We start from the raw sequence: 56982 nt of genomic DNA, 5'->3' as shown, positions 1-56982 counted from the left end.
GGCCCATGGTGGCGCTGGCGGAGAGGGTGGGATTCGAACCCACGGTACGCTTGCACGCACAACGGTTTTCGAGACCGTCCCGATCGACCACTCCGGCACCTCTCCACACGCAGGGCGCGGGGGTCATCCGCGCCGTGAAGCGAAGGCTCCATAGCCGACGCCCGCTTCCCGCACAAGTCCCTGCGCTGCACTTGCCTGCCTTCGCGCCGATTTGCCGGCCAGCCCCCCTGTCTGGCGGGGGGGCGCGTTCCGGTATTTTGGTAGCTCTCAAGGGGCGGGTCGGTCAAACCGTCGCCGGTCGAGATCGGGCAGCCCGGCGCGGAGCGGGCGCCGCTCTATGAAGGGCCGATCGACGCCATCGAGCGCGACGTGCTGGCGTTTGTCTCCGGGCTGGCCGCGCGGGCTGTCGTTCCCGCCGACGCGCCCGCCACATGGCGCGGCCGGAGCACCGCCGTGTGGCGCGCAACTTCGCCCGCGCTGCATGAGGGCGTCCGCCCCTGCGCGCCCTCTGGGGGCGCCCAGTCGGGGTTCAATTGCCGCTTCTTCCCAACGGCACGCTCTTCGTCACCACATAGCTGAAATAGCGCGCGATCCCGATCGGCTGTTCGAGCAAGCGGTCGATGAGGCGCTGGTAGCTGTCGATGTCAGGCACCGTCACCCGCAGCATGTAGTCGATGCCGCCGCCGGTGGCGTCGCAGGCGACGATGGCGGGCTCGCGCGCGATCGCCTCCTCGAAGCGGCGGAAATCGGCCTGCTGGTGGCTCGAAAGGCTGATCTCGACAATCACCGTGGTGCGCGGTTCCCCGGCGCCGAGGTCGATGATGGCGGTATAGCCCTTGATGACGCCGCCAACCTCCAGCCGGCGCAGCCGCTCCCAGCAGGCCGCCGGGGAGAGATGCACCTCCTCGGCCAGCCTGAGCTTGGTGATGCGCCCGTCGCGGCGCAGTGCCGCGAGGATCCGGTGATCGGTGGCATCGAGCTTCATCTTTCGCGACCGGGCGTGCATAATGTCATGAATAACCTCCCTTAAGAACGAGACAATTCGATGCTTCGTCAAGTCCACCCCGAGGCCGCCCCTCCTGCCGCTACGGGGATGGGCAAGAGCGTGGAGTGGCAGCCCCGCCTCGCCAAGGTCAAGGGCCAGACCAAGCACGCGGCGCTGACGGAGCGCATCATCGCCGATATCGATTCCGGCGTGCTGAAGCCGATGGACCGGATGCCGACGCATCGCGACCTTGCCCGCGACCTCGGCCTGTCGGTGCAGACGGTGAGCCTGAGTTACCGCGAGGCCGAGCGGCTTGGCTATCTCTCCGGCGAGATCGGCCGCGGCACCTTCGTCAAGGCCCGCGTCACCGAGCGCGCCGGCCGCCTGATGCTGGACCGGAACCCCGACGAGGCGGTGGACCTGTCCATCGTCCGCGGCGTCTATACGCTGGCGCATGAGGAGGCGTCGCGCACCGTTCTCGCGGCGCTGGCGAGTGCGGACAACAGCGCCTTCATGAGCGCCTGCCGGCCGATCGCCGGCCTCGATCCGCACCGCGAGGCGGCGCGGGCCTGGCTGAAGCCGCTCGGCGTCGACGCCGGCACGGAACGCATCCTCATCACCAATGGCGCCGCGCACGGCCTGTTCCTGGCGCTGAGCTGCATCGTGCGCGCGGGCGATGTGGTGCTGACCGAAAATCTCACCGACCATGGCGTGATCGGCCTCGCCAATGTGCTGGGCTTCAGCCTGAAGGGGCTGCCGACCGACGCCGAGGGCGTGCTCCCTGAAGCGTTCGAGGCCGCGTGCCAGGCCGGCAGCCCGCGCGCTCTGGTGCTGATCCCGACGCTGAACAACCCGACCAGCCATGTCGCCGGCCCCGGGCGGCGCGAGGCCATCGCCGCCATCGCCCAGCGCCACGGCGTGTTCGTGATCGAGGACGAGGTCTACAAGCCGCTGATCGACACGCCGCTGCCCGCGATCAGCCAGATGGTGCCGGATCTCGGCTTTTTCGTCACCAGCTTCACCAAGACCGTGCTCACGGGGCTGCGGGTCGGCTATCTCGTGGTGCCGCCGCAATATTCGATCCGCGCCGCCTCCATCCTGCGCGTCACCAGCTGGAGCGGGGCTTATCTTCTGGCCGAGATCGCCACGCGCTGGATCGCGGACGGCACCGCGCAGCGCCTGCTGGCGGTGCAGCGCGAGGAGGCGCAGGCGCGGCAGGCGCTCGTGGCGGCGGTGCTCGGCGCCCATGTCGCCTCGACGCATCCGCTCTCGCTCTGCGCCTGGCTCAAGGTGCCGCCGCACTGGACGGAGGACGGGCTGGTGCGCTCGCTGGCGGAGCGGCGGGTGGCGGTGACGCCGTCCGATCCGTTCATCGCCGGCAGCAATCATGGCGGCGGCATCCGCATCTGCCTCGGCGGGCATTTCTCTCCCGCCGCGCTGACACAGGCGCTGACCACGGTGCGGCAGACCTTCGAGCAGCTTCCCCCGGTCTTCGATATCGGCGCCATCGGCTGAGGGCGCGCTGCCGCGCCATCATTGGATCATTACAATATAATAATTGACATGATTTTTGATGCCTCTCACCATTACAAGTGAGAGGGAACATCAGCTCATGCCGCATCGCGCCGCCGCCGCTTCCATCCGCCCCGCCCCGGACGGCCTTCCGGTCGCGTTCGCGCGCGTCGAGGCGGCGGCGCGGCGCATCGACGGCCGGGTGACGCGCACGCCGCTGGTCGCCTCGCCGACGCTGACGGAACATTGCGGCCACCCTGTTCATCTGAAGCTGGAAACCCGCCAGCCGGTCGGCGCCTTCAAGCTGCGCGGAGCGATGAACGCGGTGCTGGCGCTGGACGAGGCGGCACGCCGGCGCGGGCTCGTCACCGCCTCCACCGGCAATCATGGCCGCGCCGTCGCCTATGCCGCCCGCGAGGCCGGGGTGCCGGCCATCGTGTGCATGTCGGCGCTGGTGCCGGTCAACAAGGTCGAGGCGGTCCGCGCGCTCGGCGCCGAGGTGCGGATCGTCGGCCGCTCGCAGGACGATGCGCAGGCCGAGGTGCGGCGGCTGGTGGCCGAGCGCGGCCTCACCGACATCCCGCCCTTCGACCACGCGGAGGTGATCGCCGGCCAGGGCACGCTCGGCCTTGAGCTGATCGAGGACCTGCCGGACCTCGCGCTTGTGCTCGTGCCGCTGTCGGGCGGCGGGCTCGCCGCCGGCATCGCGCTGGCGGTGAAGGCCCTGCGCCCGCAGGCCCGCCTCATCGGCGTGTCGATGGAACGCGGCGCGGCCATGGCCGCCTCGCTCAACGCCGGCAGGCCGGTCGATGTGACGGAGGAGGCGACGCTGGCGGATTCGCTCGGCGGCGGCATCGGGCTTGCCAACCGCTACACCTTCCCGCTCTGCCGGGCTTTGCTGGACGAGGTCGTCCTCGTTACAGAGGAGGACATCGCCGCCGGCATCCGCCATGCCGCAACGGCCGAGGGCGAGACGGTGGAGGGCGCCGGCGCGGTCGGCATCGCCGCCCTGCTCGCCGGCAAGGTCCGCCCGCACGGGCCGACCGGGCTCATCCTGTCGGGGGGCAACATCGACCCGGCCGCGCATCGCCGCATCCTCAACGGAGAGCCCGCATGAGCCAGATGCTCGTCCTCACCGAGGCAGACCTTCGCCCGCTTCTCCGGCTCGACGCCCACGCCGTCGACTGCGTCGAGGCGGCCTTCGCCGCGCTGGCGACCAAGCCCGTTGCCATGCCGCCGATCCTGCGGCTCGACATTCCCGAGCATCGCGGCGAGGTGGATGTGAAGACCGCCTATGTCCCCGGCCTCGACGGTTTCGCCATCAAGGTCAGCCCGGGCTTTTTCGACAATCCCCTGCTCGGCCTGCCGAGCCTGAACGGGCTGATGATCCTGTTCAGCACGCGGACCGGGCTGGTCGAGGCGCTGCTGCTCGACAATGGCTATCTCACCGATGTGCGCACCGCCGCCGCTGGCGCCGTCGCCGCCCGGCATCTCTCCCGCCCGGAATCCGGGGTGGTGGCGATCCTCGGCGCCGGCATGCAGGCAAGGCTGCAGCTGGAAGCGCTCACGCTCGTTCGCCCCATTCGCGAAGCCCGGATCTGGGCCCGTGATGCGGCCAAGGCGGACGCCACCGCCCGCGATCTCACCGCAAGCCTCGGCTTTCCCGTCATCGCCAGCGCCGATCCGCGCGCGACCGTGGGCGGCGCCGACATCGTCGTCACCACCACCCCGGCTGAGCGGCCGATCCTGAGCGCGGACTGGCTGGAGCCGGGCCAGCACGTCACCGCCATGGGCGCGGACAGCGAGCACAAGAACGAGATCGACCCCGCTGCCTTCGCCCGCGTCACCTACATCGCCGACCGGCTGAGCCAGACACGGCGGCTGGGCGAACTGCATCACGCCATTTCAGCCGGGCTCATCGCCGCCGCCGCGCCTTTCGCCGAGCTTGGCGAGGTGATCGCCGGCACCGCGCCGGGCCGCACCCGTCCGGACGAGATCACGCTGGCCGACCTCACCGGCACCGGCGTGCAGGACACCGCCATCGCCAATCTCGCTCTTGCCCGTGCGCGCGACGCCGGCGCGGGACGCCCCATCGACACCAAGGCCGCAGCCGGAGACATCGCGTGACCGTCACCCTCAACTTCTCCCGCGAGGAATATGCCGAGCGCCTCGCCAAGACCCGCGCGGCGATGGACAAGGCCGGCATCGACCTGCTGGTCGTCACCGACCCCTCCAACATGCACTGGCTCACCGGCTATGATGGCTGGTCGTTCTATGTCCACCAATGCGTGCTGGTGGCCCCGAGCGGCGAACCGGTGTGGTACGGCCGCAAGCAGGACGCCAACGGCGCGAAGCGTACCGCCTATCTCGGCCACGACAACATCATCGGCTACCCCGACCACTACGTGCAGTCGACCGAGCGTCACCCGATGGACCTGCTGGCGCAGATCATCGCGGATCGCGGCTGGGACAAGGGCTCCATCGCGGTGGAGATGGACAATTATTACTTCACCGCCGCCGCCTTCGCCTCGCTGCAGAAGCATCTGCCAAACGCGCGCTTCACCGATTCCGGCGGGCTGGTGAACTGGCAGCGCGCGGTCAAGAGCCCGACCGAGCTGGACTATATGCGCAAGGCCGGCCGCATCGTCGAATTGATGCACAAGCGCATCGTCGAGGTGGTCGAGCCCGGCATGCGCAAATGCGATCTCGTCGCCGAGATCTACGATGCCGGCATTCGCGGCACCGCCGAGTTCGGCGGCGACTACCCCGCCATCGTGCCGCTGCTGCCGTCGGGAGCGGACGCCTCCGCCCCGCACCTCACCTGGGACGACAAGCCGATGCGTGCGGGGGAGGGCACCTTCTTCGAGATCGCCGGCGCCTATAAGCGCTATCACTGCCCGCTCTCGCGCACCGTCTTCCTCGGCACGCCGACCCAGGCCTTTCTCGACGCCGAGAAGGCGACGCTGGAAGGCATGGAGGCGGGCCTTGCCGCCGCCAAGCCCGGCAACACGTGCGAGGACATCGCCAACGCCTTCTTCGCGGTGCTGAAGAAGTACGGGATCATCAAGGACAACCGCACCGGCTACCCGATCGGGCTGAGCTACCCGCCGGACTGGGGCGAGCGCACCATGAGCCTGCGCCCCGGCGACCGCACCGAGCTGAAGCCCGGCATGACCTTCCACTTCATGACCGGCCTGTGGCTGGAGGATATGGGGCTGGAAATCACCGAGAGCATCGCCATCACGCAGACCGGCCATGAATGCCTGTCCAACGTACCGCGCCAGCTCTTTGTGAAGGGGTGAGGCGATGCTGACCGCTTCCCCGCGCCCCTCGCCGATCATACCGACGGTCGATTTCGCCGCAAAAGGCGTGCAGCACGGCCATCTGCGCCTGCCCTATAGCCGCGACGACAGCGCCTGGGGCTCGGTGATGATCCCGATCTGCGTCATCGCCCATGGCGAGGGGCCGACCGCCCTGCTCACCGGCGCCAATCACGGCGACGAATATGAGGGCCCGGCCGCTCTGTTCGAGCTGGCGCGGACCTTGAGGCCGGAAGAGGTGCAGGGCCGTGTCATCCTCGTGCCGGCGCTGAACTACCCCGCCTTCTGCGCCGGCACCCGCACCTCGCCGATTGATCGCGGCAATCTCAACCGCAGTTTTCCCGGCCGCCCGGACGGCACGGTGACGGAGAAGATCGCCGATTTCGTCACCCGGCACCTCGTGCCGCTGGCCGATGTGGTGCTCGACTTCCACTCCGGCGGGCGGACGCTCGATTTCCTGCCCTATGCCGCCGCGCATGAGCTGCCTGATAAGGCGCAGGAGGCGCGCTGCTTTGCGGCGGTGGCCGCCTTCGCCGCTCCCTATTCGATGCGGATGCTGGAGATCGACGCCGTCGGCATGCTCGACACCACCGTCGAGGAGATGGGCAAGGTGTTCGTCACCACCGAGCTTGGCGGCGCCGGCACGGCGAGCGCGACCAGCATCAATATCGCCCGGCGCGGCACGCTGAACCTTTTGCGCCATGCCGGCATCCTCGCCGGTGAACCGGAGGCCGCGCCAACCCGTTGGCTCGATATGCCCTCCGCCGACTGCTTCGCCTTCGCCGGGGATGACGGGCTGGTCGCCTTCGCCATCGATCTCGGCGCTCCGGTGCGCAAGGGCGATCTCATCGCCCGCGTCTACCCCATCGGCCGCACCGGGCAGGCGCCGGCCGAATACCGCGCGGCGATGGATGGCGTGCTCGCCGCCCGCCACGTGCCGGGCCTGATCAAGGCCGGCGACTGCCTTTCCGTCCTCGCCGTGGTGACGGAGGCCTGATCGATCCGGCCCTAAGTGGCCCAACAGGACGCCGGAACACGGCGCCGCCCCGAGAATTCGGACCCATACCGACCAGAGGAGAAAAACATGTCGTTCATCAAGCTTGCCGGGCTTTCCGCCCTTGCCCTCGCCGGCGGTCTGTCGGTCGCGGGCGCCACCACCCTGAAGGATGTGAAGGACCAGGGCTATATCCGCGCCGCCACCGCCAATGAGGTGCCCTATTCCTACATGAAGGATGACGGCACCTCGGCCGGCATCGGCCCGGATGTCGCCAACGCCGTGCTCAAGAAGATGGGCATCACCGATGTCACCTGGTCGGTGACGCCGTTCGGCACGCTCATCCCCGGCCTGAAGGCCAAGCGCTACGATTTCGTCGCCGCCGAGCAGAACATCTCGCCGGAGCGCTGCAAGCAGGTCGCCTTCACCGAGCCGAACTCCTCCTATGGCGAGGGGCTGCTGGTGAAGGCGGGCAACCCGAAGAAGCTCACCACCTATGCCGACATCGCCAAGGACCCGTCTCTGACGGTCGCGGTGGTCTCCGGCGCCAATAATATCGACTTCCTGCGCGCCGTCGGGGTGAAGGACGAGCAGGTGATCTTCATCACCGCCAATGCCGACGCGCTCGCCACCGTGCGCAACCGCGCCGACGCCTATGCCGCGACCGAACTCACCGTGGCCGCGCTGGCCAAGGGGCAGGAGGGTGTCGAGCAGGTGGCGCCCTTCACCGATCCTGTCGTCGACGGCAAGCCGGTGCGCAACTTTGGCGGCTTCGCCTTCCGCCCCGAGGACAAGGAGCTCTATGGCGCGTTCAACGCCGCCCTCGTCGAGTTCCGCACCACCGACGAGTACAAGAAGATCCTCGCCAATTACGGCCTCTCCGACGCGAGCATCAAGGCGGCGGCGGACCGCAAGGTGGCCGATCTCTGCGCCGGCAAATAAAGTCGCGCGTTAGCTGGGGTGCACCCCTCCGCCGGCGGCAGTGTCCCCGGCGGAGGGCGCGCTCTTTTATCGGCGCTCACACCGGGAGCTGACCATGCCGTGGGTTTCCTATCTGCCGGCGCTGGCGCAGGGCGCGCTCGTCACCGCGTGGATCACGCTGGCGGCGATCGCGATCGGCGCGGTACTCGCTTTTGTCGCCGGCATCGCCCGGGTCGAGGGCGGGCGCGCCGTCTCCACGCTGGCGTTGTGCTATACTGAGCTGTTTCGCGGCACCTCGCTGCTGGTGCAGCTGTTCTGGTTCTATTACGCGCTGCCGCTGGTCGGCATCAGCTTCGAGCCGGTGGCAACCGGCATCCTCGTGCTCGCCTTGCATGTCGGCGCCTATGGTTCGGAGATCGTGCGCGGGGCGCTGACCTCGGTTTCGGTTCAGCAGCTTGAGGCGGCGCGGGCGCTGAATTTCGGCCGGATGCACACGCTGATCCACGTCACCCTGCCGCAGGCGATCATCGAGATGCTGCCGGCCTTCGGCAATCTCGCCATCGAGACGCTGAAACTGTCCTCGCTGGTGTCGCTGATCTCGATCGCCGACCTCACCTTCCGCGCCCAGTCGATCCGCAACCTCACCCTCGACAGCGCCGGCGTCTACAGCCTGACGTTAGTCGGCTATTTCGCCATGTCGCTGGTGCTGATGCTGGTGATGCGGCTGATCGAGCGCTGGGCCCGGCGCGGCGCGGCCTTCCCGCGCGCGGCGCATTCGTGAGGGCCCCTTCATGATGTACGGCTTCACCTGGGACACAGCGACCCCGCTCACCTATGCGTGGTCGATCCTGCCGATCATCCTCATCGGCCTCACGGTCACGCTAAAGGCCGCAGCGGCCGGCTTCGCCATCGCCCTGGTGCTGGGGCTGGTCTTCGCCATGCTGCGCCGTAGCCGCTGGCGCAGCGTGTCGTGGACCACGGCCTGCGTGGTCGAGTTTCTGCGCGACACGCCTTTGCTGGTGCAGCTGTTCTTCCTCTACTACGTGCTGCCGGAATACGGCCTCACCTTGCCGGCCTTCCTCACCGGGGCGCTGGCGCTCGGCCTGCAATATTCCGCCTACACCTCCGAGGTGTATCGCGGCGGCATCGAGGCGGTGCCGCGCGGGCAGTGGGAGGCGGCGACCGCGCTCAACATGACCCGGATGCAGACCTATCGCGACATCGTCGTGCCGCAGATCGTCCCGCGCATCCTGCCCGCCATGGGCAATTACATGGTCGCCATGATCAAGGAGACGCCGGTGCTCTCCGTCATCACCGTGCTCGACATGATGGCGCTGGCCAACATGATCGGCGAGCGCACCTTCGAATATCTGGTGCCGCTGACCATGGTCGGCCTCATCTTCCTCATCCTGACGCTGATCTGCTCTGCCGGCCTGCACCGGCTGCAGAAGGTGCTCCCCAAGGCAGGAATCCCGCTGCGATGACCGAGAAAGCTCCTGCGCCGCTGATCCAGTTCGCCGGCGTGACCAAGCGTTTCGGCGCCCTCACCGTGCTCGACGATTTCAATTTCGAGGTCGCGCCGGGCGAGAAGGTCACGCTCATCGGCCCGTCCGGCTCGGGTAAGTCGACCGTGCTGCGCATCCTGATGACGCTGGAGCCGTTCCAGGAGGGCAGGCTGACACTGGCCGGCATGGACTATCAGGAGCCGGGCGGCACCGGCCCGTTCAAGGCCTCGGAGCGGCATCTGCGCGAGATCCGCAGCCATGTCGGCATGGTGTTCCAGAGCTTCAACCTGTTCCCGCATATGAGCGTGATGCGCAATGTGGCGGAGGCGCCGGTGCGCGTGCTCGGCCTGTCGCGCGACGAGGCGCAGGCGCGGGCGGTCGATCTGCTCGCCATGGTCGGGCTGGCGGACAAGAAGGACCATTTCCCCTCGCAGCTCTCCGGCGGCCAGCAGCAGCGCGTCGCCATCGCCCGGGCGCTCGCCATGCGCCCGCGCGTGCTGCTGTTCGACGAGCCGACCTCGGCGCTCGATCCGCAATTGGTCGGCGAGGTGCTGGCTGTAATCGGCGACCTCGCCCATGAGCACGACCTGACCATGCTGCTGGTGACGCATGAAATGCGCTTCGCCCGCGAGGTCTCGGATCGCGTCTGCTTCTTCGACAAGGGCCGCATCTGCGAGCAGGGCAGCCCGGAAGCCATTTTCACGGCGCCCAGCCACCCGCGCACCTGCGAGTTCCTGGCCTCGGTGCTGCGCTAATCGGGCCGCTCCCGCCGATAATTCTTCGGCGGAGGGGCGAAGTTCCGGCTTCCTATCGGTGGTTTCCCGTGTGTTCGGAAACCCTCTCGGAGCCCGCGCCCCTAGGCTGGCTGCGTTCAGATTGAGGAGCCGCCATGATCGCGCCCGCCCGCACCGAACGTCCGGCCCGCCTTTCCGCCCGCAGCGCCGGCCACCCGGCCTTGGCGCGCCTGGCCGATCCGCGGCTGCTGCGCAGCCTGTCCTATATCGACGGCAAATGGACCGGCGCGCCAGATGGCCGGACCTTCACCGTCACCGATCCGGCCGATGGCGGCGCCGTGGCGGAGGTCGCCGCCCTCGGCGCGGCCGAGGCGATGCGGGCGATCGCGGCCGCCCATCGCGCCTTCCCGGCCTGGAAAGGGCGCCTGCCGCAGGAGCGCGCGGATATCCTGCGCCGCTGGCACGCCCAGATGCTGGACGCGGCCGAGGACCTCGCGCTTCTCATGACGATCGAGCAGGGCAAGCCGCTGGCGGAATCGCGCGGCGAGATCGCCTATGCCGCCTCCTTCATCGCCTATTACGCTGAGGAAGCACTGCGGGTGAATGTGGAGGGCGTCACCAGCCACCTCCCCGGCGCGCAGATGACGCTCAGCCGGGAGCCGGTAGGCGTCGCCGCGCTGCTGACGCCGTGGAACTTCCCTTCCGCCATGCTCACCCGCAAGGCCGCTGCCGCGCTGGCGACCGGCTGCACCATCGTCGCGCACCCCTCCTCGCACACGCCGCTCTCGGCGCTGGCTCTCGCCGAACTCGCCGAGCGCGCCGGCATGCCCGCCGGCGCGTTCAACCTCGTCACCGGTGAACCCGCGCCGATCGCCGAGACCTTCTGCGCCGATCTGCGCGTGCGGGCGGTGAGCTTCACCGGCTCGACGGAGGTGGGGCGAACGGTCGCCCGCAACGCGGCCAGCAGCATGAAGCGCGTGGTGATGGAGCTGGGCGGCCATGCGCCGCTGATCGTGTTCGACGATGCCGATCTCGACCGCGCGGTCGAGATCGCCGTCGATGCCAAATTCGCCACCTCCGGCCAGGACTGCCTCGCCGCCAACCGGATCTATGTGCAGCGCGCCCTCTATCCCCGCTTCTGCGCCGCCTTTGCCGCGCGCGTCGCGGCGCTGCGCCTCGGTCCCGGGCTCGACCCGCAGACCGAGATCGGCCCGCTGATGCATGCAGGGGCGGTGGCCAAGGCGCAGGCGCAGATCGACGATGCACTCCAGCGCGGCGCCCGCCGCCTCACGCCGGATCGCGCCGTGCCCGGCCCGCTCTTCCTCGCCCCCACCGTGCTGGCCGACGTGCCGGAAGCAGCGCTGATCATGCGCGAGGAGACCTTCGCCCCCGTCGCCGCCCTCGCGCCCTTCGACAGCGAGGACGAGGTGATCGCCCGCGCCAACGCCACCGAATACGGCCTCGTCGCCTATGTCGTCACACGCGACGGCGCGCGGGCGGCACGGATAGCGCAGGCGCTGGACTACGGCATGGTCGCGATCAACCGGGTCAAGATCACCGGCGCGCCCATCCCTTTCGGCGGCATGAAGCAGTCCGGCCTCGGCCGCGAAGGCTCCCGCCACGGCCTCGAAGCCTTCACCGACCTCAAATATGTCTGTCTCGACCTCGGCTGAGGCGGGAGCTTAAGGAGACCACCATGCTCGACCATCCCGCCCCGGCCAGCAACGCATTCGACAGCTGGGACCGCGACCACTTCTTCCATCCCTCCACCCATATGGGCCAGCACGCGCGTGGCGAGACGCCCAACCGCATCATCACCGGGGCGGAGGGGGTCTACATCGTCGACCGCGAGGGACGGCGCAGCCTCGATGCCTTTGGCGGGCTGTACTGCGTCAATGTCGGCTATGGCCGAAGCAAGATCACCGACGCCATAGCCGAGCAGGCGTCCAAGCTCGCCTATTACCACGCCTATGCCGGCCACGGCTCGGAGCCCTCGATCCGCCTCGCCCGCATGGTGATCGAGCGCGCGCCGGCCGGGATGAGCCGGGTGTTCTTCGGCCTGTCGGGCTCGGATGCCAACGAGACCAACATCAAGCTGGTCTGGTACATCAACAATGTGCTCGGCCGGCCGCAGAAGAAGAAGATCATCTCGCGCTGGCGCGGCTATCACGGCTCGGGCGTGATGACCGGCAGCCTCACTGGGCTCGCCGGCTTCCACAAGCTGTTCGATCTGCCGCGCGCCCCGATCCTGCACACCGAGGCGCCCTATTATTTCCGCCGGGAAGACCGCTCGATGAGCGAGGAGCAGTTCTCGCAGCATTGCGCCGACAGGCTGGAGGAGATGATCCTCACTGAGGGGGCGGACACCATCGCCGCCTTCATCGGCGAGCCGGTGCTCGGCACCGGCGGCATCGTGCCCCCGCCCGCCGGCTACTGGCCGAAGATCCAGGCGGTGCTGAAGAAATACGACATAATGCTGATCGCCGACGAGGTGGTGACCGGCTTCGGCCGGCTCGGCAGCATGTTCGGCTCGGATCACTACGGCATCGAGCCGGATCTCATCACCATCGCCAAGGGCCTTACCTCCGCCTATGCGCCGCTCTCCGGCGTCATCGTGTCGGAGAAGGTCTGGCGGGTGCTGGAGCAGGGCTCGGACGAGTTCGGTCCGATCGGCCATGGCTGGACCTATTCCTCGCACCCGCTCTGCACCGCGGCCGGCGTCGCCAATCTCGAACTGGTGGACGAGCTCGACCTCGTGACCAATGCCCGCGAGACCGGCGCCTATTTCAATGCGGCGCTGAAGGACGCGCTCAGTGGCCATCGCCATGTCGGCGAGGTGCGCGGAGAAGGCCTGCTGGCGGCGGTGGAGCTGGTGCGCGACCGTGACGACCGCACCTTCTTCGAGGCCAGCGAGAAGGTCGGCCCGCGCGTCGCCGCCGCAATGCTGGAGCGTGGCGTCATCGCCCGGGCCATGCCGCAGGGCGATATTCTCGGCTTCGCCCCGCCGTTGTGCCTGACGCGCGAGGAGGCCGACATCGTGGTCGACGCCACGCGCGGCGCCGTCGAGGCGGTCTGCGCGACCCTCGGCTGAGCGCGCGCGCGGGAAGCCGCGCGCGCCATGCGGCGCGGCTTCCCGCCGGCTCGCAGCCCTTTTTGATGCCGCCGGCCGCGCGCCGGCCTTTACGCCGGCGACCGTTCCGACCGGAAGGAATGGACGCGCTTCAATATGTTCAGAAACACCTTGATGCGCTGGCTGATCGGCCGCGCGGTGGAGAATATCGCGCATCCCTCGTGCTGATAGACCGGGCTGGTCTCCTCGATAGCGAGGTTGAACCTCCGCTTGATGAGATCCCCGTAGTGGGTCGGCAGCATGCCCTGGTAGAAGCCTGTCGCGACCATGGCGGCGACGGAATCGAGGCCGGCGGCGTTCGGGCCGCGATGGTAGCGGCCGGACCGGATCGCGTGCTCCACATAGGGGTGCTGGCGATAGACCAGAGGCAGGTTGGGTATCTTGGACGTGTCGACAAAATTGGCGACATAGACCCGGTGGATCTCGCGATAGATCGGCACGTGAAAGAAGTCGCGATCATCCGTGTACTTGCCGCGGATGACGAGGTCGACGCGGCCCTCATTTAGCGACTGCGCCAGTTCATTGAACGTCATCACCAGAATCTGCGGCTCCACCCCCGGCGCCTGACGCCGCATCTCGGTGAGGGCTTCGGGGAGCTTGCAATCGGGATGGGTGAGGGTGTGCTCGCCGATACCGATCGCGAGCCGGCCCGACAAGATGCCGTGCACGGCGTCGATCTCGGGGCGTATGCGTCCCAGTGCCTGGAAGGCGGCGGAGGCGAGGTCGAGCGCCACGTCCCCCTCCGGCGTCAGGCGAAAGCCGCTCCGCCCTCTTTCGCACAGCCTGACGCCGAGGCGCGCCTCCACCTCGCGGACATGGCGACTGATCGAGGGTTTCGACATGGCGAGCTTCTTCTCGGCCGCCGCAAACCCGCCCGCCTCCGCGACCGCGCAGAACACCCGCAGCGAGCGCAGGTCTCGCTCGTCGAAATCAAGCTTCATCATGCGCGATACATATCAAAAAACGAAACATAGGTCGCAAAAAAATCGCTTTTCGTGATGTGATGGCCTTCGTAAGGTTACGGCGCTCATAAGAATACCCGCGCCGAGTTCCCTGTAGGCCTCGACTTTGAGTCCGTTCATGCGGCTCGCGCACAAGCACAATCAGGAATGCGACGATGGCCCACACCCGAATCCGCAAGTTCAATACCAAAGTGACCTATCCCGAGCAGAGCATCGACAACGATCTTTGCCAGGCCGTCATCGCTCGCGGAACCACCGTCTACCTGCGTGGCCAGATCGGACAGGATCTCGATACGTCCGAATGCGTATGCATCGGCGACGTGGCGGGCCAGACCGAGCAGGCCATGAAGAATATCGACATGCTGCTGAAGGAATGCGGCAGCCAGCTCGATCATATCTGCAAGCTGACGATCTACATCTCCGATCCCCGCTACCGCGAGGACGTGTATCGGGTGGTCGGCCGCTGGCTGAAGGGTGTCTTCCCGGTGTCGACCGGCATTGTCGTCACCGCTTTCGCCCGCACCGAATATCTCGTCGAAGTGGACGCGACGGCCGTTATTCCGGACTGAGTGCCGCTCACACGCGGCTCCGGCCGGCCATGACGGTTTCGCGGGCGTCCCTGCGGAACCGTCCGACACCATCAACCTTCCAGCAATAAGGGTGTAGGCAATGACCGCACGTATTCTGTTCGCCGCCGCCATCGGCCTCATGGCGACGCTTGGCACCGTTCCCGCCGTCGCCGACGCGCTGGACGACATCATCGCCCGCAAGACCATCCGCGTCGCCGTGCCGACAGACTACCCCCCGTTCGGCTCGGTCGGCGCCGACATGCAGCCGCGCGGCATGGATATCGACGTCGCGAATCTGATCGGCGAGAAGCTCGGCGTGAAGGTCGAGCTTGTGCCGGTCACCGCGCCGAACCGCGTCGCCTATCTCCAGTCGGGCAAGACCGATCTCACCATCTCCTCGCTCGGAAAGACCGAGGAGCGGGCGAAAGTGATCGACTTCAGCATCGCCTATTCGCCCTTCTTCGACGCCGTGTTCGGCAAGAAGGAGCCGCCGGTCAAGGACTATGCCGACCTCTCCGATAAGACCATCTCGGTCACGCGCGGCTCGATGCAGGACAAGGAACTCGAAGACCTCGCGCCGAAGGCGGTGGTGAAGCGCTTCGAGGACAATAACAGCACCATCGCCGCGTTCATGTCCGGCCAGGTGGAGATGTTCGCCTCGGGCACCCCCGTCGCCGCGGCCATCAAGCGCCGAAACCCGGATCTCGATCTGGAGCTGAAGATCGTGCTGGCGAACTCCCCCTGCTATGTCGGCGTGGTGAAGGGCGAGACCAAGCTGCTCGACAAGGTCAACGCGATCATCCGCGAGGCGAAGGCCAGCGGCGAGATCGACCGGCTGTCGGTGAAGTGGCTCGGCGCCCCCGCCGGCGAGCTGCCCGAGTAATCAATCGTTGCGAAGGGCATTTGGTGCAGGCGGGTCGAGATGAGCCCCACTCCCCGCAATCCCTCGCGCCTTATGGCGGAGTGGGGCTCGGCCGCGCGCGCCGCCGACATTCCCGATCGCATCCGCGCCATCGCGCAGGCGTGCGTGATCGATACGGTCGGCGTTGCCCTCGCCGGCGCGGGCACGCCGGTGGCGGGCCTCGCCCGCCAGTTCGCGGTGCGCAACGCTGCGGCGGGCGTGTCGGAGATCTGGGGCGCGCCGGCCCGTTTGTCGGCCGTTGGCGCGGCCGCGTGCAACGCGACCGCCGCCCACGCGCTCGATTTCGACGATAATTGCTATGCCGGCTTCGTCCATGGCTCGGCCGTCATCGTCCCCGCCGCCATCGCTATCGCGCAGGAGACCGGCGCGACGGGGGCCGACCTCCTGACCGCGATCACGGTCGGCGCGGAGTGTGAATACGCGGTCGGTGCGGCCGCCGGCCAGGACCTCTACGACAAGGGATGGTGGACCACCGGCCTGCTAGGCCCGATCGGCGCGTGCGTCGCGGCCGGGCACCTTTTGAAGCTCGACGCGCGGCAGATGCGCGCCGGCATCGGGCTGGCCGTGGCCGGCGCGGGCGGCAGCAAAAGCTGCTTCGCCACCGACGCCAAAGCGCTCCTTGCCGGCGAGGCCAGCGCGGCGGGGCTGACATGGGCCCTTCTGGCGGCCAGTGGCGCCAGCGGGCCGGACGAGCCCTTCACCCATCGCAACGGATTCGCCGCGCTCCACACCGATGGCGTGTTCGACATGGCGGCTTTCGCCGACCTCGGCCGCTCCTGGCGGCTGGAGACACCCGGCATCGACATCAAGAAGTTCCCGATCTGCCTGTCCTCGCATGCGGCGGTCGACGTCGTGGCTGACATCAGGGCGCGCGAGGGCGTTTCAGTGGACGAGGTGGAGAGCGTCCTGTGCGATGTCCCGCCCGTCGTCGTGGCCAATCTGGCCTATGCCGCGCCTGATACCCCGCGCGAGGCGCAGTTCAGCATGGAGTTCGCGATCGCCGCGACCCTGTGCTTCGGCGCGCCGGGCGTCGAGCATCTGCGCGAGGATGTGCTCGCCAGCCCCGCCCTGCGCGCCCTGATGGCGCGCGTGCGGATGGTGAGCGGCCCGATGTGGAACGCCAAGCGACGCCGGGAAGCGCCCGAAGGGGCGTCGATCACCCTCGCCCTCCGGGATGGCCGCACCTATTCGGGCTACCAGACCCACGCGCTGGGCACCGCCGTCAATCCGGTGCCCCCGGCGCATCTGCGAACGAAATTCCTGCGCTGTGCCGAACCCACGCTCGGAAAGGCGGCCGCGCAGCGGCTGCTGCAGGCCTTTGAGGATCTCGATGCCGACATCCCGCTGCGTGATCTCCTGAACACGGCCCTGACAGGCTCACCGACACGGATGCCCGCCGCATGAACCTCTCCTCGTTCATCGATGTCTTCCACAGCTGGCCGAGCCTGCTGAACGGTCTGGTGATGACCGTGATGCTGACGCTGGTCTCCTCCTTCCTGGGCGTCGTGCTCGGCACCTTGTGCGCGTGGGGCAGCCTGCGGGGACCCAAGGCGCTTCGCTGGTTCATCCGTGGCTATGTCGAGTTCTTCCGCAACACGCCGTTTCTCGGCCAGATCTTCTTCATCTTCTTCGGCCTGCCGGCCCTTGGCCTGCGGCTGGATCCGGTGACGGCGGCGCTGGTCGCGCTGACGATCAACCTCACCGCCTATGCCTGCGAGATCATCCGCGCCGGCATTGAGGCGACGCCCGCCGGACAGTTCGAGGCCGCCAGCAGCCTGGGGCTGAAGCCGGCGCAGGCGTTCTTCCTCGTCATCCTTCCGCCCGCCTTCCAGCGGGTCTGGCCGGCCATGACCAGCCAGCTGGTGATCATCCTGCTGGCCTCGGCGCTGTGCAGCCAGATCTCCGTCGCCGAGCTATCCTATGAAGCCAACATGATCGCCAGCCGGACCTTCCGGAATTTCGAGGCCTATATCGTCGTCACGCTCATCTATCTCGGCCTCGCCGTCCTGTTCCGGGACATGCTGAGCTGGGTCGGGCGCCGCTTCGTCTACGGGGAATTTGCCACGGAGGCGCAGCGATGAACGACTTCACCACCTGGGACGTCTTTCGCAACCTGCTCGCCGCCGTGCCGTGGACGATCTACCTCTCGCTGATCGCGTTCACGGGGGGCGCCGCCGTCAGCCTCCTGCTGCTGTGCCTGCGCTTTGCGTTTCCGCGCGGCGCCGGCACCCCGGTGCGGCTCTATGTCCAGCTGTTTCAGGGAACGCCGCTGCTGATGCAGCTCTTCCTTGTCTATTTCGGCCTGGCGCTGATGGGCGTGCAGACGACGCCGCTGTTCGCCGCCAGCCTCTGCCTCTCGGTCTATAGCAGCGCCTATCTCACCGAGACCTGGTATGGCTGCGTCCTGGCCGTGCCGAAGGGGCAGTGGGAAGCCTCCTCCAGCCTCGGCCTCAAGCACTGGCAGCAGATGCTGCTGATCGTGCTGCCGCAGGCCCTGCGCCTCTCGGTGCCGCCGACGGTCGGCCTGATGGTGCAGATCGTCAAGAACACCTCGCTGGCCTCCATTGTCGGCTTTGTCGAGCTGACCCGCGCGAGCCAGATCATCGCCAACGCCACCTTCGAGCCGTTCCTCGCCTATGGCGCGGTGGCGTTCATCTATTTCGTCATCTGCTTCTCGATCTCGCTGTGCGGCAGGCATCTGGAAAAACGGATCCGGATCTGACCGCGCCCGGCGCGCCCTCGCGCCCTCGCGCCTGCCGACAGCCGCCCGATCGAACCGCAAAGGCACACGCTTCCCATGTCGAACCTCGCCCCGTCCGCCGCCCTCGCGCCCGCCATTCCCGCCTCCGCCTCCGCCTCCACAGGCGCGGCCATCGAACTGGTTGGGGTCAACAAATGGTATGGCGACTTCCATGTGCTGCGCGACATCAATCTCAAGGTGCATCGCGGCGAGCGCATCGTCATTTGCGGGCCTTCGGGCTCGGGCAAGTCGACGATGATCCGCTGCATCAACCGGCTGGAGGAGCACCAGCAGGGCTCGATCGTGGTCGACGGCATCGAGCTGACCAATGACCTCAAGCGGATCGACGAGATCCGCCGCGAGGTCGGCATGTGCTTCCAGCACTTCAACCTGTTCCCGCATCTCACCATTCTGGAAAATCTGACGCTGGCGCCGATCTGGGTCCGCAAGATGCCGAAGAAGGAGGCGGACGAGCTGGCGATGCACTTCCTCACCAAGGTGAAGATCCCCGAGCAGGCGCATAAATATCCCGGCCAGCTCTCCGGCGGCCAGCAGCAGCGTGTCGCCATCGCCCGCGCCTTGTGCATGAAGCCGAAGATCATGCTGTTCGACGAGCCGACCTCGGCGCTCGACCCGGAAATGGTCAAGGAAGTGCTGGAGACCATGGTGAGCCTGGCGGAAGAGGGCATGACCATGCTGTGCGTGACGCACGAGATGGGCTTCGCCCGCCAGGTGGCCAACCGGGTGATCTTCATGGATGCCGGGCAGATCATCGAGATGAACGAGCCGGAAGCGTTCTTCTCCAACCCGCAGCACGAGCGCACAAGGCTGTTCCTCAGCCAGATCCTGGGACACTGACGCACCCCGGCCCACCCGTCACGGACGGGCGGTGCCCGCCGGGGCTCGCCCGTCGCCTGCGCCCGACGCGACATTGACGACAAGGAAAACGTGCATGCCCCTGACCATCCCCGCCAAGGCCGAGCATCAGACCTTTCTCTATTCCGAGCCCTGCACCGACCTCGACGCGCTCCGCGCGGATATCGCCTATCTCGGCATCCCCTACGGCGAATCCTACACCTTCGGCGAGATCGCCAGCGACCAGAGCCGCGGCGCGCTGGCGATGCGCCGGGCGACGGGCCGGATTCTCCGCGCCATCGAGCGCTATGATTTCGACATTGGCGGCCCGCTCTACGACAATCGGCCGATTCGCGCGGTGGATTGCGGCGACGTCTATGCCGATCCGCGCGAGCTGAAGCAGCATCTCGCGCGCGCCGAGCAGGTGGTGCGCAAGATCGTGGCGTCAGGCGCGATGCCGATCATCCTCGGCGGCGACCATTCGATCCCGATCCCGGTGCTCAAGGCGCTCGACGACCAGGGACCGATCACCCTTATCCAGATCGACCAGCATCTCGACTGGCGCGAGGAGATCAACGGCGTCACGCACGGGCTCTCCAGCCCGATCCGCCGGGCGTCGGAAATGGACCATATCGGCGAGATCTTCCAGATCGGCCTCCACGCCAGCGGCAGCGGCCGGCAGGAGGAGTTCGATGCCGCCCGGGCCTATGGCGCGCATCTCATCTCCTCCTATGAACTCCATGAGCGTGGTATCCAGCACGTGCTCGACCGGATCCCCGCCGGGGGGCGCTACTACATCACCGTCGATCTCGACGCTTTCGAGCCCGGCATCGCGCCGGGGGTCGCCGCGCCCTGCGCCGGTGGCATGACCTTCATGCAGGCGAGAAGCCTGATCCATGGCCTGGTGAACAAGGGGCGCGTGGTTGGCATGGACGTGGTGGAAATCACCCCGGCCACCGACGTCAACGACATCACCTGCATCACCGCCGGCCGCCTGATCGTGAACCTCGTCGGCGCCGCCGTCCGGGCCAATTATTTCGGCACGAAATAGGCGTCCCTCCGCACATGAGGCGCGCGCCCTGGTGACGCCGCGCGCCTCCCGGCGACGCCCTGACACGCCCCTCGGGCCCGCTGGGCCACGCTCATTCCCGGATGCCGCTTCATGAATGTCGTGCAGATTCTCGAACGCCTGGTGAGCTTTCCCTCGGTCGTCGGCACCCCGAACGGTGCGATTGTCGACTGGATCGCCGGCTATCTGCAGAGCCATGCGGTCGAGGTGCGGGTCCTGCCGGGGCCGGAAGGCGACCGCGCTAATCTGTTCGCCACGCTGGGGCCGCGCGACCGGCCCGGCTACATCCTGTCGGGGCACATGGACGTGGTGCCCGCCGAGGAGGCGCAATGGCGCTCCGATCCGTTCACGCTCCGGTCGGAAGGCGACGCGCTCCACGGGCGCGGCACCAGCGACATGAAGGGGTTTCTCGCGGCGGTGCTCGCCAGCGTCCCGGCTCTCAAGGCCGGCCGGCTCGACCGCCCCCTCCATTTCGCCTTCTCCTATGATGAGGAGGCCGGGTGCCGCGGCGCGCCCCACCTCATTTCCCGCCTGCCGGAACTCTGCGCGCCGCCGCTCGGCGCCATCATCGGCGAGCCGAGCGGCATGAGGGGTGTGCGCGCCCATAAGGGCAAGGCGGCGGCCCGCATCCGCATCGAAGGCCGCGCCGGCCATTCCTCGCGTCCCGACCAGGGCATCAACGCCATCCACCTGATGGCCGAGGTGCTGGCAAAAGCCGTAGAGACGGCGCAGGCCCTGGCCGACGGACCGCAGGATCCGACCTTCGAGCCGCCTTATTCCTCGATGCAGATCGGCACGATCCGGGGCGGGCAGGCGCTCAACATCGTTCCCGACCTGTGCGTCGCCGATCTGGAGGCGCGCGCCATTCCCGGCCTTGCGCCGCGCGCGCTGCTCGAACCCGTCCACGCCGTCATCGGCTCGCTCGCCGCGCACGGGATCAACGCGACGTGGGAGACGCTGAGCGATTATCCCGCGCTCTCCCTTCCCGCCGATGCGCCGCTGGCCCTTCTGGTGGAAAGGCTGACGGGGAAACCGCCTCTGGCGGCCGTCAGCTATGGCACGGAAGCCGGGCTCTACCAGGAGGCGGGCATCGCCTCAATCATCTGCGGGCCGGGCGACATCGACCGCGCGCACAAGCCCAATGAGTTCATCCGCCTTGATGAACTGACATCCTGCCAGGCCTTTATCGAGGGGCTGGGGCAGGGCCTGTCCCCGGCGTGACGATCGCCCCACCGTCCGGCGCTGGCGGTATCGCCTGCCTCCGGCCGGGCAGGAACCTCGCCGCTTGGCCGGCCTACCTTTGATTGACTATAAACTATTGATATTGAAGAGCTATTTAAACTCACGTAAGTGTGAAGCCTCGCGATGAAAAACTCCCCATGCGGCGGATGAGGTTTCGACGCAGTGACTTGCGACCTGAAAATAGCGTTCGATGCCCATGGGCCGGAGCTGCGACGCTATCTCCGGTACCGTCTGGACGACGCGCACATGGCGTCCGATCTGGTGCAGGACACCTTCCTGCGGGTGATCGAGCGGCCCGAAACCCGCGTCGACGATGTCCGCGCCTATCTCTATACGATTGCCCGCAATCTCCTGCTGAATCACAAGAAGCAGGAAGCCCGCCGTCGCACCGACAGCGTGCCGCATGAATGGCTTGGCGATATCGCCGCCGATGCCCCGACCCCGGAAGATGCCGCCGATGCAAGGCTGCAGCTTGAGCGCCTGCAGCGCTTTGTCAGCGAATTGCCGGTGCGCACGCAGCAGATCTTCGTGCTCAACCGCGTCGATGGGCTGACCCATGTCGAGGTGGCGCGGGCGCTGTCGATTTCCGAAAGCTCGGTCCAGAAACATCTGGCCATGGCGATCCAGCACGTGACGCAGCGGCTGCGAACGCGCTAGACGGTCGATCCTTACGGGTTTTGGTCCCGTCGGTTGTCTTCCCCTTACGGTGGCACGGACGGCACGCTCAATGGATGACGACGTGAACGAGGATCGAGCGTCGGTGGCGGACCGGCACGCGGCGCAATGGGTCGCGCGCCTCGACGGCCGGCCGCTGGACGCTGCCGAGCGCGACGCCTTCCGCGACTGGCTGGAGGCGGACCCGGACCATCGCCTCGCCTTCGAGGAAGCACACAGCGCCTGGCGCAGCCTCGATCTGCTGCGCCGCGACCCCGGCCCGCTGCGCGCGCTGGCGCGTCCCAGCCGCCGGAAGCCCGTCCGTCGTGCCGGCATGGCCGGCATCATCGCCTTCCTTGCCCTCGGGCTGCTCGTCCTGCGCTACCAGATCGGCGATCCGTGGATCGCCCTTGCCGCCGACTGGCGCACCGCGCCGGGCCAGATCCGGCAGGTGACGCTGGAAGACGGCAGCCTTGTCGATCTCGGGCCGGACAGCGCCATCGCGGTGGAGTTCGGTGCCGAGGAGCGCCGTGTCACCCTGCTCGCCGGCGAAGCGTTCTTCCAGGTCCTGCCGCGCGCCGGCGCCGAGCGCCGTCCCTTCGTGGTCGAAGCCGGCCATGGCACCACGACCGCCCTCGGTACGCAGTTCCTGGTGGAGGGGCGCGCGGACGGCGCCCGGGTCACCGCCGTCGAGCACCGCATCGAAATCGCCCTCGCCCTGCCGGAGCGCGGCGACGAGCGCGTGGTGCTCTCGCCCGGCACGGCGGTGGAGTACGACCTGTCGCGCGGCCTCGGCCCGGTCGCCGCCAGCGATGTCGACGAGGCGACCGCCTGGCGCAAGGGCCTCCTGGTGTTCGATTCCGTGCCGCTAGAGGATGTCGTGCGCACGCTCAACCGCTACCGGCGCGGGCGCATCGTCATCGCCAATCCCCAACTCGCCCAGCGCCGGGTCAGCGGCGTGTTCGCCAGCCGCGATCTCGACGGCGTCATCCGCACCATCACGGCGGAACTCGGCGCCAGCGCCTCCTCGCTGCCGCCGCTGGTGACGGTGCTCTATTAGAGCGTTTTCGAGCGAAGTGGATACTGGTTCGCGTGAAGAAAACGCGACAAATCAAAGGATTAGATCATTTCACCGTTTCCATGAAACAGTGAAATGATCTAAGGCGGAAATTAGTTTTACGGGGTTTGCCCCTCCCGGTTGTCTTCCTCCCCAAGAGACGCATCGCGGACACGAGGGGATGGGCCGACATGGCTGGAACGACACAGTGGATGGGGGCTCCCGCGCGGCGCCAGGGGCTGGCGGCCGGTCTGGTGGCCGGGCTGCTCGCCTCGGTGGCGCTCCCCGGCTTTGCGCTGGCGCAGCAGCCCGCCGGCACGGCGTCCGCGCGCATCGCCTTCGACATTCCGGCGCAGGACCTCAATCGCGGCGTGCTGAAATTCGCCCAGCGCGCCGGGGTGCAGGTCTTCTATGACACCGCCAAGCTGGAGGGGCGCCGCTCCTCGGCGGTTTCCGGCACGCTGACCCCGCAGGAAGCGCTGTCGCGCCTGCTGGCCGGCACCGGCCTCGTCTACCGCTTCACCGCGCCGAACCAGGTGACGATCGTCGATCCCCGCGCCACCAGCGCGGTGGGCGCCAGCCCGGACGGGGCGATCGAACTCGGCACGATCGACGTGCAGGGCGATGGCGGCACAGTCGGCTATGTCGCGACCGAAAGCACCGTCGGCACCAAGACCGACACGCCGCTGATCGAGACGCCGCAGTCCATTTCCGTCGTTACCCGCGACGAGCTCGACGACCGCGACGTGCAGACGCTGACCCAGGCGGTGGCCTACACGCCGGGCGTGCGCACCGGCCAGGCCGGCTTCGACCCCCGCTACGACTCGTTCTCGATCCGTGGCTTCGACGCCACCTATACCGGCATCTATCGCGACGGGTTGCGCTGGCCGGGCGCCAACATGTCGGTGTTCAAGATCGAGCCCTATGGGGTGGAAAGCGTTACCGTGCTGCGCGGGCCGAGCTCGGCGCTCTACGGCCTCGGCTCGCCGGGCGGCCTCGTCGACGTCACCTCCAAGCGTCCCACCGAGGAGGCCTTCGGCGAGGTCGAGCTGCAGGGCGGCAATTACGACTGGTGGCAGGGCCAGTTCGATCTGGGCGGGCCGATCGACCCGGAGGGCGAGTTCCTCTACCGCCTGACCGGTCTGGTGCGCGATGCCGGCTCGCCGAACACGCTGGGCGGCGGCGTCAATGACATGACCTTCATCGCCCCGGCCGTGACCTGGAAGCCGAACGACCAGACCCGGATCACCTTCCTCGGCGAGTACCAGGAATCAGAGACCCCGGCCTCGCTGCCCTATTATCAATGGCAGGGCGCCAGCGGGACCTTCAGCCGGGCACCCGGCGACTATAACAGCCAGCCGCAGGAGCAGTGGAGGATTGGCTATCTCGCCGAGCACGACCTCAACGACGTCTTCACCCTCCGCCAGAATCTGCGCTACGGCCATGCCGACACCTCGGTGCGCTACACCAGCGTGTACCCCATCGATCCCGCCACCAACATTGCGCAGCGTGGCACCGGCTATGTGCATGATGTCCTCGACTCCTTCGTCATCGACAACCAGGTGCAGGCCGATTTCGTCACCGGCCCGGTAACGCACAAGCTGCTGGTCGGACTCGACTACACCTATCTTGAGCTTGACGGCGGCATCGGCTTCGGCACGGCGGCGGATTTCAACTTCAACACCGGCCAGCCGCTCGGCCCGACCTATGATCCCGATTTCAACTATGCCCGCTACCACCAGACCCAGAGCCAGACCGGCGTCTATGTGCAGGAACAGGCCAGTTTCGACCGCTGGATCCTGACGCTGACCGGCCGCTATGACTGGGTCGTCTCCACGGATGATGACCTTCTCGCCTACAGCACCGAGAACACCGACGACAGCAAGTTCACCGGCCGTGCCGGGCTGACCTATGTGTTCGACAACGGCATCGCCCCCTATGTGAGCTACGCCACCTCCTTCGCGCCGACGCTCGGCGTCGACGTCAATGGCAATGCCTTCGTCCCGACCACGGCGAAGCAGATCGAGGCCGGCGTGAAATACGCGCCGGCCGGCTTCGACGGCTATTTCGCCGCCGCGGTGTTCCAGATCAACCAGGAGAACGGGCTCGCCACCGACGACACCAATCCGCTGCTCCAGGTGCAGACCGGCGAGGTGCGGGCGCGCGGCTTCGAGCTTGAGGCGGTCGCCAATCTCGGCAATGGCCTCAAGCTGCGCGGCGCCTACACCTATCTCGACCTCACCAATGTCGATGGCGATGCGGAGACGATCGGGCTCACCCCGTCGGGCCAGCCGGAAAATTCCTTCGCCATCTGGGCGGACTACCAGTTCCAGGAGGGAAGCAAGCTGGCCGGCCTCGGCATCGGCGCGGGCGTGCGCTACACCGGCGCCACCTGGGGCGACTCGCTCAACACCTTCCAGAACAGCGCCTACACGCTGGTCGATGCCAAGCTGAGCTATGATTTCAGCTACCTCGCCCCCCGGCTCAAGGGCTGGAGCGCGCAGGTCAACGCCCAGAACCTGCTCGACGAAGAATACGTCACCTGCGACGCCGGCTATTGCTACATGGGCGCTCCGCGTACCGTCATCGCCGGCCTGAAATACCGCTGGTAGGGCACGCGCCGTGCCCGCCTCCGCGCACCGCCTGACGCGGCGGGGCCTGCTGGCCGCTGCCGCGTGCTGCGCCGTGCTGGAGCCCCGCCCGTCGCGAGCGGCCGGCGTGCCGGCCCGGATCGTTTCGCTGGATTACGGTCTCGCCGAAACCCTGCTGGCGCTGGACGTGACGCCGGTCGCCATCGCCGAGGCGGAGGCCTGGGCGACGTGGGTGGTCGAGCCGGCGATGCCGCCCGGCGTGATCAATCTCGGCGCCGCGCTGGAGGCCAATATCGAGCTTCTCCACGCGCTGCGGCCGGACCTGATCCTCACCACCCCCTATCTCGCGCGCCTCCGGCCGATGCTGGAGCGCATCGCCCGCACCGAGAGCTTCGCGATCAACACGCCCGAGCCCGGCACGCCCTATGCGCGCAGCCTGACGGCGACGCGCCGGCTCGGCGACATGATCGGGCGGGAGAGCCAGGCTCAGGCGCTGCTCGACGCGAGCGCCGCCGTGATGGCTGCGACCCGCGCGGCGCTGGCCCGCCATGTCGGCACCCCGGTTTTCCTCGTCAGCTTCATGGACACCCGCCATGTCAGGGTCTATGGCGCGAAAAGCCTGTTCGACGACGTGATGACGCTGTGCGGCCTCGCCAATGCCTGGCAGGGCGAGGTCAATTACTGGGGCTTCGCCACCGTCGGCATCGAGCAGCTGGCCCGGGCGCCGGAGGCGCGGCTGATCTATGTCGAGCCGATTGCTGCCGATGTGCGGGCGGCGCTCGACCGGTCGCCGCTGTGGAACAGTCTCGGTTTCGTGCGCGCGGGGCGGGTGCATTCCATGCCGCCGGCGTTGATGTTCGGCATGCTGCCTTCCGCCATGCGCTTTGCCCGGCTGCTGGGGCAGACACTTGCCGGGACGCCCGCGCATGGGTGAGCGCCTGCGGCTCGGTCCCGCTGCCCTTGTCGGCGTGCTGGCGCTTGCCGCGATCGGCATGACCGTGGCGACGCTGGCGCTGCGGCTGCCGCCCGGCCTGTGGACCGACGCGCTGGTCGGCCCCGATGCCTCCGATGTGCGCCAGATGCTGGTGCGCTACAGCTTTGCCCCCCGCCTTGCCGTCAGCCTGCTGTGCGGCGGCGCGCTCGGCCTCGCCGGCGCTCTGCTGCAAATGGCGCTGCGCAATCCGCTGGCCTCGCCCACCACGCTCGGCGTTTCCGCCGGCGCCAATCTCGCCCTCGCCCTCGCCATGCTCTGGGCGCCGGGGCTGCTGGCGATCGGGCGCGAATGGACCGCTATGGCCGGCGGGCTGGTGGCCGCGCTCCTCGTGCTCGGCCTGTCCTGGCGCCGGCGGCTGTCACCGCTCACCGTCGTGCTGGCCGGCATGGTGGTCAGCCTGTACTGCGGCGCTCTGGCGGCGATGCTGGCGCTGTTCAACAGCCATTACCTCGCCGGCCTGTTCATCTGGGGGGGCGGATCGCTGAGCCAGCAGGATTGGACGGCGGCGCATTTCCTCGCCCCCCGGCTGGCGCTCGCCCTGCTGGGTGCCGCCCTGCTAGTGCGCCCCCTCACCCTGCTGACGCTGGATGACGACCAGGCCAAGGGGCTCGGCCTCTCCGTGCCGCTGGTCCGCCTCTCGGCGCTGGCGCTCGCCGTCGCGCTGACCGGCCTCGTGGTCGGCACGGTGGGCGTCATCGGCTTCATCGGGCTGGCGGCACCGGCGCTGGTGAGCGTCGCCGGCGCCCGCCGCGTCGCCGCACGCCTGGTCTGGTCGACCCTGCTCGGCGCCGTGCTGCTGTGGCTGACCGATCAGAGCGTGCAGCGCCTGGCCGGCGATCTCGGCGAGATGCTGCCGACGGGCGCGATCACCGCCCTGTTCGGCTCGCCGCTGCTGCTGTGGCTGATCCCGCGCCTGCGGCTGACCCTGCAGCCGCCCACGGGGCTGGGCGAGGCGGCCGGCCGCGCCCGCCGGCCGCTGTTGATCCTCAGCGCGCTCGGGTTGCTGCTGCTGGCGATGGTCGTCCTGTCGCTCGGCGTCGGCTACGGGCTGGAAGGCTGGAGCGTCAGTGGCGACCTGCTGGAATGGCGCTGGCCGCGTGCGCTGGTCGCGTTGGCGGCCGGCGTCATGCTGGCCTGCGCCGGCGGCATGCTGCAGCGCCTGACCGGCAACCCGATGGCGAGCCCGGAAGTGCTGGGGGTGAGCGCCGGCGCCGCCTTCGGGCTGATCGTCGCGATGTTCACGCTCAACGAGATCGGCCGCGCCGCGCAGCTCGGCGCCGCCACGCTGGGCGCGCTGCTGGCGCTGCTGGCGATCCTCGCACTGGGGCGTGGCCGGGCGGCGGCGCCGGAGCGGGTGCTGCTGGCCGGCGTCGCGCTGGGGGCGATGTTCGATGCGCTGGTCACCGCGCTGATGGCGGGGGGCGACCCGCGCGCCCTGCTGCTGCTCAACTGGATGACCGGCTCCACCTATGCGGCGACCGCGACCGATGCCGGGGTGGCGCTCCTTGCGGCGCTCGCCAGCCTGGCCGCCCTGCCACTGCTGGCGCGCTGGCTCGACATTGTCCCGCTCGGCGGGGCGACCTCCGCCGCGCTCGGCCTGCACCCGCGTCGCAGCCATTGTGTGCTGCTGGTCGCCACGGCGGCGATGACGGCGGTGGCGACGCTGGTGATCGGCCCGCTGACCTTTGTCGGGTTGATGGCACCGCATCTGGCGCGGTTCCTCGGCCTGCAGCGCGCGCTGCCCCAGCTCATCGCGGCGGCGCTGCTCGGCGGCATCATCATGGTGGCGGCGGACTGGTTCGGCCGCACCATGGCCTTCCCCTGGCAGATTCCGGCGGGACTGACCGCCACCTTCATCGGCTGCCCCGCCCTCATGTGGCTGCTGGCACGGAGACAACGCGCATGATGACTGAGACCGAGCCTGAGACCCCGACTAAGACCGCGACGCCCGCCCTCATTCCCGGCACGGTGCAGTTCGACCTGGCCTCGCGCGAAGGCGGCGAGCCCCACCGCATCTATCTCTACACCCCGCCGGGCGAGGCGCCGGCCGGCGGCTGGCCGGTGCTGTATCTGCTCGACGGCAATGCGGTCATCGCCACGGCGGTGGAAGCGGTGCGGGCGCAGGCTCCCTATACGCTCGGCACCGGCATCACCTTCGGCGTGATCGTCGCGATCGGCTATCCCACCGAGGAGGCCTATGACAGCCTGCGCCGTTCCTGGGACCTCGGCCCGCCGCCCGGCCAGACCTACCCACCCTTTTTCGAGGGTGGCCCGCCGGTGCGCACCGGCGGCGCGGACGGGTTCCTCGCCTTCATCGAGGACGAGGTGAAGCCCGAAGTCGCCCGTCGCGTGCCGGTCAACGCCCGGCGGCAGGCGATCTTCGGCCATTCCTTTGGCGGGCTGTTCGTGCTGCACGCGCTGTTCCTGCGGCCCGACGCCTTCACCGGCTGGATTTCCGCCAGCCCGGCGATCTGGTGGGAAGGCGCGGGCATCGTCACGCGGGCGCAGGCCTTCGTCGCGGCGGGGCAGGAAGGGACGGGCCCTGAGGGGACAGGGCAGGGGGCCGGCCGGCTGCTGCTGCTGGTCGGCGAGTATGAGCAGCAGCTCGCCCCGTTCCAGATCGGCGCGGTGGATGCGGAAAAGCGCCGCGCCAGCTTCCTTGAGAGCCGGATCGTCGACCATACGCGGGAGATGGCGGAGCGGCTGGCGCCGGTGCCGGGGCTGGCGACAACCTACGAATTCCTGCCCGGCGAGACCCATATGTCGGTGCTGCCAGCCTCGATCAACCACGCCGTGCGCTTCGCCTTCGGGGCGGTTCATGCCGAGTGAAGCCCTGCCGAATGATGCCCCGCTGTTCGCGATCGAGCAGGCCCGCTTCACGGCGAATGGCCGCACGCTGCTCGGCCCGCTGAGCCTTGCCGTGCCCAGCGGCGCCTTTATCGGGCTGATCGGCCATAATGGTTCCGGCAAGTCGACGCTGCTGAAAATGCTGGCGCGCCAGCAGCCCGGCCAGGGGGTGATCCAGCTCCGGGGCCGCCCGCTGGCGCAGTGGGGCGAGCGCGAATTTGCCCGCGAGGTGGGCTATCTCCCGCAGGCCACGCCGACCGGCTCCGGCCTGCTGGTGAAGGAGCTGGTCGCGCTCGGCCGCTATCCCTGGCACGGCGCGCTGGGCCGCTTCAGTGCCGCCGATCGTGCCAAGGTGGAGCAGGCGCTCGCCCTGACCGGCCTCGATCCGCTCGCCGGGCGGGTCGTCGACACTCTGTCGGGCGGCGAGCGCCAGCGCGCCTGGATCGCCATGCTGGTGGCGCAGGACACGAAATGCCTGCTGCTGGACGAGCCGATCTCGGCGCTGGATATCGCCCACCAGATCGAGATCCTCGCCATGATCAAGGATCTGGCGCACCGGCGCGGCATCGGCGTCGTCGCGGTGCTGCACGACGTCAACATGGCGGCCCGCTTCTGCGACCACATCATCGCGCTGCAGGGCGGCAAGCTGATCGCGCAGGGCCCACCCGCCGAGATCATGCAGCCTGGCCCGCTGGAGGCGATCTACGGCATTGCGATGGGTGTCATCGCCGCCCCGGAGGCCGGCCTCTCCTTCTGCTACGCGCGCTGACGGCCGGACGGGAAGGCCGCGCCTTTTCCCGTGAAGTCCGTTCGAGGCAGCCCCCCGCCCGCGCCGAGCGAGCCATCCCCGCCAGACCGCGCGGCCCGCCCGGCCCGCCCGGCCCGCCCGGCCCCACCGGGCGCGGGGCGCGGGAGGCTTGGAGTCTGCGCGGCAAGGTGGGCGTGCTGAGGGCGCAACAGGGCTTGTCGCCGTAGTGGGCCAACCTCGCGCAAGCCACTCGGCTTCTACTGCCGGCTTACTTTATCCACGCGAGGCGTCGGACATGCGATTCTCCAACTGGCCCATACTGGGGAAGATCTCCCTGGTGGTCGTACTGCCCGGCCTGTGCTTGACCGGATGCACCCTGTTTGCCGGCCGAAGAATGGCAGAGATGCAGGACGACTATACGGCGCTGCTCGAAGGCGATGCCAAGGCGGCGGTCGCCCTGGCGCGGATGAACCGTCGGGTCGTGTGGTCGGAACGGTCGATCTTTCACGCGCTGGCCTCGACCAGTCCCGAGGAAAGCCGGGAGGCGCAGACAGAGCTGTCACATGGCTTGGACGAGCTGCACGACTATGCGGCTGAGGCCCAGAGAGCGCTGCCCGATCAGGCCGCTGCCATCCAGTCCCTCGTCAACCGCTTCGACGCGCAGGTCAAGAGCGCATGCGGGCCGACCATCATGATGGCGGTCAGTGCCACGACTGCCGAGGAGAAGCACAGCGCTGAAAAAATGATGATCGCGGACTGCGAGCCGGCGCTGGAGAAAGAGCGGGAAGAGTTGGTCAGCCTCGTCTCCGCGCTGCAGGTTGAAATGCACCAGCGCGAGGAAGAGCTGCATGCGCGCGCCGATGCCACTCAGCTTGAGCTCTATGTCGGCACGGGCATCGCGATCCTCGCCTGCCTCGCGCTGGCGTTCTTGATCGCCACACGGGGGATCGTGAGGCCGATCGGCCGTATTGTCGGCGTCATGGGCGCGCTCACCTCCGGGCGCTTCGAGACGGAGGTCGCGGAAACCGAACGCCGCGACGAGGTGGGCCAACTCGCTCGGGGCCTGGCGCGTTTCCGGCAGGAGCTGATTGCCAACGCTGATCTGCGCGAGCAGGCCGCGATCGAGGAGCAGCGGTCGGCCGAACGGCTGCGCGAGCAAAAGGAAGAGATTGCCGCAAGCTTCGAGAGCCGCATGGGCGCGCTTGCTGAATCCTTCTCGACCTCGTCCACCGAAGTCGCGCAGGCGGCCACCAGCCTGTCCGCTGCGGCGGAGCAGACCACCCGCCAAGCCCGCGCCGTGAGCGAGGCCGCGACTGAGGCGTCGGCCAGCGTGCAGACGGTCGCCGCGTCTACGGAGGAGATGTCTGCCTCGGTTCGCGAGATCGCGGAACAGGTTGTCCGCGCCGCCACCATCGCTGAAAGCGCGTCCAGCGATTCGACCCGCATCCAGAGCGAGATAGCCGAACTCACCCAGGCGGCGCGTCAGATCGGGGCGGTCATCGACCTCATCACCAGCATTGCCGGGCAAACCAATCTTCTGGCCCTCAACGCCACAATCGAGGCCGCCCGCGCCGGAGAGGCCGGCAGGGGCTTCGCCGTGGTGGCGCAGGAGGTGAAGCAACTCGCGAGCCAGACCGCGCAGGCGACCGAGGAGATATCCGCCAAGGTCACCGAGATCCAGAGCGCGACAGGCCGGTCGGTGGCGTCGATTGCGCGTATCGCGACCACCGTCAACGAGATCCGCACCGCTTCGGCGGCGATCTCCGCGGCTATCGAGAAGCAGGGCGCGGCGACGCGCGAAATCGCCCACAGCACCCAGCACGCCGCCGAGGGAGCCCGCATCGTCAATGGCAGCATCCACGGCGTGGGCGAGGCGGCGGAGACCACGGGCGCCGCCTCGGTCCAATTGAAGGGTCTTTCGCAGCAGCTCTCGGGTCAGGCGATTCAGCTCAGCAGCGAAGTGCGCAGTTTCGTGACGACGCTGCGCGCGGCATAAGCCACCGCGAGCCCTCTCGACGAGGCGAGCTCAGCGGCCTGCGCCACGAGGCCCGTCGCGTCACTTGGTGGATCGGCCATCGATAAAGCGCGCCACCCGGCCAACCCGGGTGGCCCTAGAGTTCCGGCGGCCTCTGCAGCACGCGCGGGCCCTCGGCCCGCTCTTCCAAGATGAAGCCGCCCGCCACGCCGCGCCGCCTGCGCCCCGCGATCCCGCGAGGTTGCCACCTCTGCAGCGGTGGTGGCCTCCCGGAAGGGAATCGAACCCCTGACCCCAGGTTTAGGAAACCTGTGCTCTATCCTGCTGAGCTACCGGGAGTGACCGCGCGTACATGAACCCAATTGGTGGCTCCGATCAAGAGGGCGGGGGGCGCGAGGAGATCGCGCAGTTCTGAGCGCCCGCGCCATCAAGCCCATCCGTTCAAGAAGGCGTGGGGTGGGAGCCTCGGGCGCCGCTCTGGGCGAAAGCGAGTGTGTGCGCTAGGCTGCGGCGAGGCGCCGGGGGATCCGTGCCGGCAAAGCCGGGGGCCGGAGCCCCGCCGGACAGGGCCGGCGGGTTCGCGGCGGAGAGGATCGGGAGTGTCATGCACAGGCGCCTGGCCGCACCGCCCCTGATTTCGCCCTGGCCCGCGTTTTCGCGGGGGCACCGGCGCGTCGGCTGGGGCTGGGCGGCCCGTGCGGGCGGGGTGGCACTCGGTCTGCTTCTGGCCTGCGCCGCATCGGCGCAAGTGTCCTCCACAGAGGTGTCCTCCACAGAGGTGTCCTCCACAGAGGTGTCCTCCACAGAGGTGTCCTCCACAGAGGTGTCCTCCACAGAGGTGTCCTCCACAGAGATGTCCTCCACAGAGGTGTCCTCCACAGAGGTGTCCTCCACACCAGGCTCCCCCGCAGACGTCACCTCCGCACAAATCGCCGGCACGCAAGCGGCATCGGCGCATGCCGCCGCACAAGCCGCCTTCGAGGCCTGCCCCGAGCTCTCCCCGGCTCGGGCCCGGGTGGCGAGCGTCAGCCCGGCGGGCGATCTCGTGCTGGCCGATGGCACGGTGCTGCGGCTGGCCGGGCTGGCGGGCGGCGGCGCCGGGGCTGAGGTTGGCTGGCGCCCGGAACTCGCGCGGCGTGTGGCCGGACGCGACATCGCCTTTGCCGCCGGCCCGGTGCGCGACCGTTATGGCCGTCGCGCCGCCCTGGCACGCGGCGAGGGGGAGGCCGGCACGCTGCAGCAGGCGCTGCTCGCCGAGGGGCTGGCGCTGGCACGGCCGGAACAGGCGTTCCTCGGCTGCCTGCCGGGTTGGTTGGAAGCGGAGGCCTCGGCCCGTCGCGAAAAGCGCGGAATCTGGCGCGCCCTGCCGCTCGACGCCCGCGACATCAAGGCCCTTCGGGCCCAGCAGGGCCGCTTCACAATCGTGGCAGGCCACATTCTTGACGTTGGAAAGACAAACCGCGTGGATTACCTCAATTTTGGCCGGGTTTGGCGTCAGGATATGACCGGTAGGGTTGAGACCGAGGGGCGATCGGCGCTTGAGGCGCGTGGCCTCGACGTGGCAAGGCTTGCCGGGCGATGGGTGCGGTTGCGCGGCACGGTGTTCGAGGCCGGCGGGCCGGCGATCACCCTGCGCCGGGCGGAACAGATCGATCTCGCAGTCGATCAGGCGAAGGATCCGCCCGACAGGACTCGAGCGGGGCATGGGGCAGCAGGCCGGAAACGGCCAACGGGGGACGAGTGAGGGCAGCGACGGGCAGGAGCAGGACGAAGCCGGCGGCGCCTTTCTGGCGCGCGCTTGTGCACGCCCCTGCGCGCGCGCTCTGGCGCGGCCTTCCCCGCGCCTTTGCCCGCGCGCTGCTGCTGGGCGGCGTGCTGGTTCTGGGGGCCTGTGCGGCGGCGGTGGACCGGCAGGCGGCCGCTCCGGCGGCGCTGCCCGGCATGGAGGAGGCGCTCCCCCCGGCGCAGCGCAAGGAGCATGACCGGCTGGTCGCCTCCTATGGCGGCGCCTATAAGGACCCGAAGCTGCAGAAGCAGATCGAGCTCGTGGTGGCGCGCCTCGTCGCCGCCTCCGAGCGGCCGGATCTGCATTACCGCGTCACCATTCTCAATTCGCCGGCGGTCAACGCCTTCGCCCTGCCGAACGGCTCGCTCTATGTGACGCGCGGCCTGCTCTCGCTCGCCTCCGACAATGCCGAGCTGGCCTCGGTGCTGGCGCATGAGATGGCGCATGTCATCGCCAACCATGCGGCGACGCGCGAGGACCAGATGAAGCAGGCGGTGCTGGTCAGCCGCGTCATCTCCGATGTGGTCAATGATTCCGATCTCGGCGCGCTGGCGCTCGCCCGCAGCCGCGTCTCGCTCGCCAGCTTCTCGCGCGGGCAGGAGCTGGAGGCGGACGCGATCGGGGTCGGCATCAGCGCCCGTGCCGGCTTCGATCCCTATGGCGCCGAGCGCTTCCTCACCACCATGGGCCGGCAGGCCGGCATGCGCTCCACCTCGATGAACCAGAGCGCCGGCGCCGATTCGCCCGATTTCCTGTCGAGCCATCCCGCCACGCCCGAGCGCATCTCCATCGTCATGGCCAATGCGCGCGAATATGCCTCGCCCGACAAGCCGGGCGAGCGCGACCGCAAGCAATATCTGACCGCGATCGACGGGCTGGTCTATGGCGACGACCCGAAGGAAGGCTTCGTGCGCGGCAGCCGCTTCTTCCATCCCAAGCTCGGCTTCACCTTCACCGCGCCGGCCGGCTTCACGCTGGAAAACACCTCGCAGGCGGTGCTCGGCGCCAGCACGTCCGGCCGCGAGGCGCTGCGGCTCGACGCGGTGCGCGTCGCCGGCGACCAGAGCCTGTCGCAATATCTGTCGTCGGGCTGGATCGAAGGGGTGGAAATCTCCACCGTGGAAACCCTGGTGCTCAACGGATTCCCCGCCGCCACCGCCGTGGCGCGCGGCGACCAGTGGTCGTTCCGCATGTTCGCCATCCGCTTCGGCAGCGATGTTTACCGGCTGATCTTCGCCGCCCGCGACCTCACGCCGGAGCTCGATCGCGCCTTCCGCGACGCGGCGGAAACCTTCCGCCGGGTGTCGATCGAGGAGGCGGAGAACGTCAAGCCGCTGCGCCTGCGCATCGTCACCGCCGGCCTCACCGACACGCCCGAGCGCCTGGCCGCGAAGATGGACGTGCAGGACAAGGCGCTGGAGCGCTTCCTCATCCTCAACGGGCTTAATCGCGGCGACAAGCTCGGCTATGGCGAGCCCTACAAGATCATCGCGGAATAGCGGCGGGGCGGCACCGTGCGGTGTTCCGACGTTGACCCGTCCCGGCCGGGCCAGAGGTGGGCGGGGCCCGGGGTAGGCTGAATGCCCCCTCGCAACCTCCCTTATCCCCGGGCTTGACCCGGGGACTCAGCTCCCTCATCCCCGGGCTTGACCCGGGGACTCAGTCCGCTCCAGCGCCCCCGGCCGGGAGGCCACTCTTCCGCGACCACTCTTCCGCGACCACTCTTCCGCGGGCGCTTACGCCGTGAACGCGCCGCGTGGCACGTCGGGGCCGTTGGTGAGGGCGAAGCGCAGCTTCTCGATGGCCCGGCTCTCGATCTGCCGCACCCGCTCCTTGGAGATGCCGAGCCGGGCGCCCAGCACTTCCAGTGTCTCGCTCTCATCCGTCAGCCGGCGCGCCTTGATGATGCGGAACTCGCGCTCGTTCAGCCCGCGCAGCGCGCCGATCAGCCAGCGCCGGCGGCGCTCGCCGTCGATTTCGCGGCTGGCTTCCTCATCGGGCAGCGGGTCCGACGCCACCAGCTGGTCCATCCGCTCCGCCCCGTCCTCCTCGCCGGCGGCGACGGGGGCGTTGAGGGAGAGGTCAGGAATGTTCAGCCGCGCATCCATGCGCGCCACTTCCTTGGTGCTGACGCCGAGCTTGGCGGCGATGGAGCGGTGCAGTTCCTCGCGGGTCGGGGCCAGGGCGCTGCCATTGGCCAGCTCCAGCCGCGCCCGCACCCGCCGCAAATTGAAGAACAGCGCCTTCTGGCCGGATGAGGTTCCGCCGCGCACGATCGACCAGTTGCGCAGCACATAGTCCTGGATGGCGGCGCGGATCCACCAGGTGGCATAGGTGGAGAAGCGCACCTCGCGGGTGGTTTCGAAGCGGGCGGCGGCTTCCATCAGGCCGATATGGCCTTCCTGCACCAGATCCGACATCGCCAGCCCGTAATTGCGGAAGCGGCGGGCGATGGAAAGCGCCAGGCGCATATGGGCATGGATGAGGGCGTGCAGCGCCTTCTCGTCGCGCTCCTCGCTCCAGCGGCGGGCGAGCTCATATTCATCGTCGCGCTCCAGCAGCGGCGTCGCCATTGCTTTGCGCGCCATCTGGCTGCTGCGGCCGGCTTCCTCGCTCATGCGCGTCTCCCCGAACCTACCGGGCCGGCGAAGCGATGGCCCGACACCACCGCGCTGGCGGCCGCAGGGCGCGCCATGCCCGAACGGGGCGACAACGCGAGAGGGGGCGGAAAGTTCCCCGCGGCGCTCTGCGGGAGGCGCCAATGAAAAAGGCCCGGCGCGAGCCGGGCCTTGAACGTCGCATCGTCAGCGCCGCACGGCGCCGGCACGCCTCAGGCGGCGGCTTCTTCCGGATCGGCCTCGGTATCGGCCTCGTCCTCGGCTTCCACCGCGTCGGCTTCCACCTCGCCCTTGCCAAGGCGGCGCGGGCCCTTGAGCAGATTCTGCTCGATGAGCTTGATCGCCTCGGTCTCGGTCAGATTGTCGACAGCGGCGAGTTCGCGGGCCATGCGGTCGAGGGCGGCCTCGTAGAGCTGGCGCTCGGAATAGGACTGCTCGGGCTGGGCGTCGGAACGGTAGAGGTCGCGCACCACTTCGGAAATGGCGACGAGATCGCCGGAATTGATCTTGGCCTCATATTCCTGGGCGCGGCGGCTCCACATGGTGCGCTTCACCCGGGCGCGGCCCTTGAGGGTTTCCAGCGCCTTCTTCATCACCGCCGGTTCGGAGAGCTTGCGCATGCCGACCGAGACGATCTTCGGGACCGGGACGCGCAGCGTCATCTTGTCCTTCTCGAAGTGGATGACGAACAGTTCGAGCTTGAAGCCCGCGACTTCCTGATCCTCGATCGCCACAATGCGCCCGACGCCATGGGAGGGATAGACGATGTGCTCGCCCGTCTTGAAACCCTGGCGGATATTGCTGCTGGGCGGCTTCTTGGTCGACGTCATTCTGTGCCTGCTCCTGGGTCTCGGTTCATCCGGCGCCGCGTCGCCCTCGGCGCGCTGCCGCCTGCGGCCTGCCGCAGGGAAAAGAACACCCCGGCGCCCCGCGGATGCGGGAGCCGTACTTCAGCCGTCGACGGAAAACTCAGGGAAGCCCTTCCTGCGGCGGTGGCCGCACGAGGAGCGAAGGCCCGACATCAATTCCGGGAGGGGCGCTCCGGTACGGGAGCGTTGCGCCATGGCAAACCCAATCGACTGCACGAAGGGTCATATAGCACAAATCTGGGGAGAATCAAAATACTGCCGCAATGCAGCGCGCGCGCCCGCGCGGCCGCTGCAAAAGCGCGCGGCCGGGGCGGGCGAGGTTCAGGGCCTGCCGTTGGGGCCGCCCACTCAGTCCTGCTTACCCGGTTCGGGCGAGAGATACTGTAGCTTGTCGGGCACACCGTCCCATTCCTTCGCCTCGGGCAGCGGGTCCTTGCGGTCGGTGATGTTCGGCCAGACCTTGGCGTAGTCGGCGTTCAGCGTCAGCCATTTGTCGAGGCCCGGCTCGGTGTCCGGCTTGATCGCCTCGGCCGGGCATTCGGGCTCGCACACGCCGCAATCGATGCACTCGTCCGGGTGAATGACGAGGAAGTTCTCGCCCTCATAGAAACAGTCCACCGGGCACACGGAGACGCAGTCGGTGTATTTGCACTTGATGCAATTATCCGTGACTACGTAGGTCATTGATCCAGTCTCCGTGCGGGGCATGTGAATTAGGCGCGCAAGAAGGCCCCGCAACGGCTCCCCTAGCGCACCTCAGAAGGCGGCGCAACACACATCCCGGGTCTAGAATGCATGGCTGCCCGGCGCGGCGCCGGCCGTCGGCCCGGAACCTTCCTGCGGCGCCACCTCCACATAGGTGGTGAGCGCCGCCGGCGCATCCCCCCGTCGGGCGATGAATCCGATCACCCGCCACAGCCGCACCCGGGAATCCAGCGAGAGGGTGAGCACGTCGCCGCGGCGGACGGGCTGGCTGGGGGCGGTGATGCGCGCGCCGTTCAGCCGCACCCGCCCGGCCTTCACCAACTGGGCGGCGGCGCTGCGGGTCCGCACGCAACGGGCGTGGAACAGCCAGATATCGAGCCGCTGGCGTTCCGGGCCAGCCTCCGCTTCGCAAACCTCCGGAGCGGAAATCTGCGGCGCGGAAACCCGCGCGCCGGAACCGTCGCCGGCGCCGCGCACGCCTACTTGCCCTTCTTCTCCGCCTCCATGCGCGCCTTCAGGGCGAGCAGGGCGGCAAAGGGCGAATCCGGGTCGACCGGCTTGTCGCGACGCGGCTCGTTGCGCGATTCATGACGCGCCTCGTGCCGCGAATCCGGCCGGGAATGGCCGGCGCCACGGTCCGGCCGGTCGCCCCGCTCGGGACGCGGCGGACGCGGGCCCGAAGACCCGCGATTATCGTCGCGGCGCGGCTCGCGCTCGCCTTCCGCGCGGGCGGGACGGGGCTCGCGCCGGTCCTCGCGGGGCGGACGACGGCCACGCTCGCCTTCGGGGCGATCACCCTGGGGCCGCTCGCGGCGGGCGTCTGGTGCGGCGCCTTCCGCCGGCGCAACTGCGCCCGCGCGGGAAGACGCATCACGAGACGACGCATCGCGATGTCCGGGCTCGCGCGCGCCCTGGCCACCCCGGCGCGGCTGGTGCGCCGGGCGGTTCTGCCCCGGCGGCCGGCCGGGACGCCAGATTTCGATCATCGCCGGCTCGGCGGGCGCCTCGGCGGCGGCGGCCTCGGTCGTCGCGTCGGCAGCGGGCGCGGCTTCGGTCGCTTCCTCGAGCGCCGGCTCCACGGTCTGGTCGAACACCGGGTCGGTAAACACCTCGCCGCTGACGGCGGCGTCCACCGGCAGGGCCTCGCGCGGGGCCTCCACCTCGGCGGACGCTTCCTCCAGCGCCGGCTCGACCGTCTGGTCGAAGGCGACATCGGCGGCTTCCGGCAGCGCGGCAACGGCGCCTGGCGCGGCGGCGGACGCGGCCTCGCCGTCGAGCGCGGGCTCCACGGTCTGGTCGAACACCGGGTCGGTGAACACTTCGCCGCTGAGGGCGGCGTCCACCGGCAGGGCCTCGCGCGGGGCGTCGATGTCGGCGGGGGCCTCTTCCAGCGCCGGCTCCACCGTCTGGTCGAAAGCGATATCGGTGCCGATGGGCAGCTCCGGGGCGGCCGGTTCAGCGGCGGCCGCCGCTTCCGGCACCGCCGCCTCGGCGGCAACAACCGGCGCGGCCGGGGCTTCCACCGGCGCCGGGCGGCGCTCCATGCGGTAGCCGAGCGAGCGCAGGATCGAGGCGAAATCCTCGCCGGCGCAGCCGGCCAGCGAGGTCATGGCGACGGTGGCGATGAAGCCATTGCCGTCGAACGCCCCCGCCGGCTTTTCGCCGGGCGAATTGGGCCGCCAGGCCAGGGCCGGGCGGATGAGGTCGGCGAGGCGCTCCAGAATGTCGACCCGCACCGCGCGCTCGCCCGCCACGCGGAAGCCGACGGCGCGGTAGAGCCCCTTCTGGATTTCCGGGTCGACCGGGATAGAGGTGCGGCCGGAGGCGGCCAGATGCGGCAGCTCGTCCAGCCCCTTCTGCTGCAGCCCGCCATGCTTGAGCGCCCAGAGCTGGGCGGCGAGGGCGCGCGGCGCCGGCTTGAGCAGCGTGGGAATGTAGATGTGGTGGGCACCGAAGCGCACGCCATGGCCGCGCAGCACCGCGCGGGCCTCCTGCGGCAGCGCCTTCATTTCCTCGGCCACGCGGTGGCGTTCCAGCACGCCGAGCGATTCGACCAGCTGGAAGGCGATGCCACGGCCGATGCCGGCCACGTCCTCGGCCTTGCCCAGCGCGATCAGCGCGCCGAGCAGCTTCTCGATATGGGCCTTCAGCCACAGTTCCATGCGGGCCTGCACCGCGTCGCGCGCGGGGCCGGTCAGGTGCTCGTCGGAGATCACCTTGAGGCGGGGGGTGAGCACCTCCTCGCCGGGAATGAGCTTGGCCACGGGATCGCCGATCCAGCGCAGCGTGCCGTCGGTGGAGAGCACGAAGGCATCGTCGGCGGCTTCCGAGAGGCGGTTGGCCCGCGTCTCGATCTCGCCGGCCAGCGCCTTCTGCGCGGCGGCGCGCAACGCCTTGGCCTCCGGCCCGCCGGCGGATGCGTCCGCCGCGAACTGGAAACCGAGCAGATGCCCGATGACGTGGCCTTCAACGACGACGTCGCCGGTCTTGGTGATTTCTGTTTCGAGCATCGCGTTCTCTCGCAGGCGTCTCATCAGCACGCTGGTCCGGCGATCAACGAAGCGGTGGGCGAGCCGCTCGTGAAGCGCATCGGAAAGCCGGTCCTCCACACGCCGCGTGACACCCTGCCAGTGTTCCGGGTCGTCGAGCCAATCCGGCCGGTTCGCTGCGAAGGTCAAGGTGCGGACCTGCGCTATACGTCCCGACAGGGTGTCTATGTCACCTTCCGCTCGGTCCGCCAAGGCCACTTGTTTGCTAAACCAGTCGGCGGAGAGCCGGCCGCGCCGCATCAGGTCGTCATAGACCGTCGCGACAAGGTCGGAATGCGAGGCCGGAGAGACCTTGCGGTAGTCCGGCAGCTGGCAGGCTTCCCACAGGCGCTCGATGGCCTGGGCGCTGGTGGCGAGGCGCCTGATCGCCGGGTCGCCGGCCAGCCGCTCCAGCACCAGCACGTCGTCGGCGGTCGGCGCGCGGGTCAGGCCCTCCTCGCGGGGAGGAATGGAGAGCGAGCGGTTGAGCGCCTCGATGCTGGAAAAATCCAGCACGCTGTTGCGCCATTGCGCCATGCGGTGCGGCTCGAAGGCGTGCGCTTCCAGCCGCTCCACCATCTCGGCGTCGAAGGGCGTGCAGCGCCCCGTCGTGCCGAAGGTGCCGTCGCGCTGGGCGCGGCCGGCGCGGCCGGCGATCTGCGCCATCTCGCCCGGGTTGAGCCGGCGGAACTGCCAGCCGTCGAATTTGGTGTCGCCGGCGAAAGCGACATGGTCGACATCGAGATTGAGCCCCATGCCGATGGCGTCGGTGGCGACGAGATAATCCACGTCGCCATTCTGGTACATGGCGACTTGCGCGTTGCGGGTGCGGGGCGAGAGCGCGCCCAGCACCACCGCCGCCCCGCCCTGCTGGCGGCGGATCAGCTCGGCGATCGCGTAGACCTCGTCGGCCGAGAAGGCGACGATGGCCGAGCGGCGCGGCAGCCGGGTGATCTTCTTCTCGCCGGCGAAGGTGAGGTTGGACAGGCGCGGGCGCACCAGAATGTTCACGCCCGGCAGCAGCTTCTCCACCAGCGGGCGCATGGTGGCGGCGCCGAGCAGCAGCGTCTCCTCCCGCCCTCGCCGGTTCAGCAACCGCTCGGTGAACACATGGCCCCGGTCGAGATCGGCGGAGATCTGGATCTCGTCCAGCGCCACGAAGGCAACGTCGAGATCCCGGGGCATCGCCTCCACCGTGGCGACCCAAAAGCGCGGATTGTCCGGCTTGATCCGCTCCTCGCCGGTGATCAGCGCCACATTGTGCTCGCCGGCCCGTTCCACCAGCTTGCCATAGACCTCGCGGGCGAGCAGGCGCAGCGGCAGGCCGATCAGCCCCGAGGAATGGCCGAGCATGCGATCGATCGCCAGGCTCGTCTTGCCGGTATTGGTCGGGCCGAGCACGGCGGTAACGCCGCGCGCGCGCTGGCCGGGCGGCAGCGGCGTGGTGGCGGGGCGCAGAAGGGCCGGCGGGGCGGCGATGTTCATGGAGGCGTTCAGCTGGAACCGTTCGTGTGGGCGGGCCGGCGGGCGCTTGGTGCAGAGCGCGACCCGCTCCGATTGCAGCAATCGGAGCGGGTGATGCGTTCTCTAGCACGCCGGGCCCGCAAGGGGGACGCTCGATATGGGGTGCCGCGTCGCAAATGCCCGTCCGGCGGCGAACCTCCGCCGCAACGGCTCAGGGCAGCCCCGCCTTGGCAGGGGTGGCGCGGGTGCAGGTTCTCCGGCTCAGTCGGATGGGTTTTCATCCAAATATGCGCGCCACTCCTGCATCATCGCGTCGAACTGATGTTTGTTAAACGCCGGAAAAGCGATGTCGCGCTGCTGCGCACCCTTCGCCCATGTGAAGAACACTGATCGAAAGGCGGTCGTCTCCATCCTGCCGATGTGAGCGGCCTCTATCATGGGCATAATTTTGTGCCTGGCAGGACCATTTTTCCAAAATTTAACGACGCCTGCAGCTGATACGAACCTGTCTGAGATTATATCCCGATTAATTTCAATCCAAACTGCTCCGCGCCAGGACTTACGGTAAGGAACGAACTCGTGCCAGCTGCTGAACGCATAACGCTTATCGTAGTCGACCGCATCGAATGCTGCGAAGTCGAATAGACTCACGCCTCCCATTTTGCGGACACACGGAAATCTATCGGGGCTGGAGTCTCGGCCGGTTCCCCAGCGCTCCCGATCCGACAAATCTGGCGGCTCAGGAAGTAAACCGCCTGTCGCGATTATCTGGAGGAAGCGCTCTGCGCTAGTCGTGTGCCAGAGACCTCCGCACAGTCGGGCGTCTAGCTCCCCCAACCCAGCCATTTGTATAACTCAGGGCAGCCCCGCCTTGGCCGGGGTGGCGCGAGTGCCGACCACGGCCCGCGTCTCGAAGGCTTCCGCCTCCAACTGGGCGATGCCGATCGCCGTCGTCACCGAGGCGCGGAACGGCACCAGCACGCGGGTGCCGGCCACCGGCGCCAGCCAGACGAACATGTCCTTGTTCTTCATCATGTATTTAACGCCGGCGCGGTTCGGCTTGTGGCCGGAGACCGGGCGATAGGCGATGCGGCAGACCACCGCCGGGCCGGCATAGCCCTTCTCGGCCTTCACCTCGTCGATACGCTCATAGCTGAGCGCGAGATCGTAGCGCTGGCGGCCGTCGAAAATGGAGAGCGTGCGCTCGCAGGCCTTGGCCGAGAGCGGGTCGTCGGTGCCCGGCACCATCACAAGCGCCGCCGTCATCGGGTCGAAGATGCCCTTCTTGTCCTTGTCCGCCACCGGCACCCGGTCGGGCGAGGGAAACACCGGCGGCTCCACCCGCATGTCGGTGACGCCGCCGCCATTCATGACAAGCCGGATGGATTCGGTCTTCTTGTCCGACACCGCTTCCATGGCGAAGCTGCGCGGGGCAAGCTCGCCGCTGCGCACCGTGCCGCGCGCCCCCGCCGTGCCCTTGCCGGAGGAGACCGCCTGCACCACGCCGGTAAGCCGGCCGCTGCCCGAGGCGATATAGGATGTGTCGTCGACCTCGATCAGCAGCGCCGCGCGGCCAAGCTCCAGCCCGCCCAGCGACATGCGGTAGCGCGCTTCCAGCCGCCCGTCGGCGCGGGCGTCCGCAACCATCGCGCCCGCGACGGCAACCGCCAGAAAGGCCGTGAGGCACACCCGCATCATGAAGGCAGATTCCCGAATCGCCGTGACCCGAGGGCCGAAGCGTGAATTTATCCCTGTTTCGGATGTGTGGGGAAGGCGGCGGAACTGTGACTCGCCTCCTCACGAAGTCGCCAGCGGGCATTCGCCGGCACGGCTTCGCGCTCCCCGGCCTTGACGGCACAGGGACCGGCCCTTATAGGAGCGCTCTCAATTTCCACGGATACCGGATGCGGGATCGTCGGGCGGACTATACGGCCTACGACGCAACGGTTTTGATACAAGGATGTCCACGATGTCGCGTCGGTGCGAACTTACCGGGAAGGCGGTTCTGTCCGGCAATCGCGTGAGCCACTCCAACCGCAAGACCCGTCGGCGCTTTCTGCCGAATCTGGTGAACGTTACCCTCACCAGCGACGTGCTGAAGCGGTCGGTGAAGCTGCGCGTGAGCGCCAACGCCCTGAAGACCGTCGATCATCGCGGCGGCCTCGATGCGTTCCTGCTCAAGGCTCACACCGAAGAGCTGTCGCCGAAGGCGGCCGAGCTGAAGCGCGCCGTCGCCAAGGCGACCGTTGCCGTGGCGAGCGTCGCCGCCGCCGCCTGAGCGATGACGACCGCCGGCACCAAGATCCCGTTCAAGAGGCTCTCACTTCCCGTCATCGCCATGATGGCGGTGGTTGCGGCCTCGAACGTGCTTGTCCAGCATCCGGTCGAGCAATTTGGCCTGCAGGATTTCCTGACCTGGGGCGCCTTTACCTATCCGCTGGCCTTTCTGGTCAATGATCTGACCAATCGCCGCTTCGGCCCTGCCGGGGCGCGGCGCGTGGTCTATGCCGGTTTCGCCCTGGCGGTGCTGCTGTCGATCTGGCTGGCGACGCCGCGCATCGCGCTGGCTTCCGGCACGGCCTTCCTGTTCGGGCAGCTGCTGGATATCGGCGTGTTCAATCGCCTGCGGCGGATGAGCTGGTGGCAGGCGCCGCTGGCCGGCAGCCTGTTCGGCTCGGCCATCGACACGGCGCTGTTCTTCTCGCTCGCCTTTGCCGGCGATGCCGACATGTCCTTCCCCGTCACCTATGCCTCCACCGGCATCACCGTGCCGCTGTGGATGGGGCTGGCCTATTTCGACTTCCTGGTGAAGTTCGGCTTCGCGCTGCTCGCGCTCATCCCCTATGGCGCGCTGATGGGCTGGCTCAAGCCCTGGACCGGTGCCCCGGCCGACACCGCCGCGCGCTGAAGCGCTTTCGATAAGATTAGAACTTCAGGGCAGTTTGGTTGGGCTTTAGTTCTCCGATGTGGCGCTCTATCGCGGCAATTTTACTGGCGGTTGCGACGTACTCGTAACCAGCATAGTTAGACCCGAAACGAACAGCGCCGATGGATATCGCATCAGCCGATACGCGGAACTCGCAAGTCGCCGCCTGACGTATCAGCGCTCCGAACATATTCTGAGCGTCGAACGCTATAGTCACCCTGGACCCGTCGACTATGCCGCCGACGAATCGATACGTCGCTGGAGTTGAAATCAATCCCACGACCGTGCCGTCACACCATTTGATGGCGGGATCTTCCGCTGCGTGGGCGGGCCCTAAGATGCCCAGGCAAATCAACAGAGCTGCTCCAACCCTTCGCCGCATATCCGCCCCCCCCACCGATATCTCTGTGGGGAAGGTAGCACCTACTGCAGTTACGCGCATCGGTTAGCCCTCTCACTCGACCAGCGCGAAGCGCAGCAGCAGCGTGCGCTGGAGCGGGGAGAAATTGTCGTCGGAAATGAGGGTCAGGATCAGCTCGCCCGCCGCGTTGCGGTGCAGGGCGAGGCCTTCCATATTGTCGATCGCGGCCAGCCGGTTGGCGGTCAGCAGCACTTCGCCGGTGATCACCGCCCCCGGCGTGATCGCGCTGAGCGGAAAGCGCCTCAGCCGCAGGGCGACGCCGCGCAGATAGTCGAAGCGGCGCTCCAGCAGATACACGGTGCCATCATCGGCCAGCGCGGCATCGGTGGCGGCGAACTCGTCGCTGCGCGCCACGGTGAAGCGCCCAAGCGGCTTGGGCTTGCCGAGCGGGCCGAACAGGAAGCCGGGCAGGGCGGCCGGATCGTCCGGGCTTTCCTCGGCGATGACGATCACCGCCGCCGGCACCCCGCCGGGCGGGGCCAGCAGCGTTTCCGGGCCCTGATTGCCGCCGAGCCGCGCCAAGGCCGGGTCGGAAATCAGCTTGGCGCCAAAGGCCCGCAGCGGCTCGGGCCCCGGAAACAGCCAGACCTCCTGCGCGCCCTCGATACCGACGAGAACGCCCGAGGGCACGCGGACCAGCGATTCGACGTCGCCGCGTCCCTGTTCGGACAGGGCCTTGCCATTGTCGGCCATCATCGGCGCCATCCGGGCATTGCGGATGCCTACCGGACGGTCGCCCTCGCTGGCGATGCGCCCGCTCAGCCACCAGCCCTTGTCGGTGACGGCGAGGAATTCCTCGCCCTTGGCATCCAGCACAAGGCCGGACACGCCGCCAAAGGTCGAGGAGGTGGAGGACAGCACCAGCCCGCCGCGAAACTCCAGCGGGCCGAAGCGCACCGCGCCGCTGGCGTCGAGGCGTTCGATTGGCATGGCGGTGATGGTGATCGGCTGGGCCGGCGCCCGCGCTGGCGCCAGCGTCAGCAGGAGAGCGGCGGCGAGCAGCGGCAGCAGGCGGCGCAGGGCGCTTTGCATGGCCTGCCCTCAGCGCCGGGCCGGCAGCATGCGCAGGATCAGCCCGTCCCGCCGCACGAAATGGTGCCACAGCGCCGCCGCCACATGCGCCATCACGATGGCGGCGATGACATAGGCCAGCGCCACATGCACCGCGCCGGTCCAGCCCAGCGCCTTGCCGAAGGCGGTGATCGTCACCGCGCCGAGGATCGGCTGCAGCAGAATGAGCAGATAGAGCATTCCATGCGTCGCCCGCGCCGCGATCTCGGCCGGCCGGCCCATGCCGGGGGGCAAGGGCGGCGCGGGGTGGCGCAGCCGCCAGGCGATGCGCGCCATCGCCAGCGCCAGGATGAGGTAGCCGGCATAGATATGGGTGTTGAACAGATAGAAGCGCGGCCCCGAGCCGCGCGGGAAATAGCCCCAGCTCCAGCCCGTGGCGAACTGCACCAGCACAAGGGCGGCCACCAGCCAATGCAGCAGGCGGGAGGTCCGGTCATAGGTCGCGGCCATGGTCGATCTCTCTCGCGTGTCGCTCGAAGGTGGTCTTGCTCAGCTTCTCTTTTGCCGGTTTGCGCCGGGGCGCGCCGCCAGCCGAATCGACGCGGCGGCGCCCGGCATATTGCGGCGGCTTTCCTTTCCGTGCCATGTCAGGGCACGGGTCAAGGCGGGAGCTTTTGTTGACAGTCGCGCGTTCCACCGTTTCTCCGCCCCGCCGCACGGCACGGCCGGCAGCCGCGCGCGCCGCGCTGGCGGCGGACCCGGCCGGTGCGCGCCCCGAGAGCCCGCGCACCAAGACGCCGCATCGCCTGCGCCGCATCGCCGAGAAGCGCACCGCCATCCTCGACGCCGGCCTGTCGCTGTTCTCACGCTACGGCCTGCACGGCACCACGGTGGAGCAGATCGCCCGCACCGCCGCCGTGTCGAAGACCAATCTGTTCTATTATTTCGCCTCGAAGGAAGAGGTCTATGTCGGCGTGCTGAGCCGGCTTCTCGACCAGTGGCTGGACCCGCTGCGCGCGCTTGAGGTGGAAACCGACCCGGTCGAGGGCATCCGCGCCTATATCAGCCGCAAGATCCGCTTCTCCCGCACCCACCCGGAAGCCTCGCGGCTGTTCTGCCTGGAGGTGGTGCAGGGCGCGCCCCTGCTGCGCGGGGAGCTGGAGACCGCGCTGAAGCAGCTGGTGGACGCCAAGACCGAGGTGATCGCCGGCTGGGTGGCGGCGGGCAAGTTGGCGCCGATCGACCCGCATCACCTCATCTTCGCCCTGTGGGCGACGACGCAGCATTATGCCGACTTCGCGGTGCAGATCGACGCGCTGCTCGGCAGGGGGCTGGACGAGGAGGCCTTTGTCGAAGAGGCTACGCGCAACGTGCAGCGCCTCATCCTCGATGGGCTGCGCCCACGGTGAAACGTGCCGGAGGCGCCCCGATCCGGGCGCGGCACAGGTAAAAGGACGTTCCGATGAAGCGCCGCGCGCTGCTCCTCACCGCCGCCGGCGCCCTGTTCGGCGCGTGCCTGCCGCTGCTGGCGGCGACACCTGATGTGTCCCCGCCGGCCGGCGCGGCCAAGCCGCTCGATGTCGACGCCCTGCTGCACGACCCGCAGACCCCGACCTTCGGCAACCCCAAGGGCGACGTCACCATCGTCGCCTTCTTCGACTATAATTGCGGCTATTGCCGCAAGTCGCTGCCGGAGCTGGAGCGGCTGGTGACCGAGGATGGCAAGATCCGCCTCGTCTACAAGGACTGGCCGATCCTGGCGGAATCCTCCGTGGTCGCCGCCCAGCTCGCCTTGGCCGCGAACTACCAGGGCCACTATGTCCTCGCCCACAAGACGCTGATGAACCTGTCGGGCAAGCTGACCACCGAGCGCATGAGCGACGCGCTGGCCAAGGCCGGCATCGACCGGGCGAAGCTCGCCAAGGACCTCAAGGCGCATGCCGGCGACATCGGCGCCCTGCTCAAGCGCACCAATGAGCAGGCCGAGGCGCTCGGCCTGCCGGGCACGCCGGTCTATCTGGTCGGCCCGTTCAAGGTCGCCGCCGCGCTCGACTATCAGGGCTTCAAGGACGTGGTCGATGACGCCCGCGCGCGGGCGGCGGAACGTTGATGGTTGCCGGTTGGACGGTCTTTCAATACCATACCGTCCTGCAGCCGTTCTCATGACAGTTTTGTCCTGATTGCGCCGATATTCGGCAAAGCTGCAGCAGGGATGGCTGCAACCGGACAGGTAAATCGCTCGTCACCTGCGGTCCGGAAAGGCCGGGCCTGTTCGCATTCCACGCTTCTCCCTTAAGAGCGGCCGTTCTTTTTATGATAATTTGGGCGAGAAAATAGATGATTGAAGGCGGTGCAGCCTATCTCGACAAATTGTCTCGATCGAATTCAAGTGAAAGTCAAACTCAAGATGAATATTACGACTATCATAAGAAGAGGTTTGATTGTGTTATTTCATTCTGTCTGAAATATTGCCCAAATCCGGAATGTAATGTTCTGGATATAGGGCGCAGTGTTCTGTCGGGAATGCTGCTTCAGAAATACAAAAACGTCACGACGATGGGATTCGCGCTCGATGCCGGAGGGGGGTCAGTGGGTGATCCCCGTCTGGCCGGAATTCGTGGGCATATCGTCTATGACCTCAACAACGCCCAGTCGCTCGAAGAGATTCCCTGCGACGAAAAATTCGACCTTGTCGTCTTCGCGGAAGTGGTCGAGCATCTTTACACGGCCCCCGAACTGACGATGTTCGCCCTCCGCAGCGTCATGAACCCGGGAGGGATCATGATCCTGCAGACGCCCAATGCCGCCTCGCTCAATCGGCGTATCAAATCGTTCTTTGGCCTCAGCCCGACCGAACGCATCCGGATCGACAACACCAATCCGGGACATTTTCGCGAATATACGAAGAATGAACTGATCGAAATCGCCCGCATTGTCGGCTTCGAGGTCTGCGCGCATCATTACCTCGAATATTTCGGCGTGGCCGGTGCCGCGCGCCGATCCATAAAGCGCGCGCTCTTCTCGGCCATCGTGGGGGTCATACCGCCCTTCCGCAGGGGCCAGACTCTCATCCTGAGGCGCCCGGCCTAAGCTCCCGCATCGGCCGGCAACAGGCGCGAGGAGGGAGCGTCAGCCCTCGACCAGCGTCCGCGCCTGGGCGAGCAGTTGCTCAGGTGTTTGCGTCGAATCCAGCCGCGCCCAGTCGAGCGGGCCGGCCTCGCGCCCGGCCTGCCAGCGCACCACCTCCGCCGTGGCGTCGGAAGCGTCGCCGCGCCGCGCCGCCACCCGGCCGGCCAGCGCCTCGACAGGCGCCTCCAGCCACAGGCCGATAAAATCCACCCCGCCTTCATGCGCCAGCGCCGCGATCTCGGCGCGCTCATCCGGGCGCTGGTGCACGGCGTCGACGATGACGCCATGGCCGGCGGCGAGAATCGCCTCCGCCCGCGCCCTGAGCGTGGCATAGACCTGCTGCGTCGCCTCCATCGAATAGGCTTCCTGCGGCAGGCGTTCCAGTTCGGGCGTGCCGTGGAGGCGCTTGCGCTCGACATCCGAGCGCAGATGCACCGCGCCGGGCAGCGGCCCCAGATGCGGCGCCAGCGCGGCGGCGAGCGTGCTTTTGCCGGAGCCGGACAGCCCGCCCACTGCCACCAGCTTCACCGGGCGCGGCGCCAGCGCCTCCTCGGCGAAGGCGAGATAGGCCCGTGCCTCCTCGCCCGCCTGCGCCCGGCCGGCGGGATCGCGAAAAGCCGCCGCCGCCGCGCCCACCTGCGCCCGTATCGCCGCGCGCAAAGCGAGGAACAGCGGCAGCGCCGCCAGCCCGTCATAGGGCGGCGCCGCGCCGCAGGCGATGAGGTAGCGGTTGAGCAGCAGATTGGCGGCGACGCCGTGCCCGCGCAGAGCGATGTCCATGAGAAGGAAAGCGAGGTCGTAGAGCCGGTCGATGCTGGCCAGCGCCTCGTCGAATTCCAGCGCGTCGAACAGCACCGGCGCGCCGTCGATGAGCGCGATGTTGCGCAGATGCAAATCGCCATGGCAGCGCCGCACCTCGCCCGCCGCCGCGCGGCGCGCCAGCAGCGGCTCCACCCGGTCGAAGGCTTCAAGGAAGCCGGCCTCCAGCGCCGAGACCCGGCCCGGGGGCAGCAGGTCGGGCGCCTCGCGCAGCCCGGCGACGACGTTGCGCGCCACCGCCCGCAACTCCCGGCCGGAGCTGCCGGTGATCACAGGCGCGCGCTCATGCGCGGCCGCCACCGCCTGCGCCAGCGCGGCGATCAGGGGCGGCGCAAGCCTCTCGCCTTTCTCGCCCGCGCCTGTCTCGCCCCCGCGGGCGAGAACATGGTCGAGCGTGGCGGTTTCGTCGAAACGGGCCATATGCACCGCCCATTCCACCACCTCGCCCTCGCCGCCCAGATGCAGCGCGCCGCCGCGCCGGACGATGGGGGTGAGCCCGAGATAGAGCGCGGGGGCGGTGGCGCGGTTCAGTTCCAGCTCGCGGGCGCAGGCCTGCCGGCGCTTGTCCAGCGTGGAGAAATCCATGAAGGAAAACCGCACGGCGCGCTTGACCTTGTAGACATCGGCGCCGGCGAGAAACACCGCCGCGCCATGGGTGTCGATGCGGGCGACGGGGGCCTCCACCCCATGGGTGGCGGGGTCGGCGAGCAGGGCGAACACCGCCTCCTGGTCGGCGACGACATGGTCATTGGCACTCATGCTGGTTATCTAAGCCCGCCCGCCCGGTCCGCGCTATCCGGCAACTGACGCAGGGAACGTCCTCCCCGGGCGATTGACAAGTGCCCCGGCGCCGGTTTCCTCCCCGGTGAAGGCCCATATGTGAGCCCCCATTCCCTTCGCCGCAGGACACGCCGTGACCGAGACCCCCGCCTCCCGCCCGCCCGGCTTCGGCAGCGACAATGTCGCCGGCATCTCCCCGGCCATTCTGGCCGCGCTTGCCGCCGCCAATGAAGGGCCGATGCCCTCCTATGGCGCTGACGAGATCTCCGCCCGCGTCACCGCGCGGCTCTCCGCCCTGTTCGAGCGCGAGGTTTCGGTGCTGCTGGTCTCGACCGGCACCGCCGCCAATGCGCTGGCTTTGAGCGTGCTCACCCCGCCCTGGGGCGCGGTGCTGTGCCATGCCGACAGCCATATCGAGAATGACGAATGCGGCGCGCCGGAATTCTTCACCGGTGGCGCCAAGCTTGTGCATGTGCCGGGTGCGAACGCGAAGATCGATCCCGTCGCTCTCGCCGACGCCGCCCGCCGCAACCGGGGCGATGTGCATTGCGTGCAGCCTTCCTGCGTCTCCATCACCCAGGCCACGGAACTTGGCACGCTCTATTCGGTGGAAGAGACCGCCGCCCTCGGCGCGGTGTGCCGCGACGCCGGCCTGCCGCTGCATATGGACGGTTCGCGCTTCGCCAATGCGGTGGCGGCGCTGGGCGCATCGCCCGCCGACATGACCTGGAAAGCCGGGGTCGACATCCTCTCCTTTGGCGCCACCAAGAACGGCGCGCTGGGGGTGGAGGCGATCGTGCTGTTCGATCCGGCGCGGGCGGGGGAACTCGCCTTCCGCCGCAAGCGCGGCGGCCACCTCGCCTCCAAGATGCGGTTTCTCGCGGCGCAGATGGACGCCTATCTCGACGGCGACCTCTGGCTCGCCAATGCCCGCCACGCCAATGCCATGGCGGCGCGGCTTTCCGCGGGGCTCGCCGGCATTGCCGGGGTGGAGATTCAGGGCGTGGTGGAGGCCAACATGCTGTTCGTTCGCCTGCCCGCCCCGATGTGCGAGGGCCTGCTGGCGCAGGGCTTCCGTTTCTATACGGACCGCTGGGGCGCCGGCGTGGTGCGTCTCGTCACCTCGTTCGCCACCTCCGAGAGCGATGTCGACCGGCTCATTGAGGCGGCGCGGGCGCTGGCGTGAGGGGCGCGCCGGGGTGCGCTTGCGTGAGGCGCGTGCGTGCTTCGAGGCAGGCCTGTCGGCCGGCACCTCAGCATGACGGGCCCCTGTACCGACATTCGTCATCCTGAGGTGCCCGGCCATCGGCCGGGACTCGAAGGACGCAGGCGAGGGCACGGGAAGAGTCATTCCCACACTGCACCCCGTCATCCCCAGGCTTGACCCGGGGATCCACGACTTCCGCTATCCGGCGGCAGTTAAGGCGTGGAGGACCGGGTCAAGCCCGGCCATGACGGCGATCGGTGGGAATGCGGCCTGTGGCCGTCCGGGATGACGGATCGCGTAACATCCTCACATCACAGCCGACACCACCTCGGGCGATTCCTCCAGCGCGTGCGCCATGAAATCCAGCGCCGAGCGGATCTGCGCCCGGCTCGCCGGGCCGCCGAGGCACACCCGCACCGCCTCGATCGCCGGGCCGGCGACGGTGAAGGCGTCGCTTGCCACCACGCCGATGCCGGTGGAACGCATGTGACCGACAAAGGCCGAGCGGGTCCAGGGCGCGGGCAGCTCGATCCAGAGATTGAAGCTCAGCGGGTCGGCGCGGAAGCTGCCCTTGGGCAGGATCTCGCTCGCCAGCGCCTGCCGAGCGGCCGTCTCCGCGCGGATGAAGCGCAGCAGCGTGTCGGCGGTGCCGTCCTCGATCCAGCGCGTCGCCAGCGCGGTGGTGAGCGGCGAGGCCATCACATTGGCGGTGCGCAGGGCGCTGGCGAAGGGGTAGCCCGCGCGGGCCTCGGGCGCGACGACATAGGCGGCGCGCAGGCCGGCGCCGATGCATTTGGCCAGCCCGGCAATGTGCCAGGTCAGGTCTGGCGCGATGGCAGCGAGCGGCGGCGGGCCGTGCGGCGGCACGAAGCCATAGGCGTCATCCTCGACGATCGGCACGCCGAAGCGCCGCGCCACCTTGGCGATCGCCTCGCGCCGCTCCTCGGGAATGGTGAGTGTGGTGGGGTTCTGCAGCGTCGGGTTGAGATAGAGCGCCTTCGGGCTCATCTCGCGGCAGGCCTGTGCGAAAGCGTCGGGGTCGATGCCGTCAAGGTCCATCGGCAGGCCGTGAAGCTTGATGCCGAGCTGAGCGGCGATGGCGCGCACGCCGGGATAGGTGATCGCCTCGCACAGGATCACATCGCCCGGCCGGGCCAGAAGGCCGAAAATGCCGAGCAAAGCGGGGTGGGCGCCCGGGGTGACGAAAATGCGCTCCTGCGCCGGCACCAGCGCCCGCCGGCCGAGCCAGGCGGACGCCGCGTCCTTGTCCGCCGCCGTGCCGCCAAAACCCTGGTAGCGCAGCAGGGCGACGAGATCGCGCGCCACCTCGGCCAGCCCTTCCTGCATGCGCTCGATCAGCGCCGGGTCGTCCGGCTCGGGCGGCAGGTTCATCGAGAGATCGACCGTGCCGGGCTTGGGTGCGGTGGTCGCGCGGGTCTTCGGGCGCGGCGCGCCGGTCACGAAGGTGCCCTGGCCGACGCGGGATTCGACGAGGCCGCGCTTCTGCGCCTCGACATAGCCGCGCGCCACGGTGGTGAAATCGATGTCGAGCTTGGCCGCGAGCTTGCGCTGCGGCGGCAGCCGGTCGCCGATGGAAAGCCGCCCGGCGCGGATGTCCTCGCCGATCAGGTCGGCAATGGCGAGGTAGCGCGGCTTGTCGGAGCGGGCGAGGTCGGGAATCCAGTCGGCCATGCGTCTCGTCACCTGTCTTATCCCGGACAGCCGTCAGGCCGATTCGGAATTGTCTGCCAGAGCGGAGTGCGATCCCGGCTCTCGCGGCGCTCGGCCGGGATGACGGTCTCCATCCTACCTCGCCCTAATTGACTGTATAATGTTGCAGAGGTGGTCTGTCACCCTTGGTCCACAACTTGCTGCGTAAGCGCGGTACCGGACCCGACGCCAGCGCCTGCGCAGGAAGCGGGCAGTGTCCCGCCAGTTCTCTAAGCGTCCGCCCGCTTTCTCGCCACTGCCGCCTTCACGCATCACGTGTGATTGAATGTAATATTGTATGTAATTTGATTGTTTTGATGATTCTTTTTGCATTCTGTCAATTGGCACATTGATTGCAATTCACCTGGCGTACCCGGCGCAGAGCCGGCCCGATTGCAGCCCATGGCCGGCCCCCGCCGGCCCATTGCAGCAGCCAAGGAGAGCGACATGGCCACCATCACCGTGCCGGCCCATGCCAAGGGCGACGTGCTCGTCGATTATGAGGACAAGAAGTTCGAGGACGTAAAGGCCGCCCCCGGCGAGAAGGCGCTCGTCACCTTCCACACCGTCGCCTTCGAGGGCTCGATCGGCCTGGTGAACCTGCTGCAGGCCTCGCGCCTGATCCAGAAGGGCTTCGAGACCTCGGTGCTGCTCTATGGCCCCGGCGTCACGCTCGGCGTGCAGCGCGGCTTTCCCAAGCTCGGCGACGAGGCGTTTCCCGGCCATCTCAACTTCAACAACCGCATCGAGAAGATCCTGAACGATGGCGGTAAGGTCTATGCCTGCCGCTTCGCCCTGCAGGCGCTGTACGGCCATGGCGAGGGCGCGCTGATCCCCGGCATCGTGCCGATCAGTCCGCTGGATGTGCTCGACATCGTGCTGCTCCACCGGCGCGAGAACGCCTTCATCCTCGATACCTGGACGTTGTGACGGCTTTTCACTGACCGAGCGATCCCGGATCGGCGGCAGGGCCGCCGTCCGGGATGACGCCCGAGGCCGGAGGAGGCCGCCATGGCCGAGATGAAAAGTGCCGAAAGACCCAGCGCCGAAAAGCGCATCGTGCGCGTCGCCGCGGTGCAGATCGCGCCCTCGCTCGACAGCCTGGAGGGCACGCTCACCCGCGTGCTCGCCGCGCTGGAAGAGGCGGCGGGCAAGGGGGCGCAGCTTGTCGTGTTCCCCGAAACCTTCCTGCCCTGGTACCCCTATTTCTCCTTCGTCCTGCCGCCCGTACTGACCGGGGCGGAGCATCTGCGGCTTTACGAACACGCCGTGCTTGTCCCCGGCCCGGTGACGGAGGCGGTGAGCGCCAGCGCCCGCCGGCTCGGCGTCGTCGTGGTGCTGGGGGTGAACGAGCGCGACCATGGCTCGCTCTACAATGCGCAGCTGATCTTCGACGCCGATGGCTCGCTCAAGCTGAAGCGCCGCAAGATCACCCCCACCTTCCATGAGCGGATGATCTGGGGCCAGGGCGATGGCGCCGGGCTCAAGGTCGTCGACACCGCCGTCGGCCGCGTCGGCGCGCTGGCCTGCTGGGAGCATTACAACCCGCTGGCCCGCTACGCGCTGATGACCCAGCACGAGGAAATCCACGTCGCCCAGTTCCCCGGCTCGCTGGTCGGGCCGATCTTCGCCGAGCAGATCGAGGTGACGATCCGCCACCACGCGCTGGAATCGGGCTGCTTCGTCGTCAACGCCACCGGCTGGCTCACCGACGAACAAATCGCCCGCATCTCCCCCGACGAGCGGCTGCGCAAGGCGCTCACCGGCGGCTGCATGAGCGCGATCATCTCGCCCGAGGGCAGCCATGTCGTGCCCCCGCTCACCACAGGCGAGGGCATCCTGATCGCCGATCTCGACATGGCGCTCATCACCAAGCGCAAGCGGATGATGGATTCGGTCGGCCATTACGCCCGGCCGGAACTGCTCAGCCTCCACCACGACACACGCCCGGCCGTGCCCGTCCACACCGCTGCCGGGGCCCCTTTCCCCGTCCAGACAGGGAGCGTTTCCGATGAAGCCGATGGATCTCGCCAGCGAACTCACGCCGCTGCCGACGCAGCAGCTGATCAACGAATTGCAGTCCTACGGGGTGCGGCTGGTTGATCCCCGCGCCGGCGCGGATTCGCGCCGGGGCGGGGCCGGGCCTTCCGACCACAAGGCGATGACGCTGGACGGCATGACGGTGATGGTTCCCGTCCACACCGCGCCGGCCTTCGAGAGCCCCTATCTGGTGGAAAAGCCGGACGCCTATGGCCGCAGCCGCATCAGCCGCGACGGGCTTGTGCTGGGCGAGGTGTCGTTTCCGCTGCAGCCGAAATTCTACGGCCTCACCACGGCGGATGGCATTCCCTATTCCAAGATCGCCGTGCTGCATGGGCGCGACGTGCTGGCGACCACGGTGCTGCAAAGCTGCATCCGCTACCAGAGCCGCACCAAGACCTGCCAGTTCTGCGCCATCGGCCAGTCGCTCGCCGCCGGCCGCACCATCGAGCGCAAGACCCCCGCCCAGCTCGCCGAAGTCGCCAAGGCTGCCGTGGAACTCGATGGCGTGAAGCACATGGTGATGACCACGGGCACCCCGCCGGGCAAGGACCGCGGCGCGGCGCTGCTCACCGAGAGCGCGGCGGCGGTGAAGGCGGCGGTGAACCTGCCGATCCAGGTGCAGTGCGAGCCGCCCGATGAC

51 protein-coding genes and 2 tRNA genes (1 of these 53 only partly in view) are annotated in these 56982 nt (G+C 68.4%); 38 read left to right on the top strand and 15 right to left on the bottom strand.

Annotation, left to right across the window (positions count from 1 at the left end):
- Positions 1-15 precede the first annotated feature (15 nt).
- Both A3M1_RS0108045 and A3M1_RS0108040 read right to left on the bottom strand, forming a co-directional pair.
- Positions 16-105, bottom strand: a tRNA-Ser gene (locus A3M1_RS0108045).
- Positions 106-529: 424 nt separating this feature from the next.
- Positions 530-985, bottom strand: a complete 456-nt coding sequence (locus tag A3M1_RS0108040; protein ID WP_018388447.1) for an Lrp/AsnC family transcriptional regulator — start codon at positions 983-985, stop codon at positions 530-532.
- A 60-nt stretch (positions 986-1045) separates the two neighbouring features.
- On the opposite strand from A3M1_RS0108040, the gene A3M1_RS0108035 reads away from it, so the two are divergent.
- The 11 genes from A3M1_RS0108035 (at position 1046) to A3M1_RS0107985 (ending at position 13062) form a co-directional block, all read left to right on the top strand.
- Positions 1046-2500 (top strand): PLP-dependent aminotransferase family protein, encoded by a 1455-nt coding sequence (locus tag A3M1_RS0108035; protein WP_038196970.1) that lies wholly within the window; start codon positions 1046-1048, stop codon positions 2498-2500.
- Positions 2501-2597: 97 nt separating this feature from the next.
- The gene (gene eutB, locus A3M1_RS0108030; protein WP_018388445.1) at positions 2598-3614 is read left to right on the top strand and encodes a hydroxyectoine utilization dehydratase EutB; all 1017 of its coding nucleotides are present in this window, start codon (positions 2598-2600) and stop codon (positions 3612-3614) included.
- Positions 3611-4624 (top strand): ectoine utilization protein EutC, encoded by a 1014-nt coding sequence (gene eutC, locus A3M1_RS0108025; RefSeq protein ID WP_018388444.1) that lies wholly within the window; start codon positions 3611-3613, stop codon positions 4622-4624. Before eutB ends, eutC begins: the two co-directional genes overlap by 4 nt.
- Complete coding sequence (gene doeA / locus A3M1_RS0108020; protein ID WP_018388443.1) at positions 4621-5799, top strand: ectoine hydrolase DoeA; 1179 nt, start codon at positions 4621-4623, stop codon at positions 5797-5799. The genes eutC and doeA overlap by 4 nt, the downstream gene beginning before the upstream one ends.
- 4 nt (positions 5800-5803) lie before the next feature.
- On the top strand, positions 5804-6814 hold the full coding sequence (gene doeB, locus A3M1_RS0108015) for a N(2)-acetyl-L-2,4-diaminobutanoate deacetylase DoeB (protein ID WP_018388442.1): 1011 nt from the start codon (positions 5804-5806) through the stop codon (positions 6812-6814).
- A gap of 87 nt (positions 6815-6901) precedes the next feature.
- On the top strand, positions 6902-7753 hold the full coding sequence (gene ehuB, locus A3M1_RS0108010; protein ID WP_018388441.1) for an ectoine/hydroxyectoine ABC transporter substrate-binding protein EhuB: 852 nt from the start codon (positions 6902-6904) through the stop codon (positions 7751-7753).
- A 94-nt stretch (positions 7754-7847) separates the two neighbouring features.
- On the top strand, positions 7848-8513 hold the full coding sequence (ehuC, locus tag A3M1_RS0108005) for an ectoine/hydroxyectoine ABC transporter permease subunit EhuC (protein WP_018388440.1): 666 nt from the start codon (positions 7848-7850) through the stop codon (positions 8511-8513).
- Between the two features lie 10 nt (positions 8514-8523).
- Entirely contained in the window at positions 8524-9216 is a 693-nt protein-coding gene (gene ehuD / locus A3M1_RS0108000; protein ID WP_018388439.1) for an ectoine/hydroxyectoine ABC transporter permease subunit EhuD, read from the top strand.
- Complete coding sequence (ehuA, locus tag A3M1_RS0107995; RefSeq protein ID WP_018388438.1) at positions 9213-9992, top strand: ectoine/hydroxyectoine ABC transporter ATP-binding protein EhuA; 780 nt, start codon at positions 9213-9215, stop codon at positions 9990-9992. The genes ehuD and ehuA overlap by 4 nt, the downstream gene beginning before the upstream one ends.
- Positions 9993-10126: 134 nt before the next feature.
- On the top strand, positions 10127-11644 hold the full coding sequence (locus A3M1_RS0107990) for an NAD-dependent succinate-semialdehyde dehydrogenase (RefSeq protein ID WP_018388437.1): 1518 nt from the start codon (positions 10127-10129) through the stop codon (positions 11642-11644).
- A gap of 23 nt (positions 11645-11667) precedes the next feature.
- Complete coding sequence (locus A3M1_RS0107985) at positions 11668-13062, top strand: aspartate aminotransferase family protein (protein ID WP_018388436.1); 1395 nt, start codon at positions 11668-11670, stop codon at positions 13060-13062.
- Between the two features lie 89 nt (positions 13063-13151).
- Here A3M1_RS0107985 and A3M1_RS0107980 read toward each other — a convergent pair whose 3' ends face one another.
- Complete coding sequence (locus A3M1_RS0107980; RefSeq protein ID WP_018388435.1) at positions 13152-14045, bottom strand: LysR family transcriptional regulator; 894 nt, start codon at positions 14043-14045, stop codon at positions 13152-13154.
- Between the two features lie 173 nt (positions 14046-14218).
- On the opposite strand from A3M1_RS0107980, the gene A3M1_RS0107975 reads away from it, so the two are divergent.
- The 16 genes from A3M1_RS0107975 (at position 14219) to A3M1_RS0107900 (ending at position 32347) form a co-directional block, all read left to right on the top strand.
- On the top strand, positions 14219-14632 hold the full coding sequence (locus A3M1_RS0107975) for a RidA family protein (RefSeq protein ID WP_018388434.1): 414 nt from the start codon (positions 14219-14221) through the stop codon (positions 14630-14632).
- A 100-nt stretch (positions 14633-14732) separates the two neighbouring features.
- Complete coding sequence (locus A3M1_RS0107970) at positions 14733-15515, top strand: transporter substrate-binding domain-containing protein (RefSeq protein ID WP_018388433.1); 783 nt, start codon at positions 14733-14735, stop codon at positions 15513-15515.
- Between the two features lie 39 nt (positions 15516-15554).
- Positions 15555-16958 carry an MmgE/PrpD family protein gene (locus A3M1_RS0107965; RefSeq protein ID WP_245261613.1) on the top strand — a complete coding sequence of 468 codons (1404 nt, stop codon included), beginning with the start codon at positions 15555-15557 and terminating at the stop codon, positions 16956-16958.
- A complete protein-coding gene (locus A3M1_RS0107960; RefSeq protein WP_018388431.1) occupies positions 16955-17635 on the top strand; it encodes an amino acid ABC transporter permease in 681 nt (226 codons plus the stop codon). Before A3M1_RS0107965 ends, A3M1_RS0107960 begins: the two co-directional genes overlap by 4 nt.
- A complete protein-coding gene (locus A3M1_RS0107955) occupies positions 17632-18276 on the top strand; it encodes an amino acid ABC transporter permease (RefSeq protein WP_018388430.1) in 645 nt (214 codons plus the stop codon). Before A3M1_RS0107960 ends, A3M1_RS0107955 begins: the two co-directional genes overlap by 4 nt.
- 75 nt (positions 18277-18351) lie before the next feature.
- A complete protein-coding gene (locus A3M1_RS0107950; protein ID WP_018388429.1) occupies positions 18352-19152 on the top strand; it encodes an amino acid ABC transporter ATP-binding protein in 801 nt (266 codons plus the stop codon).
- Positions 19153-19246: 94 nt separating this feature from the next.
- Positions 19247-20200 (top strand): agmatinase, encoded by a 954-nt coding sequence (locus A3M1_RS0107945; RefSeq protein ID WP_018388428.1) that lies wholly within the window; start codon positions 19247-19249, stop codon positions 20198-20200.
- Between the two features lie 111 nt (positions 20201-20311).
- Positions 20312-21439 carry an acetylornithine deacetylase gene (gene argE / locus A3M1_RS0107940; RefSeq protein WP_018388427.1) on the top strand — a complete coding sequence of 376 codons (1128 nt, stop codon included), beginning with the start codon at positions 20312-20314 and terminating at the stop codon, positions 21437-21439.
- Positions 21440-21622: 183 nt separating this feature from the next.
- A complete protein-coding gene (locus A3M1_RS0107935; RefSeq protein ID WP_018388426.1) occupies positions 21623-22117 on the top strand; it encodes an RNA polymerase sigma factor in 495 nt (164 codons plus the stop codon).
- Between the two features lie 82 nt (positions 22118-22199).
- The gene (locus tag A3M1_RS0107930; protein WP_245261612.1) at positions 22200-23174 is read left to right on the top strand and encodes a FecR family protein; all 975 of its coding nucleotides are present in this window, start codon (positions 22200-22202) and stop codon (positions 23172-23174) included.
- 188 nt (positions 23175-23362) lie between these two features.
- Positions 23363-25783, top strand: a complete 2421-nt coding sequence (locus A3M1_RS0107925) for a TonB-dependent siderophore receptor (RefSeq protein ID WP_245261611.1) — start codon at positions 23363-23365, stop codon at positions 25781-25783.
- 10 nt (positions 25784-25793) lie between these two features.
- Complete coding sequence (locus A3M1_RS0107920; protein ID WP_018388423.1) at positions 25794-26696, top strand: ABC transporter substrate-binding protein; 903 nt, start codon at positions 25794-25796, stop codon at positions 26694-26696.
- A complete protein-coding gene (gene fhuB / locus A3M1_RS0107915) occupies positions 26689-28662 on the top strand; it encodes a Fe(3+)-hydroxamate ABC transporter permease FhuB (RefSeq protein ID WP_018388422.1) in 1974 nt (657 codons plus the stop codon). The genes A3M1_RS0107920 and fhuB overlap by 8 nt, the downstream gene beginning before the upstream one ends.
- The gene (locus A3M1_RS0107910) at positions 28659-29585 is read left to right on the top strand and encodes an alpha/beta hydrolase (RefSeq protein ID WP_018388421.1); all 927 of its coding nucleotides are present in this window, start codon (positions 28659-28661) and stop codon (positions 29583-29585) included. Before fhuB ends, A3M1_RS0107910 begins: the two co-directional genes overlap by 4 nt.
- On the top strand, positions 29575-30372 hold the full coding sequence (locus A3M1_RS0107905) for an ATP-binding cassette domain-containing protein (protein ID WP_018388420.1): 798 nt from the start codon (positions 29575-29577) through the stop codon (positions 30370-30372). Before A3M1_RS0107910 ends, A3M1_RS0107905 begins: the two co-directional genes overlap by 11 nt.
- 274 nt (positions 30373-30646) lie before the next feature.
- Entirely contained in the window at positions 30647-32347 is a 1701-nt protein-coding gene (locus tag A3M1_RS0107900) for a methyl-accepting chemotaxis protein (protein ID WP_245261610.1), read from the top strand.
- A gap of 241 nt (positions 32348-32588) precedes the next feature.
- Here the strand turns inward: A3M1_RS0107900 and A3M1_RS0107895 are convergent.
- A tRNA-Arg gene (locus tag A3M1_RS0107895) sits at positions 32589-32665 on the bottom strand.
- 706 nt (positions 32666-33371) lie between these two features.
- Here A3M1_RS0107895 and A3M1_RS0107885 point away from each other — a divergent pair.
- Positions 33372-34070 (top strand): nuclease, encoded by a 699-nt coding sequence (locus A3M1_RS0107885; RefSeq protein WP_245261609.1) that lies wholly within the window; start codon positions 33372-33374, stop codon positions 34068-34070.
- 56 nt (positions 34071-34126) lie between these two features.
- The gene (locus tag A3M1_RS0107880; protein ID WP_018388416.1) at positions 34127-35611 is read left to right on the top strand and encodes a M48 family metalloprotease; all 1485 of its coding nucleotides are present in this window, start codon (positions 34127-34129) and stop codon (positions 35609-35611) included.
- A 237-nt stretch (positions 35612-35848) separates the two neighbouring features.
- Here A3M1_RS0107880 and A3M1_RS0107875 read toward each other — a convergent pair whose 3' ends face one another.
- The 7 genes from A3M1_RS0107875 to A3M1_RS0107845 all read right to left on the bottom strand — a co-directional run bounded on the left by A3M1_RS0107875 (position 35849) and on the right by A3M1_RS0107845 (position 43994).
- Entirely contained in the window at positions 35849-36730 is an 882-nt protein-coding gene (locus tag A3M1_RS0107875; RefSeq protein ID WP_018388415.1) for an RNA polymerase factor sigma-32, read from the bottom strand.
- A 212-nt stretch (positions 36731-36942) separates the two neighbouring features.
- A complete protein-coding gene (locus tag A3M1_RS0107870) occupies positions 36943-37560 on the bottom strand; it encodes a CarD family transcriptional regulator (RefSeq protein ID WP_018388414.1) in 618 nt (205 codons plus the stop codon).
- Between the two features lie 387 nt (positions 37561-37947).
- Positions 37948-38283: a ferredoxin FdxA gene (gene fdxA / locus A3M1_RS0107865; protein WP_018388413.1), complete on the bottom strand. Its 336-nt coding sequence runs from the start codon at positions 38281-38283 to the stop codon at positions 37948-37950.
- Between the two features lie 102 nt (positions 38284-38385).
- Positions 38386-38781 carry a S4 domain-containing protein gene (locus A3M1_RS0107860; RefSeq protein WP_018388412.1) on the bottom strand — a complete coding sequence of 132 codons (396 nt, stop codon included), beginning with the start codon at positions 38779-38781 and terminating at the stop codon, positions 38386-38388.
- A 2-nt stretch (positions 38782-38783) separates the two neighbouring features.
- The gene (locus A3M1_RS0107855; protein ID WP_245261608.1) at positions 38784-42317 is read right to left on the bottom strand and encodes a helicase-related protein; all 3534 of its coding nucleotides are present in this window, start codon (positions 42315-42317) and stop codon (positions 38784-38786) included.
- A gap of 240 nt (positions 42318-42557) precedes the next feature.
- Positions 42558-42947 (bottom strand): hypothetical protein, encoded by a 390-nt coding sequence (locus A3M1_RS26425; RefSeq protein WP_156029649.1) that lies wholly within the window; start codon positions 42945-42947, stop codon positions 42558-42560.
- 204 nt (positions 42948-43151) lie between these two features.
- Positions 43152-43994 (bottom strand): DUF3108 domain-containing protein, encoded by an 843-nt coding sequence (locus tag A3M1_RS0107845; RefSeq protein WP_018388409.1) that lies wholly within the window; start codon positions 43992-43994, stop codon positions 43152-43154.
- Positions 43995-44265: 271 nt separating this feature from the next.
- On the opposite strand from A3M1_RS0107845, the gene rpmB reads away from it, so the two are divergent.
- Both rpmB and A3M1_RS0107835 read left to right on the top strand, forming a co-directional pair.
- The gene (gene rpmB, locus A3M1_RS0107840) at positions 44266-44574 is read left to right on the top strand and encodes a 50S ribosomal protein L28 (protein ID WP_018964162.1); all 309 of its coding nucleotides are present in this window, start codon (positions 44266-44268) and stop codon (positions 44572-44574) included.
- 3 nt (positions 44575-44577) lie between these two features.
- Positions 44578-45204, top strand: a complete 627-nt coding sequence (locus A3M1_RS0107835) for a queuosine precursor transporter (RefSeq protein ID WP_018388407.1) — start codon at positions 44578-44580, stop codon at positions 45202-45204.
- A 472-nt stretch (positions 45205-45676) separates the two neighbouring features.
- Here the strand turns inward: A3M1_RS0107835 and A3M1_RS0107825 are convergent, their stop codons facing one another.
- Together A3M1_RS0107825 and A3M1_RS0107820 are read right to left on the bottom strand one after the other, a co-directional pair.
- Positions 45677-46675: an esterase-like activity of phytase family protein gene (locus A3M1_RS0107825; protein WP_018388405.1), complete on the bottom strand. Its 999-nt coding sequence runs from the start codon at positions 46673-46675 to the stop codon at positions 45677-45679.
- Between the two features lie 9 nt (positions 46676-46684).
- Positions 46685-47164: a cytochrome b gene (locus A3M1_RS0107820; protein ID WP_018388404.1), complete on the bottom strand. Its 480-nt coding sequence runs from the start codon at positions 47162-47164 to the stop codon at positions 46685-46687.
- 167 nt (positions 47165-47331) lie between these two features.
- On the opposite strand from A3M1_RS0107820, the gene rutR reads away from it, so the two are divergent.
- The 3 genes from rutR (at position 47332) to A3M1_RS0107805 (ending at position 49744) form a co-directional block, all read left to right on the top strand.
- On the top strand, positions 47332-48063 hold the full coding sequence (gene rutR, locus A3M1_RS0107815) for an HTH-type transcriptional regulator RutR (protein WP_018388403.1): 732 nt from the start codon (positions 47332-47334) through the stop codon (positions 48061-48063).
- A 53-nt stretch (positions 48064-48116) separates the two neighbouring features.
- Positions 48117-48764, top strand: a complete 648-nt coding sequence (locus A3M1_RS0107810) for a DsbA family protein (RefSeq protein WP_018388402.1) — start codon at positions 48117-48119, stop codon at positions 48762-48764.
- A 227-nt stretch (positions 48765-48991) separates the two neighbouring features.
- The gene (locus tag A3M1_RS0107805) at positions 48992-49744 is read left to right on the top strand and encodes a bifunctional 2-polyprenyl-6-hydroxyphenol methylase/3-demethylubiquinol 3-O-methyltransferase UbiG (RefSeq protein ID WP_245261607.1); all 753 of its coding nucleotides are present in this window, start codon (positions 48992-48994) and stop codon (positions 49742-49744) included.
- A gap of 39 nt (positions 49745-49783) precedes the next feature.
- On the opposite strand, the gene A3M1_RS0107800 is transcribed toward A3M1_RS0107805, so the two are convergent.
- On the bottom strand, positions 49784-51361 hold the full coding sequence (locus tag A3M1_RS0107800) for a bifunctional aminoglycoside phosphotransferase/ATP-binding protein (RefSeq protein ID WP_018388400.1): 1578 nt from the start codon (positions 51359-51361) through the stop codon (positions 49784-49786).
- A gap of 154 nt (positions 51362-51515) precedes the next feature.
- Between A3M1_RS0107800 and A3M1_RS0107795 the strand changes: the two genes are divergently transcribed.
- Entirely contained in the window at positions 51516-52568 is a 1053-nt protein-coding gene (locus A3M1_RS0107795; protein ID WP_018388399.1) for a low specificity L-threonine aldolase, read from the top strand.
- 327 nt (positions 52569-52895) lie between these two features.
- Here A3M1_RS0107795 and A3M1_RS0107790 read toward each other — a convergent pair whose 3' ends face one another.
- Positions 52896-54281: a PLP-dependent aminotransferase family protein gene (locus A3M1_RS0107790; protein WP_018388398.1), complete on the bottom strand. Its 1386-nt coding sequence runs from the start codon at positions 54279-54281 to the stop codon at positions 52896-52898.
- Between the two features lie 465 nt (positions 54282-54746).
- Here A3M1_RS0107790 and A3M1_RS0107785 point away from each other — a divergent pair, with 465 nt between their 5' ends.
- The 3 genes from A3M1_RS0107785 to A3M1_RS0107775 form a co-directional block, all read left to right on the top strand.
- Entirely contained in the window at positions 54747-55229 is a 483-nt protein-coding gene (locus tag A3M1_RS0107785) for an MSMEG_0572/Sll0783 family nitrogen starvation response protein (RefSeq protein ID WP_018388397.1), read from the top strand.
- Between the two features lie 81 nt (positions 55230-55310).
- A complete protein-coding gene (locus A3M1_RS0107780; protein WP_018388396.1) occupies positions 55311-56402 on the top strand; it encodes a Nit6803 family nitrilase in 1092 nt (363 codons plus the stop codon).
- Positions 56320-56982: the 5' portion of an MSMEG_0568 family radical SAM protein gene (locus A3M1_RS0107775; RefSeq protein WP_018388395.1), read on the top strand. It continues 510 nt past the right edge of the window; the window shows 663 of its 1173 coding nt (coding positions 1-663); its start codon is at positions 56320-56322; its stop codon lies off the right edge, out of view. Before A3M1_RS0107780 ends, A3M1_RS0107775 begins: the two co-directional genes overlap by 83 nt.

This window comes from Ancylobacter sp. FA202 (genome assembly GCF_000380205.1).
Taxonomy (GTDB): domain Bacteria; phylum Pseudomonadota; class Alphaproteobacteria; order Rhizobiales; family Xanthobacteraceae; genus Ancylobacter.
This window is presented reverse-complemented; position numbering and strand designations above follow the sequence as displayed.

Bases quoted from the DNA above. Each gene is read 5' to 3' on its own strand.
- A3M1_RS0108040 (WP_018388447.1), bottom strand. From the start codon at position 985: ATGAAGCTCGATGCCACCGATCACCGGATCCTCGCGGCACTGCGCCGC.
- A3M1_RS0108035 (WP_038196970.1), top strand. From the start codon at position 1,046: ATGCTTCGTCAAGTCCACCCCGAGGCCGCCCCTCCTGCCGCTACGGGG.
- eutB (WP_018388445.1), top strand. From the start codon at position 2,598: ATGCCGCATCGCGCCGCCGCCGCTTCCATCCGCCCCGCCCCGGACGGC.
- eutC (WP_018388444.1), top strand. From the start codon at position 3,611: ATGAGCCAGATGCTCGTCCTCACCGAGGCAGACCTTCGCCCGCTTCTC.
- doeB (WP_018388442.1), top strand. From the start codon at position 5,804: ATGCTGACCGCTTCCCCGCGCCCCTCGCCGATCATACCGACGGTCGAT.
- ehuB (WP_018388441.1), top strand. From the start codon at position 6,902: ATGTCGTTCATCAAGCTTGCCGGGCTTTCCGCCCTTGCCCTCGCCGGC.
- ehuC (WP_018388440.1), top strand. From the start codon at position 7,848: ATGCCGTGGGTTTCCTATCTGCCGGCGCTGGCGCAGGGCGCGCTCGTC.
- ehuD (WP_018388439.1), top strand. From the start codon at position 8,524: ATGATGTACGGCTTCACCTGGGACACAGCGACCCCGCTCACCTATGCG.
- ehuA (WP_018388438.1), top strand. From the start codon at position 9,213: ATGACCGAGAAAGCTCCTGCGCCGCTGATCCAGTTCGCCGGCGTGACC.
- A3M1_RS0107990 (WP_018388437.1), top strand. From the start codon at position 10,127: ATGATCGCGCCCGCCCGCACCGAACGTCCGGCCCGCCTTTCCGCCCGC.
- A3M1_RS0107985 (WP_018388436.1), top strand. From the start codon at position 11,668: ATGCTCGACCATCCCGCCCCGGCCAGCAACGCATTCGACAGCTGGGAC.
- A3M1_RS0107980 (WP_018388435.1), bottom strand. From the start codon at position 14,045: ATGATGAAGCTTGATTTCGACGAGCGAGACCTGCGCTCGCTGCGGGTG.
- A3M1_RS0107975 (WP_018388434.1), top strand. From the start codon at position 14,219: ATGGCCCACACCCGAATCCGCAAGTTCAATACCAAAGTGACCTATCCC.
- A3M1_RS0107970 (WP_018388433.1), top strand. From the start codon at position 14,733: ATGACCGCACGTATTCTGTTCGCCGCCGCCATCGGCCTCATGGCGACG.
- A3M1_RS0107965 (WP_245261613.1), top strand. From the start codon at position 15,555: ATGAGCCCCACTCCCCGCAATCCCTCGCGCCTTATGGCGGAGTGGGGC.
- A3M1_RS0107960 (WP_018388431.1), top strand. From the start codon at position 16,955: ATGAACCTCTCCTCGTTCATCGATGTCTTCCACAGCTGGCCGAGCCTG.
- A3M1_RS0107955 (WP_018388430.1), top strand. From the start codon at position 17,632: ATGAACGACTTCACCACCTGGGACGTCTTTCGCAACCTGCTCGCCGCC.
- A3M1_RS0107950 (WP_018388429.1), top strand. From the start codon at position 18,352: ATGTCGAACCTCGCCCCGTCCGCCGCCCTCGCGCCCGCCATTCCCGCC.
- A3M1_RS0107945 (WP_018388428.1), top strand. From the start codon at position 19,247: ATGCCCCTGACCATCCCCGCCAAGGCCGAGCATCAGACCTTTCTCTAT.
- argE (WP_018388427.1), top strand. From the start codon at position 20,312: ATGAATGTCGTGCAGATTCTCGAACGCCTGGTGAGCTTTCCCTCGGTC.
- A3M1_RS0107925 (WP_245261611.1), top strand. From the start codon at position 23,363: ATGGCTGGAACGACACAGTGGATGGGGGCTCCCGCGCGGCGCCAGGGG.
- fhuB (WP_018388422.1), top strand. From the start codon at position 26,689: ATGGGTGAGCGCCTGCGGCTCGGTCCCGCTGCCCTTGTCGGCGTGCTG.
- A3M1_RS0107910 (WP_018388421.1), top strand. From the start codon at position 28,659: ATGATGACTGAGACCGAGCCTGAGACCCCGACTAAGACCGCGACGCCC.
- A3M1_RS0107905 (WP_018388420.1), top strand. From the start codon at position 29,575: ATGCCGAGTGAAGCCCTGCCGAATGATGCCCCGCTGTTCGCGATCGAG.
- A3M1_RS0107900 (WP_245261610.1), top strand. From the start codon at position 30,647: ATGCGATTCTCCAACTGGCCCATACTGGGGAAGATCTCCCTGGTGGTC.
- A3M1_RS0107875 (WP_018388415.1), bottom strand. From the start codon at position 36,730: ATGAGCGAGGAAGCCGGCCGCAGCAGCCAGATGGCGCGCAAAGCAATG.
- A3M1_RS0107870 (WP_018388414.1), bottom strand. From the start codon at position 37,560: ATGACGTCGACCAAGAAGCCGCCCAGCAGCAATATCCGCCAGGGTTTC.
- fdxA (WP_018388413.1), bottom strand. From the start codon at position 38,283: ATGACCTACGTAGTCACGGATAATTGCATCAAGTGCAAATACACCGAC.
- A3M1_RS0107855 (WP_245261608.1), bottom strand. From the start codon at position 42,317: ATGAACATCGCCGCCCCGCCGGCCCTTCTGCGCCCCGCCACCACGCCG.
- A3M1_RS0107845 (WP_018388409.1), bottom strand. From the start codon at position 43,994: ATGATGCGGGTGTGCCTCACGGCCTTTCTGGCGGTTGCCGTCGCGGGC.
- rpmB (WP_018964162.1), top strand. From the start codon at position 44,266: ATGTCGCGTCGGTGCGAACTTACCGGGAAGGCGGTTCTGTCCGGCAAT.
- A3M1_RS0107835 (WP_018388407.1), top strand. From the start codon at position 44,578: ATGACGACCGCCGGCACCAAGATCCCGTTCAAGAGGCTCTCACTTCCC.
- A3M1_RS0107825 (WP_018388405.1), bottom strand. From the start codon at position 46,675: ATGCAAAGCGCCCTGCGCCGCCTGCTGCCGCTGCTCGCCGCCGCTCTC.
- A3M1_RS0107820 (WP_018388404.1), bottom strand. From the start codon at position 47,164: ATGGCCGCGACCTATGACCGGACCTCCCGCCTGCTGCATTGGCTGGTG.
- A3M1_RS0107810 (WP_018388402.1), top strand. From the start codon at position 48,117: ATGAAGCGCCGCGCGCTGCTCCTCACCGCCGCCGGCGCCCTGTTCGGC.
- A3M1_RS0107805 (WP_245261607.1), top strand. From the start codon at position 48,992: ATGATTGAAGGCGGTGCAGCCTATCTCGACAAATTGTCTCGATCGAAT.
- A3M1_RS0107800 (WP_018388400.1), bottom strand. From the start codon at position 51,361: ATGAGTGCCAATGACCATGTCGTCGCCGACCAGGAGGCGGTGTTCGCC.
- A3M1_RS0107790 (WP_018388398.1), bottom strand. From the start codon at position 54,281: ATGGCCGACTGGATTCCCGACCTCGCCCGCTCCGACAAGCCGCGCTAC.
- A3M1_RS0107785 (WP_018388397.1), top strand. From the start codon at position 54,747: ATGGCCACCATCACCGTGCCGGCCCATGCCAAGGGCGACGTGCTCGTC.
- A3M1_RS0107780 (WP_018388396.1), top strand. From the start codon at position 55,311: ATGGCCGAGATGAAAAGTGCCGAAAGACCCAGCGCCGAAAAGCGCATC.